This window comes from Pseudomaricurvus hydrocarbonicus, from assembly GCF_011602365.1.
Taxonomy (GTDB): Bacteria; Pseudomonadota; Gammaproteobacteria; order Pseudomonadales; family Cellvibrionaceae; genus Pseudomaricurvus; species Pseudomaricurvus hydrocarbonicus.
The window spans coordinates 460139-512826 of sequence record NZ_JAAONZ010000002.1 but is presented as its reverse complement, the minus strand read 5'-3'; the positions used below and the strand labels follow the sequence as shown (position 1 = coordinate 512826).

The window sequence follows — 52688 nt, the reverse complement described above, 5'->3', positions numbered from 1 at the left end:
GAAAACTGGAAAGACTGTGGTATCATTTTGTTCACGGCTGATTGCTTGCGGATATTGTCTAGACACCAATAACCATAAGGCTTTCAGCCGTTCTTGTTTAGTCCTTTGTGAAATATTCGGGTTAGGACTCGGTATATCCCTTGTGAGACAGCCTTGAGCAAGTGAGCAGTCTTAACAAGGGCAATAGTTTTTTTACGATTCCACCTGGAAGGTGAGGCCGGCGTTGTTCTGCAAGCGCTCGATCAGCAGTGATCCCATTGCAGAAGCCGGTGTCCAGATGCCGCCACTGGCCGCTTCGGGATTTTTCAGCAGGCAGACTGCACTCTCGGCAATCATCTTGCTGGTCGAGCCATAGCCCGGGTCTTTATCGCCTTTGACGCTGGCGCGAATGCTGTCGCCCTGTGCGGTGGTTCCGGCAAACAGTACATCGTAGAAACCGGTTTCACGCTCTTCCTTGGAGGGCCCTTCGCCGGGCTTGAGGTCGTTGTCTGCCATGGAAGTGTCCTTCGCCACGGCGTTGGCAATGGTTTCGCCCTGTTCGCCGGGGCCGGTCAACATCATCTCGTCGTAGACAAATTCATTCCCGTAGTCGTGACCCAGCAAGAAGTTGGAGCGATGGATGTTCTTGGTGTTGATGGTGGCCATCACAAACGGTGCCGACCAGCTGCCCAGGTCTTCATCGTATATTGGCTGCAAACCCGGAGGTTGTTCGGGGCCGGTAAATCCTTCGGTCAGGGCAAAGGGATTCATTAACACCTGTCCCAGTTTTGGGTCTTTGGCTGCTGCGGCTACGGTGGCTTTGAAGCTGGCCAGGGTGCCGCCAGAGAAGGTGCCTTTCATAGCGCGCACGCGACCTTTGACTCTGGAAACGGGTGAGCCGAGCTTTTCTTTGGCGGCCTGCTGCAAAAAGTAGACACCCAAATCAAAAGGCACAGAATCAAACCCGCAGGAAAACACAATGCGTGCTCCACTGGCTTTGGCCGTGGCACCGTGGGCGGTAATCATCTCGTGCATCCAGGCGGGTTCACCGCACAGGTCTACGTAGTCGGTTCCGGCTTCGGCGCAGGCTTTGACCACATCCGAGCCGTACAGTTGATAAGGGCCCACGGTGGTCAGCAACACCTGAGTGCTTTCGACCAATTGCTTGATGGAGTCACTGGAGCCGGAGTCAGCGACAACGAGCGGCACACCGGCGGGAATGCCCATCTCGTCACGCACGGCCTCGAGTTTGTTTTGACTGCGACCCGCCATGGCCCATTTGACATCACCGTTGACGCCGTACTGATTGTTCAGGTATTCGCACACCAGACGACCGGTGTAGCCCGTCGCCCCGTAGACAACAATTCCGTACTCTCTGTTTTTAGACATAATCATATTCTCTTATGAGCGTGCTCTAAGGATGGTTCGATGTAAGGATAGTTCGATGTAAAGTGGCTGAGTGCCTCAACCCTTCATAAAACCGTCGATTTCTTCGTCCAGCAGATGGGAGACCAGTGGGCTGGCAGCGGCACGCTCGAACGCCTGATCAACGGCCTGAAAACGCTTTTGCAACACGGCGCGATAATTGGGGTGAGTAAAAATGTACAGTTCGTTGTCGCGGATCGCTTCTATGACACGCTCACCAACAACTTCCACGGCCAGGCCGCGATCAATCACCTTCTGCATGTGTTCTGCCATGGCTGCGCGACCCGGACTCATCGGCTTGTCGCTGTCTGTGACCGTCTGGTACTCGCTGGGCTTGTTGCGCGAGGCGTGGTTAATGCGTGTTTGAACAAACGCCGGGCACAACACCGATACCTGGATATTGTGGGGCGTCAGTTCGGCGCGCCAGCTCTCGGACATGCCTACCACTGCCACCTTGGAGGCCGTATAGGCCTGCCCCATGGGTACGCCGACCATACCGGCCATGGAGGCAACATTGATCAGCCAGCCACCTTCGCTGTGTTGTTTCATCAGGGGGATCAACGTCTGGGTGCCGTAGATAACCCCCATGAGGTTAACGTCCATCACCCAGTTCCAGTCTTTGATGTTGGTTTGCTCGATGACTCCGGGTGTGCCACTGACACCGGCGTTATTCACCAGCATGTGAATGTTGCCGAAGCGCTCCTGTGCCGCCTTTGCTATCTGCTGCCATTGCTCGGGCTTGGTCACATCCAGTGGCAGCGCCAGCACCTCAATGCCTTCATCGCGAAGCGATTGCTCGGCCAGTTGCAGCTGCGCTACGTCAATATCGCCGAGCACCACCTTCATACCCTGTTTGCCCACCGCGCGCGCAATACTCAGAGCAATACCTTCAGCACCACCGCTGATAACCGCTGTCTTACCCAGAAACTCACTCATATCGTAACCCTTGATCCATGACGATAAACGTTGACGAGCCACTCTAGCGGAAGAGAGAAAGTTTTGACCAGCCTGACCCGGCAGTCGAGAGCGTGCTTGTCACTTTTGAAAGGGCTTTTGGCCGTTATGAAACACGGCCATTCGGATGCTGAATAACCGGCAATAAGCCAGTGGAATGATGCAACGGCTTCTATATAGTTTCAGTCGCCAAAACATGAGGTCGTCGGGCGTTTTTATTTTGATTGTTTGGGGTAAGCGAGTAGAGAGATCGGGGTCAGAGTAAAAATCATGACGATAGGGTAGTTTTTACTCTGACCCCGAATTACTCAAAGAGGGGGTCACTTTCACCAACTTGCCATACTCCCTGGGCGACAATCCCGTCCACTGCCGAAACGCCCGCGTAAACGAGCGGGCTTCGGAAAAACCCAGTACTTCGGCGATGTCATTGACACTGTGTTTCTCTCTTACCAGTTTTTGCAGGGCCAGATCCCGTCGCAGGTTATCCTTGATGCGCTGATAGCTGGTGCCTTCCTGTTTTAAACGGCGGTGCAGCGTTTGCGGGGATAGGTGCAACTGCTTGGCCAGCATTGGCAGTGACGGGAATGTCAGTCGGCCGGAGGTGCTGAGCGATGCGGACAGACTTTGGCTGATGTGGCGCTGCAGGCTGTTGTCGTCCCCGGGGATGGTTAACAGGTCCGCCGGGGCGGCTTTCAAAAACTGAGTCAGTTCTTGCTGGCTGCGCACCAGCGGGCGCTGCAGATAATCGGCATGAAAGCTGAGTGTGTTTTCCTTGCAGCCGAAGTGCAGCGGGCCGGGAAACATAATGTGCAGTTCGCGGGCGTGGCGTGGTGATTGATGAATCAGCCGTGTCTCCTGTAAAGGAATTTTACTGCCGATCAGCCAGCTGGCCAGCCGGTGCCAGATGATGAGCCAGAACTCGAGAAAGAAGTGCTCCGGATCCAGCGCCGGTTGTTGGAAGCGGATGCGGATGTGGGCGCTGTCGTCCTGTTCCTGCAATTCAGTATGAATATCATCGGTCATCAGCTGGTAAAACTGCATCCCCACGTGCAGGGCTTCGCGCAACGTGCCGCAACGCCGTGCAGTCTGGACCATAAAGGCGAAGCTGCCACGCTTGCAGGGGGTGGCCGTAAACCCCATAAATTCATCGTCCAGCACTTCCCAAATGGCCTGTATCAGGGCCGTCATCTGTTGCTCGTCCGTGCGTGTGTGCTCTGTTTGCAGCGTTTTGGCGGGAATGCCGGCGTTGGCGAGCAGTGCAGTGCTGTCATGTCCTTTGCGGGTAGCCCCGTAAAGCGCGGCTTGGGCATGGTGGCTGGCGACTGTGGCCATCTTCTGGCTTCCTGGGAATTGTGAGTTTTTGTGAGCTTTTTGGGGTTGTTGGCCGTTATGATAACGAAGTTTGGCAATTTATGTGAGTTTATTTGAGGGCGACGGTCCTGTCAGGACACCGGTTTAACTTCTATGATGGTGGTTGTCGTGTTGAATGCGCCAGCTGCGGGCGTCAATACCAGTGCTCATGCGCATAAAAAACCGTGATATGAAGCTGGTGCGTCCTAAAAGTCGCGTTTTATTGAGGAAGATCCATGGATTTATCGTTAACCGAAGAGCAAACCCTGATTCAGGATATGGCTCGCAAGTTTGCCAGCACTGAGCTGGCACCTGTGGCGGCTCAGCTGGACAAGACCGGTGATCGTGCCACCTTGTTGAAGAACCTGAAGCAACTGGCGGATCTGGGCTTTATGGGGCTCAACATCTCTTCCGACTACGGCGGCAGTGAAGCCGGTGTGGTGGCGTTCAGTCTCGCCATCACCGAAGTGGCGCGTGGCTGTGCATCGACCGCGGTGACCATGTCGGTGACTAACATGGTGGCCGAGGTGATTCAGACGCTGGCCAACGATGCGCAGAAGCAAAAGTACCTGCCTAAACTGTGTTCGGGTGAGTACGCCGCCGGCAGTTTCTGTCTGTCGGAAGCGGGTGCCGGTTCAGATCCGGCCGGCATGAAAACCCGCGCGGTTAAAGACGGCGATGAGTGGGTGCTCAACGGCACCAAAATGTGGATCTCCAGTGCCGAGTACGCCGGTATTTATGTGGTGTGGGCCGTGACCGATCCGGAGGCAAAAAAAGGCCGTGGCATTTCCTGCTTTTTGGTGGAGGCCAACACGCCGGGTATGACCATTGGTAAAGCCGAAGAGAAAATGGGGCAGCACGCGTCCAGCACCAATTGTGTCATTTTTGAAGACTGCCGCATTCCGGCAGGCGCGTTGATGGGCAAGCTCAACGACGGTTTCCGCATCGCGGTGGCCGAGTTGGCCGGGGGGCGTATCGGCATCGGCTCCCTGGCCCTGGGCGTTGGCTCTGCGGCCATGGATTATGCCCGTCAGTACGCCACCGAGCGGGAACAGTTTGGCGCCAGTATTGCCAGCTTGCAGGGACCACAGTGGATGCTGGCCGATGCCTATACTGAGCTGGAAGCCTCACGCCTTTTGTTGATGAGTGCTGCGGATCAAAAGCAAAAAGGTCTGCCGTTTTCCAAGCAGGCGGCCATGGCCAAGCTGTTTGCCACGGAGTCCGCCAACCGCGCCTGTTATACCGCGCTGCAATTGATGGGCGGGGTGGGTTACACCCAGGAATGCCCGCTGGAGCGTCACACCCGGGATGTACGTGTGACTTCTATTTATGAAGGGACCAGTGAAATCCAGCGGGTGATCATTGCCCGCGAACTGCTCAATGAAGTGTCCGGCTAAAGGCCGGTCAGACTCAACCATTCGAACAACGAAGAGAGAATTATTATGGAATTGAAAGATAAAGTTGCGGTTATCACCGGTGGTGCTTCCGGCCTGGGCGAGGCCACCGTGCGTCGTTACGTCGCTCACGGTGCCAAAGTGGCGATCTTTGATATGAATCAGGAGCGCGGAGACGCCATTGCCAGCGAACTGGGCGATGCGGTGATCTACCAAAATGTGAATGTCACGGATGAAGCTTCCGTGCAAGCGGGTATTGATGCGACCGTGGCGGCGTTTGGCGCGATTCATTTGTGTTCCAACTACGCCGGCGTGGCCGATGCCGCTAAGACCCTGGGTAAGAAAGGCGCTTTTCCGCTGGATATATTCAACAAGGTGATTTCCATTAACCTGGTGGGCACCTTCAACGTATTGCGCCTGGTGGCCGAAGTCATGAGCAAGCAGGATCCGGTCACTGCGGATGGCTGTCGCGGCGTCATCATTAACACCGCGTCGGTGGCGGCCTACGAAGGACAGATGGGGCAGGCGGCCTACAGTGCGTCCAAAGGCGGTATTGTGGGTATGACCTTGCCGATCGCCCGCGATCTGGCGAGCTTTGGTATCCGTGTGAACACCATTGCTCCAGGTTTGATCCACACGCCAATGTGCGATTCACTGCCGGAAGAAACCGTGCAGGCACTGGCGGCCAACGTGCCGTTCCCGACTCGTTTGGGTAACCCGGACGAAGTTGCTCGCCTGGCGCAGAACATTGTGGAAAATGATTACCTGAACGGTGAAGTGATTCGCTGTGACGGTGCGATTCGCATGCAGCCGCGCTAAAGCTGGCAGTCGCCAGTAATGTCTTGATACTCAAAAGGCGTTATTGGTAAGCACAAAAAAACCGGCGTAGTGCCGGTTTTTTTGTGGGTGATCCGGTCAGGTATCAGGCCGGGACCAACTCCTTGGGCGGGATACTTTCGTCAGCCAGGCGCGCGGGTTCGACTGCGGCACCTCCGGCAATCAGGCGCTTGCTGATCATGAATTCCTGCGGGCGATTGACGCAGTCAGCCGAGATCAATTTACCTTCTTTCAGGTAGAAGGCTACAAAACTGCGGGAATTGTCCTTGTCGCCGCGGATGACGACTTGATCATAGCCCTGACTCAAGCCGGCAATCTGCAGTTTCAGATCGAATTGATCGGACCAGAACCAGGGCAATGCCTGATAGGGTTTTTCTTTTCCGCAAATGCTGGCAGCGGCGGCTTTGGCTTGCTCGGTGGCGTTGGGAACCGATTCCAGGCGCATGCGCTCGTTGTACAGCTCGTTGGGGTGGTTGGCGCAGTCGCCAGCGGCCACAATGTCCGGGTCGTTGGTGCGGGCGCATTCGTCGACCACGATGCCGTTCTCGACGGTCAGACCAGCCGCTTCTGCCAGTTCTACGTTGGGGACAATACCCACACCGATCACCACCAGATCTGCATCGAACGCGGTACCGTCGCCGCAGGTGACTTTTTCAACGTGGCCGTTGCTGCCGTCAAAACCAGACACGGCGATGCCGGTTTTAATCACTACGCCTTCGTCAGAGTGAACGCGGGTGTAGAACTCGGACAGTTCCGGAGCGGTCACACGAGCCAGCACGCGCGGAGCCATTTCCAGTACGGTGACGTTCATGCCCATTTTTTTCAGCGAGGCGGCGGTTTCCAGGCCGATGTAACCACCGCCTACAATCACGGCGTTTTTGCCTTCGCCCACGTCTTTCTGAATGTCGTGAACGTCCTTCAGGTCGCGCAGGTAGTGAATGCCTTCCAGTTCAACGCCGGGCAGGGAGACCGTGCGAACGCGGGAGCCGGTACACAGCGCCAGTTTGTCGTAGTTGAGGACTTCGCCGTTGGTCAGCGTCAGTGACTTGTGCGCGCGGTTGATGTTGGCTACGCGGGTGCCCAGTTTGAATTCGATGTCGTTCTTATCGTACAGGGCCTGTGCGCGGATCAACAGATCGTCCGCGTCCTTCTCGCCGGACAGTACTGCTTTGGACAGCGGGGGGCGGTGGTAGGGCATGTAGGGCTCATCGCCGATGACCAGAATTTTTCCGTCCCAGCCTTCTTGTCGCAGGGAAGGAGCCAGTTGGGCCGCCGCGTGGCTGGCGCCAATAATAATGCAGGTTTTAGACATACGGATCACTCATCGTCAAAGGGTGTATCGCTATAGCCAGAGGGCTATAGGGTTTCTCGTTATTCTGTCGACCGATCAGAGGATGCGGTTGTGTGCAGAGTGAGGGCTAGATTACTCTCAGCCTGATGAATTGGGGATAGCATTTTAGGCCATATGACTAGCATTATCGTCCTCGATTGAGTATCATTTTCGTCCATGTGCGGTATGGTTGAGTCGGAGATATGCGTAAACCCCAGCAGCAGGAACAGCAGCAGTTTGTTGATAAGCAGCTGCAGATACTCGATCAGGTGTTGCGAGAGGAGTGTCCCTATGTGGATCGTGAAGCGTTGGGGCACTGGTGCGGTCTGAGTGATCCCTGGTGGCAGCCAGGCCACAGTCTCAGCCTGGAGGATTTCCTACGTCTGCTGAAGCAGTTACACCACAACGAGGTCCCCAATATCGCCGTTCGTTTGGCACAGCGCCGGAGCCTGCAGGATATGGGGGTGTTGGGCTATGCCCTGTTGGCCAGCCCCACCTTGCTGCAGGGCCTGCAATTATCCGCGCACCTGGTCGAGAGCAATTTCCCCGCCCTGAAAGTTAGACTGACCACGGACAGTGACCACGCTTTGGTGTCTTGTGAGGTGCTGGCCGGCGGTTCGGATTATTTCCAGTTGCTGCTGGAAGAGTGGATTTTTTCTCTGTGGGTGTACATTCAGGCGCTGTTGCCGGAAGGGCTGGCGGCCTGTGCCAGTTATGCCACGCTCAACTATCACGCGCCCACCTATCATTGGCAGTACCAGCAGATTCTCGGGTGTCGGGTCGAGTTTGATCGCGCCAAAGCGGTGTTGGCCATCCCCAGGCAATGGTTGTTTATTGCGGTGAAAGGTCGCAGCGGTCAAACACAGCAGTTATACGATACGCAGATCAAGCGCCTGCTAAAAGAGCAGGGACACAGTGGTGATATTGTCAGTCGGGTGAAACGCCTGCTGCTTGAAAAACCGGTGCAGTGTGATTATCGGCTGGAAACGACGGCGCCTTTTATGTCGTTATCGGCGCGAACACTGCGGCGGTATCTGGCCGAAGCCGGCACCAGTTTTCGCGCTGTCAGTCTGCAAGTGCGGATGGAGTTGGCAAAAGATTATTTGCTCAATACGCAGTTAACCGCCCAGGAAATTGCCTACCAGCTGGGGTATGCGCAGCCCAATAATTTCTATCGGGCGTTCAAGAGCTTTTATCGTTTGCCCCCGGAGCAGTATCGGTTGCGACATTCGTAGCGAGGAGGTCGTCCAAATCGTTGAATGACCGCAGCTCGTTTTGTTCAACACCCCTTGGTTCATTGCTGAATTCAGTGCCAATGTGTCTTTATACGCTTCAGCTATAATTACTCTGAATGTGTTCAGCTGCACCTGCAACCACCCAGACTGTCACTGAAGACGTGTCCCAACGCTGTTAATTTGTTTCCAATACTGTCAATGAGATTGATGCCTGTTTTACCAATCAATGGATGGGTATGGCGAATCAGGTCAATGTGAGGCGCTCTGAAAAAGGCGGCTCAATTTGAGGAGGGAATCATGAACGATTTATTTGAAAATCCGATGGGCTTGGACGGTTTTGAATTTGTCGAGTTTGCCGCCCGACAAAAAGGGCTGCTGGAGCCGGTTTTTGAAACTCTGGGGTTCAGTTTGGTGGCCAAGCACCGGTCTAAAGATGCGCTTTTATACCGTCAGGGCGATATTAACTTTGTCATCAATTACGAACCCGGCAGTGAAGCGCAATTCTTTGCTGAGGAACACGGTCCTTCGGCCTGTGGCATGGCCTTTCGGGTAAAAGATTCACTCAAAGCCTATAACCGGGCTCTGGAACTGGGTGCCCAGCCCGTGAATATACCCACCGGTCCGATGGAATTGCGGCTACCGGCCATTAAAGGCATCGGCGGTGCGCCGCTGTATTTAATTGATCGCTATGATGAAAAATTGTCGATTTACGATATCGACTTCGAGTTTATTGAGGGGGTAGACCGCCACCCGCCCGGCTGTGGTTTCAAAGTCATAGATCATTTGACCCATAATGTGTATCGCGGGCGGATGGATTTCTGGGCGAAATTTTATGAGCGAATTTTTAATTTTCGTGAAATCCGTTTTTTTGATATCAAGGGTGAATACACCGGGTTGCTGTCGAAAGCCATGACCGCGCCGGACGGAAAAATCCGTATTCCATTGAATGAAGAGGCGTCCCAGGGCGGACAAATCGAAGAGTTCTTGATGGCCTATAATGGCGAGGGTATCCAGCACATCGCCTTTTCCTGCGACAACCTGTTTGACGCCTGGGACAAGTTAAAGGCCCGCGGGGTCAGGTTCATGACGCCACCTCCGGAGACCTATTACGACATGCTTGAAGAGCGCTTGCCAGGTCACGGTGAGCCCGTGGCCGAGCTGAAAAAACGCGGACTGTTACTGGACGGAAGCACCGAAGGTGGCAAGCCACGTCTGTTACTGCAGATCTTTTCCGACACCCTGGTCGGCCCGATGTTCTTTGAATTTATTCAGCGCAAAGAAGACGAGGGCTTTGGCGAGGGCAACTTTAAAGCGTTGTTTGAGTCCATTGAGCGGGATCAGGTCGAGCGGGGGGTGATTAAGAAATAGTAATTAGTAACTAGTAACTAGTAACTAGTAACGAGTAGCGAGTGGCTAGTGGCTAGGAAAAGATAGGGGCGAGTAGATAGATTGTAGACAGTAGACAGGGAAAGACTAAAAGTGAATAGACTGGCTCAGGGCTGGGGGTATGCTTGACTCGCCACTCGCCACTCGCCACTTCAAACAAGCGTCGCGAAATATTCGGGCACAATCTCACTGGCCGGACCGTAGTGGGCTTCGTCGAAGTGTGAGCCGTTGCTGGAAGGTTCCAGGTTCAGTTCGACGGTGTGGGCACCGGCCCGTTTGGCCATCTGGAAAAATCCGGCGGCGGGGTAGACGTTGCCGGAGGTACCGATGGAGATGAACAGGTCGCACTGTTCCAGGGCCGCGTCAATTTCATCCATGTACAGCGGCATCTCGCCAAACCAGACCACGTGGGGTCGTAGTTGCCCGGGTATTTGGCAGCAGGGGCACGGGCGTTCGACTTCAATGTCTTCCCGGCAGGGAAACAGCTTTTGAGTTGATGCACAGCGGACTTTCAGTAGTTCGCCGTGCATGTGCAGCGGGTTTTTTGAGCCGGCCTGTTCGTGCAAATGATCAATGTTTTGGGTGATCAGGGTGAACGAACCCGGGTGATGGTTTTCAAATTCGGCCAGCGCCCGATGGCCTGCATTGGGCCGAATACCGTTGAGCAGGTGGGCGCGACGTTGGTTGTAAAATCGCTGTACCAACTGCGGATTGCGACTAAAGGCTTCCGGCGTGGCCACGTCTTCGACTCGGTGTTCCTCCCACAGCCCATCGGCCGCCCGAAAGGTACGAATGCCGGACTCTGCTGAGATGCCTGCGCCGGTCAGGACAACAATGTTTGGGTGCTGCATGGTTATATCCGATCAGTGGTGACGAGCGATGGTGGCCGCTTACACATACCGCATCAACATGGCATAACCGCCGTCTTCGGGCAGGGTGATGTTGGCCGGCATTGGGATTTTGACCTGATGGCCGGACCCCGGAGCGACATCAATGGCCTGGCCTTTTTTGTCTTCCAGCGTATCCAGGGTAAAGCGCAGATTGCCTTGTGGTGTGATCAACTCCAGCTGGCTGCCGGTTTCAAAACGGTTTTTTACGTCAATGGAGAGCCAGCCGTTAGCGGCATCGTACGCCGTGGCTTCACCCACAAACTGTTGATTGTTGCTGGGGTTGCCGGTGTCGTAGTTTTGGTACTCGCTGGGCACGTGGCGGCGGTAAAAGCCTTCGGTGTAGCCCCGGTTGGCCAGGTGCTCCAGTTCTTTCATCAGCCCCATGTCGAACGGCTTGTTGGCGACAGCATTGTCGATGGCCTGGCGATACACCTGGGCCGTACGCCCGACGTAGTAATGGGATTTGGTTCGGCCTTCAATTTTCAGCGAGTGAATGCCCATTTTGACGAGACGGTCAACGTGCTGCACGGCACGCAGATCCTTAGAGTTCATGATGTAGGTACCGTGCTCATCCTCGTAGGCGGGCATGTACTCACCCGGACGGCTGCGCTCCTGCAATAACATCGAGATCTCGTCGCGATCGGTGTTCGCGCCGGCGGCTTTAGGGTCAAAGACACTGGCCTTGGGGGCGGATTCCACGGCAATCAGGTTGCCGATTTCATCTTCTTTGGCGGCGTGGGTGTTGTATTCCCAGCGACAGGAGTTGGTGCAGGCACCCTGGTTGGAATCGCGGTGGGTCATATAGCCTGACAGCAGGCAGCGGCCGGAATAGGCGATACACAGCGCGCCATGCACAAAGACTTCCAACTCCATTTCCGGACAGCGCTGACGGATTTCTTCGATCTCATCCAGTGACAGTTCCCGCGACAGGATGACTCTTTCAACGCCCTGGCGGTGCCAAAACTGAACCGTCGCGTAGTTGACGGCGTTGGCCTGTACCGATAGGTGGACCGGCATGTCCGGCCATTTGTCGCGCACCAGCATGATCAGACCGGGGTCGGACATGATCAGGGCGTCGGGCTGCATCTCAATCACGGGCTCCAGATCGCGTAAATAGGTACGGATTTTGTCGTTGTGCGGTGACAGGTTACTGGCCAAATAGAATTTTTTATCCTGGCGGTGGGCTTCCTTGACGGCTTCAGCGAGGTTTTCCAGGCGGTTAAACTCGTTATTTCGAACCCGCAGGCTGTAGCGCGGCTGGCCCGCATAGACGGCATCTGCGCCATAGGCAAAGGCGTAGCGCATGCTTTTCAGGGTGCCGGCCGGGGAAAGTAATTCAGTGTTCATGGTTCAGATCTCATCATGCGGCCATCAGGCCGAGAGGCTTTTGACGTCAAAACCAGGTGCAGCCGGCGTTGTGTCAACCGTTGCAGTTCTAGGCTCGTTAAATAGGGGCGCAATTTTACCGGATGTAGGCCAAGATTGCAGGCTGCAGACCGAACGAACAGTTGTTGTGAATCAAGTGCAGGCAAAAATAAGTTTGCCAGGGTCATATCAGTCCTGGCGACGTAACTTCAGCAGGTAGCGCCTGTTCCAGCGTTTCCCGGTCACCCAAAGCCCTTGTTCCTGGGCATCCCAGGCAATGCCGTTAAGAACATTGTCCCGCCTGTAACTGCGATGTTGTTTGGCCAGTTCCGCCAGCGGGAGCACACCGACAACCCTGCCGCTGTCCGGATCGATGGCGAGGATATCGCTCGAGTACCAGACGTTGGCCCAAATGAGCCCGCCGAATACGGTCAGGTCGTTGAGGTTTGCAACCGCTTTCCCGCCCTGGGTCACGGTGACTGTGCGGGTGGTGTCAAAATTCAGAGGGTTGCGAAACGTGAGCTGGCTGCTGCCATTGCTCATGACCAGTTGATTGCCGTAAGCTGCCAGCCCCCAGCCTTCTCCCTGGTAGGTAAAGGTCTGAAGCCGTTCCAGTGTCTGCGGGTTGAGGGTATAGGCTTGGCCGGATTTCCAGGTCAACGCATAGAGTTTTCCCTGTAGCAACGCGATTCCCTCGGCAAAGAGGTCGTCATCCAGGTGGTGATTGTGAGTGGGTGATGAGCTGGATTTGTGATAGCGGTGGATAAACGATTTACCGTACAAGCCGCTGCTCTCGATGATGTGGTCTTGATCAACCACCAGTCCCTGAGTAAAACTGGTGGTTGAATGGGGTAACGATTTCACAATATTGTAGTCATAGCGGACCACAGTAGGCGTGTTGTTAACGGCATCACCGTGAATGGAAGCTGGCAGAGAAAGGTCGGCAGCAGCGCGGCTCGATAGCAACATCAGGATTAAAAAAACCATGGCCAGATTGGGCCATAGTCTGGAGTAATAAAGCATGCAACGGCTGAAGTCTTTTGTCGCATTGACCCTGTTGGGGGGACTCACTGTCGTTCTTCCTATTGCGATTCTGATGTTGATATTCCAATGGTTGTTCGCGTTGATTACGGATTTTATTCAACCTTTGAGCAATTTGCTAACGGACCGTGCTCAGTTGCGGGGGGTGATGGCGGATGTTCTGGTGTTGCTGATCTTGCTGGCGCTGTGTTTCAGTGTGGGGCTGTTTGTAAAGACCCGTGTCGGCGGCTGGTTACACGGTTGGATGGATAAGGCGTTGTCGCGGTTTGCGCCAGGCTATCAAACCATTCGCGATATCGTCGTGCAGTTTGTGGGTGGCCCGGAAGAAAACTCCTTGTTCAAGGGCCAGGTCGCACTGGTGAAGCTCTATGGGGCTGACAGTGAGTTGCAAGTGACCGGCATTGTGACGGCCAGATTTGAGCAGGGTTACACCGTGTTTGTGCCCACCGCGCCGATGCCCACCTCGGGCATGGTGTACCACGTGCCGGAACACTTTGTCAGTTTGTTGCCGGATGTCACTGTTGAACAGGCCATGCGGACAGTGATTGCCTGCGGGGCGGGGTCACAGGAGTTGCTGGCGTTGCAGCGGGCTGGGCAGGGCGATAACAAGGTGGCCGTGGAGGCCGAAGGGTAAGCCTGGAGCCGCCGGTCAGCCAACCCGTTTTGTGGCTTACAAGGTCTCAGCGCTTTTTACGAATTAAATCCCGGATCCAAAAACGCCCGGGTTGCAACGCGGTTTCCATGTGACTGCCCACCGGGGTGGGTTCACGGTTGATTTTTGCCGCCAATATCTCTGCACAAATCGGGGTATAGGCGAGACCGCGAGACCCGTGACCGACGTTGATGAACAGTCCGGGCCAATAGCGCCCGGGCGTTGGAATATTCGCCCGGGCGTTTTTGCGCAGCAGGCCATAGTCTTCCAGAAAATGTTCGTATTGAGGCACGCCGCCCACCAATGGCAGGTAGTCCGGTGTGGTACAGCGCAGGGCTGCGCGGCCGCCTAAAACCGATGTCGGGGTGAAGGTGTCTGCGAGTCCAGGTGCCTGAGCACGCATGGTGTTCAGGTTGCGCAGGTGGTCTTCATCATTAATCGACAGCTCCAGGCGTTTTGGGTCAAAGGTAGCTCCCAAGCAATGTTGCCGGTTGATGGCGGGGGGTAAATAGCCGTCTCCGCAAAGCACCGTTTTAAGCTGTTGGCTCTGCTGGCTGGCGGCAACATAAGTGACTTGTCCCCGGATGGGTTTCAGCGGCAAGGCCTCGGTTAATGGAAACTGTCGCACCTGGCTGGCCGTTGCCAACACCACTACTGACGATTCCAGGGTGCCCAGTGAGCTTGCAGCTGGCGGCAGAGCCTGTTGTTGGGGTCGGGGTTGAAACGGGCTTGTCTCAAGACGCCATAAGGCGCTGTGTTGCTCGTAATGGAGGCGGTCGACCGAGGTGTTGAGCCGGATCTCGATGTTTGGGTGATCGGTCAGCGTCTGGCATAACGTGCCGGGATTGATCCAGCCTGAATGCGGAAAAAACAGCCCGCCACACGCTGAGTCAATGCCACTCAACCGGCTGGCCTGGTGAGCATCGACCTTTTCAAAGAGGGCTTGTTTGCCATAGCAGCGCTGCAGTTTTTCATGCAGTTGCGCGGTCTTATCACTGCAGGCTAATTGCAGCACGCCGCACTGTTCGCCCAATGTGCCGGTGAAGTTTTCGCTATGGCCCGGGTCTGTGGCGTCGCTGCCAGCTTGCGCCTTGTCGCTTTCGGTTGGGCATGCGGGTTGCCAAAAGGATTGATAGACCCTCTGGGCAAATTGCAGCGCCAGCAGATTAAAGTCGGACAGGGTTTCTTCGCGGTGGGAGAGTTTGGCATAGAGCACGCCCTGAGGATTGCCGGAGCCCTCCTGCGCGAGCTGAGCGTGTCGATCCAGTAGCGTGACCCGCCAGCCCCGGTCCGCCAGCGAGCGGGCGGTATGACAGCCGGCAATGCCGGCGCCGACGATGATGGCGTGTTTTGTCGCTTCGGCGCTGGACTTGTGGGCTTCAATATCCGGACTGCGGGCTTCTATGTTCCAGGGAACCGCGTATTTGGAGTTGAAGCCATTGGTGGGGAAATCCTGCTGAGAGGCCAGTGGGGCAGGTTGAATCAGCTTGGCGTAGACCATTTCTCGCTTGCGGCCAAAGCCGGTGTCTTGTCGCACCGCAAAGCCGTGCTCTCGCAAGCCGCGTTTGACGAGGGTGGCAGCCGCGAAGGTGGCGACAGTGGCTTCAGCGGCACTCAGTTTTTGCACCAGTTCAAACAATTCAGGTCGCCACATGTCCGGGTTTTTCGCGGGTGAAAAACCATCCAGAAACCAGGCATCTATGCCTCGTTGAGGCCTGCAGTGTGCGGGATGGGTGGACTGCAGAAGTTGCTCCAGCCCATCGACAGCCTCGTTCACAATCAAGGTCAATTGAACTCGACCCCGATCAAAGCTGAGGCGGTGAAAACCTTTGTTCACAATGGCGGGATACTGGCTTAGTAAGGCCTGAACCTCATTGTTGAGCTCCGGCCAGAGGGCTAACGCACGGCAAAGGTCCCTTTTTAACAGCGGGAATTTTTCCACCGAAATAAAGTGCAGGCAGGCCGAGGTGGGAGCGGTTTGTCGCCACAACTGCCAGCTGGCGAGAAAGTTCAGTCCGGTTCCGAAGCCCGTTTCAGCCACGACAAACTGGTCGTTGGTGCCCAGTGCTGACCAGCGCTGATGCAGAAAATTATGTTCGAGGTAGACGTAACGGGTTTCCTGCAGACCATCAAGTTTGGAAAAATAGTAATCATTAAATTCACCGGAGAGCGGCAGACCCTCATCGTCCCAGTGTAATTCGGCGTGCTGCGGGATTTGAGAGGGCGGAGCTGGATGGTCTGACATAGGCGGGTTCGAAGGCGGTGAATCAGTGAATCAATTTGAATTCACGCATGATTTGATCGCACCATTTTGCCAGACGCTCGTCGGTTAAGTCGAATTGATTTTCATCGTCTATGGCCAGACCGACAAACTGTGCCTGGTCCTCGGTCAGGGCTTTGGAGCCTTCAAAGTCGTAGCCGTCATTGGGCCAGTACCCCACCATCTGGGCACCGAGCTTCACCAGCTTAAAGTGCAGGTAACCCATGGCATCAAGAAACCACTCCGGGTAGCCCACCTGGTCCCCCAGTCCATAGAGTGCGACCTTGCGGCCGGCAAAGTTGACCTGATCAAGCTCTTCCCAGATTTCTTCCCAGTCCTCTTGCAGCTCTCCATAGTCCCAGGTCGGGATTCCCATAATGAGATAATCGTATTGCTCCGCGATGACCAGAGGGTCGTCAGTGATGTTGTAAACATCGACCACTTCCTCGGAAAGAATTTCGCGGATTTTGTCGGCCACGATTTCGGTATAGCAGGTGGAGCTACCGTAAAAGAGGCCTACAGGGGCTTTGCTCATGATGTTGATCCTAATTCTGAGGGCGCCATTTTAGGGGCAAGCCCCACCAAATGCACGGAATGAGCCCTTGGAATTTGTCTTTTTGTCATGCCGTTCCGACTCTCCAGCAGAAGTGATCAGGGAATGATCAGCGGGGTGGCGGTGAGGTATGTCACAGGCAGCGGACAGCGGAATTTTAAATCGCACCAGCAAACCCCATTTTCCGCCAGGCCTCATAAACAATCACGGAAGCGGCGTTGGACAGATTCATGCTGCGGCTGTTGGGCTGCATGGGAATTCTGAGGATGTTTTCCGGCGCTTGTGCGCCGAGCACATCCGCGGGAAGGCCGCGGGTTTCTGGACCAAACACCACATAGTCACCCGCCTTGAAAGGCACGTCGGTGTAATTGCGTTGCCCCTTGGTGCTGATGGCGTACAGGGTTTGAGGCTGACAACTGTCGAGGAAACTTGCCCAGCTGTCGTGCACCTGCATGTCTTTCCACTCGCCATAATCCAGGCCGGCACGACGCAGGCGCTTGTCATCCAGTTCAAAAGCAATGGGCCTGATGAGGTGCAATTGTGCCCCGGTATTGGCCGCCAGTCGGATGATGTTGCCGGTGTTGGGGGGAATCTCCGGTTGAAACAGCACCAGATTCAACATAGGGCTGGCAGGGGAGCTGATTTCTTGAGGCGCGTTTGTTTCGGATGTGGGGGCAGAGGAGAGTGTAGGTTCTGACATAAGTAGTATTGACGTCGTAAATGTGAATTTCGAAATAAGGACGCCATGACAGCTGGTTATTTCAACTGGCGGTCATTATAAGGCAGTGGCCGAGAGATGGGAGGGGCCTGGTGTGCAAATGCGCTGCTAAAAGCGGATTGCGATGACAAAAGCGTCATGCATTTGTCACTTTTACGTTTTAGTCTGGCTTTCAGAGGATAAACAGACCGCAGGGAGGCGGGCTCTCCACACCTTATCGGGGCGTCAGCCCCTTTGTTCTTTTAGGCGCTTTCTTCTTTCAAGCCTTTGGCGTAAATCTTGGGTTCGGCAGTCACGCGAGGCTATGCCGTCATCGGTGAACCGCGATCCCGTTCGCCCGAGCAAAAGTGGGGGGGGGGTTAATCTGTGACTGAGTCTTCCGCTGCACCCAATTCAATATCGACGCCCAGTTCGTCTGAAATGTCATTCAACTGGTCGGTCAGGCGATCCATGTCCACATTGGCGGGCAAGCTGATCAAACCTTGAGCAGTGAACATCGGGTCACCGGACCAGGGCATACTGGTACATTGCGTTTGAAGATCGTCCAGATTGATTTGGTGGCTGGCAAAGGCCTGAGATAATTCCCGAATGATACCGGGCCGGTCATTGCCCATGAGATTAAAGTGCAAGAGTTGCAGTTTGGTGTCGGATACGCCTTCTGTGGTTTCCGCGGACACCACTTCAATGCCTTTTTGGTCCTGCAGGGCAGCCAAAGACTCTTTAAGGGCAGGCAGTTGATCTTCCGGGACACTGACTTGCAGAATACCTGCGAATTTTCCTGCCAGATGACTGAGGCGGCTCTCCAGCCAGTTACCCTGGTGATTGGCGATGGTTTTAGCCAGGATTTCAACCACACCGGGTTTGTCGTCACTGAGAATACTGAGAACAAGAGATCGGTTCATGATAGTCGCCTTTAGAATCGTTATTGGTTGAAAATGATTGAGTCATGGGTGACATTATCGTGACGCGGTGATAGCTGCCGCTGTGAAGAGTTCAGTGTCAGCGGGTGGCGCGTACGTTGTGTAACCATGTTTTGAGGCCGGGACGAGGCTCCTTGGGGGCTCCATGGGTTGGGGGCTCCACGGGCTTGAACACCACCGGGTCTTGAAGCCGGTCTTTTGCCTAGACCCCAGTATAGTGATTGTTGGGCTATTCTTACAGCCTCAAGCACAATGCAGCTGAATCTTTTCAGTACCGTGTGTATGTGGGGTTTTTGGGTGAGGATCGTTGGCCTGGCTAATGGTTCGCCAGACCGTCAGAATGGGTGGCTGCAATGTCGACAGGTTGCTGTATGGTTAATGGATTGCTCCACGCAAGCCAACAGATGGTTTTGATCGGGGCGGGTTCAAAGAAATAACGGTTAAACATCACTTTTTAAGCGTAATGAGGAGTCAGTATGTTGAGTAAAATAACGTTTTCACCGCACTGGATAAAAGGGGCGTCGGTTGCCGCCGGTTTGGTGCTGTGTGCAATGAGTAGCCTTGGGGTGGCGGAAGGGGGCATCGAGCAAGCCATGCAAAGCCCGCTGCGCAGTGATGCTAATAAAGCGAGAGATGTGTATCGTCATCCCGCACAAACCCTGTCTTTTTTTGAGGTGAGCCCCAGCAGCCAGGTGGTGGAAATATGGCCTGGCAGTGGTTGGTACACTGAGATACTGGCCCCGTTGCTGGCCGACAAGGGAAAACTCTATGCCGCTCATTTCGCCAAGCAGTCGCCGGTCAGTTATTTTCAAAAAAGCCGCACTGCCTTTCTTGCTATGGCCGAGGCGCACCCGGATGTGTATGGCAAGATGGAGATCACCGAATTTCATCCACCCTCCAAGGTGGTTTCCGGTCCGAACGCTCAGGTTGACCATGTGTTAACGTTTCGCAATGTACACAACTGGATGAAAGCGGGATTTGCGGATGAAGCTTTTACCGAGTTCTATCAACTGTTGAAGCCAAATGGAATTTTGGGGGTGGTGGAGCATCGTGCCAAGCCGGGTACGTCGATGCAGGACATGATTGCATCGGGCTATGTAACCGAGGATGAGGTCATCCGGATGGCTGAGAAGGCTGGTTTTGTGTTGGAGGCCCGTTCAGACATCAATGCCAATCCAAAGGATACGTCGGTGCATCCTGCCGGCGTGTGGTCGCTGCCGCCGAGCCTGCGACTGGGGGATGAAAATCGGGCAGAGTACCTGGCCATTGGTGAAAGTGACCGCATGACGTTGAAGTTTCGTAAGCCTTAATTTTTTAAGTCTTTAGGTTTGTTTGAGTTGATAAGGATTCATTTTTGATTATTCCAGTACAACAATTGTCTGCCGATGCAGTGCAGGGGTTGATAGAAGAATTCATCACCCGTGAAGGAACGGATTACGGCGAGATGGAAATCGCCTTGTCGGATAAGGTGGAACAGGTTCGGGCACAATTGGCGAGCGGTGAGGTGGTGATTGTTTTTGATACTACTGCAGAAAGCGTGAGCCTCCAGTCCAGACTTGAGGCGGATCGTAACGAGCGAGAGTTGCAGCAAAGCCTCAACAGTGACTCTGTTGAGGCGTATTTTAACAACCCGAAATCGGATCAATGGGAAGCTGATGGCGGGCAGTGGGAATACAGTGATGGGGACTTTAATGACGTTTGAGTTGTTACACACGGTCCCGGAGGCTCCCGTTGCCCATTTGCTGCTGGCTCATGGGGCAGGTGCGCCCATGGACAGTGAATTTATGGACGTCATGGCGCGGTTGCTGGTGGAGAGAAACATCGGGGTTGTACGGTTTGAATTCCCTTATATGCAGCAGCGCCGTCACGGCGGCAGCAAGCGCCCACCGGATCGCCAGCCGGTCTTGCTGGAGGCCTGGAGGCAGGTTGTTGAACAATGCTCCCACCTCGACAATGTCTTTATAGGGGGCAAGTCCATGGGGGGGCGCATGGCGTCTTTGATTGCCGATGAGATGCCAGTCAAAGGTTGTGTGTGTTTGGGGTATCCCTTTCACCCACCCGCCAAACCTGAAAAAACGCGCACGGAGCACCTGCGCGCGTTGGCTGCACCGACGTTAATTGTGCAGGGGACCCGGGACGCGCTGGGCAAGCGTGAAGAAGTGGAACAATATGACTTGTCGAGGGCTATTGGGTTGTGTTGGCTGGAAGATGGTGATCATGACTTCAAACCCAGGGTTCGCTCCGGGCTGACTCAACAGCAGCACTTGATCAGTGCTGCAGATGCCGTTGCTGATTTTATCTCAGGGCAGCGGTAGAGGTCTTTTAGTTTTCAAGCAGGGTAATTTTTTCCTGGTCATTGAGCAATAAATTGAGCTCATTCATTGTCTCGCGACGGGCATCTGAATGGTACCAGTTATACCAGTCGCGGGCACTGCGCCACTTGGATAGCACAAAGCGACGATGGGAATTGTGAAGGTCCGAAAAAGTTTCACCGTTGATGAACCCTGGAGCTTGATAGGCCAAATGCAAGGTCCGCTTGGCTGCGGCCTCGTATGTAGTTTCCATGTCTTCTGCAATATTTCGTTCAATTAAGACATTGATCATGAAATGTTCCTGCGCTTTGTCTGGTTGATTGACGCAATCTTACTGAATTCATCGGGTTACTGAAAGAACCGCTTTAGCGCCGGGCGCCGGTGGGGCGCTCGACCTGCATAATGATCCAGTCGGCAAGGTCCATCCAATCTTTCATCAGCGTACGAATAATCAGCAGTTTGCCATTGCCCCGGTCCGGTTGTGCCAGCATCTCCTCGCCAAGATGGGTTAACGCCTTGACAACCTGGCCAATGGTTTGCGGTGGCAGGGAGACGTAAAAGTGATCCGCTGTGGATTTCGGGTTGACTCTACTGAGGGGTTTCAGGGTCTGGGCTTCTACTTTGTTGCCTTGCAGTATATTTTGAACATCCATGGCGAGTTGCGGTTTGTGTCTGCGAAGTACCCGAAAAGTTAATTCCAGGGCTCCGCGGCTGAACAGATCGGGTCTTGCCTTGGCGTGGGTGTTGACAGCCATCATTTTGTTGTCCCCTACCAGCATAAATCAAGGGTTCAGACACTGGAAAGTCTGCTTACATGGTTCTTTATAAGTGTAGCAATCAGCCTTTGAACTGCCGGGGGAATTCATAGACAATGACGTCCATGACAAAAGAATTTGATCACATTTTAGACACTCATGGTCTGTTTTGCCCTGAACCGGTGATGATGCTGCACAAGGCCATCAGAGACGCCCGTGCTGGCGATCTGCTCAAAGTGCTGGCCTCAGACCCTTCAACACAACGGGATATACCTAAATTTTGCCAATTCCTGGGTCATGAGCTGGTGGATCAGGGTAAGGACGAAACCGGCTTTTATTACTTTGTTCGAAAGGCGTGAACGGTCGGAGTGGAGCACGGAACCGCAGGCAATGCTGCAGAGGTGCCAGCCCTGAAGCGGGGACGCGCAGTCTGACACCGCGTTCGGATTTTATGCCGGGGTGTGAATAACGCTGGGTTGAGGTTAGAGAGGGCGGTGTACTTTTTTGACCGTGACAAGTCTCTGGCTTGCTGAATTGAAGCCTTAGATGCCTTCGGAAAGGGGAGTGGTATGCTCCCCTTTCCTGGGTGGCGTAAGTGTGACGGCGGTGATGCCGTCGGCCCAAGGTTCTCTTTGGCTGCGTTGCTGCTTGTTCTTACAGCTACTCAACCAGTGTCGAGATGGCCGCGAGGGCTTCCGGGTCTTCCGCTTTCAGTTTGTTGGCGATCTGGTGCTGAAAGAAATAACGAAACTCCTCTCTGCTTTGGGCAGGGTAGAGGCAATCGTCACCGGGAAGAACCGGCGTATTTTCAATTTTTGCAGGATCGGCCAGCATGCCGCAAATGGTACCATCATGATGAAGGCGCCAGCTTACGACCTCAGTTAAGGTGATGCTGTGAAAACCGTTATCCGACAAAACTGCGTGAGTACCAATGGTATCCGGAACCTCTTGCAGCACATCGTTGGGATTTTCGCACTGGAAGTCGTAGTATTCAGCCGCGGTTTCCAGTTCCACCACTTTGTGAATAGGGCTCTCAAAAAAGATCTCATCAATGCCAGGATCGTAGTAGCCTTCCCACTTGCCGTTCAGTGGGTCCTGGATTTCCGTGGCGGCGACGATGTCGTCTAACCAGGGGACAAGACCTACAACTTCACCGTTGGCTCGCAGGGCCCAGCAGAGAATCTTAAGGCTGAATAGTTTGTCGGGGCTTGCTTCGTTGGAGTAAAGCATCTCCAAACCGTCGAGCTCCGGAGAGAGACGAATGATACGAGAGTTAAACAGTTCCGAGTAGGACTGTCCGGTGAAGAAATCGACCACGTTATCCGTGTTGTGGCCAGATACTGAGGTCTTCATAATACCACCTCCATGATAAGCCTCTGGTAAAATTAACTCTTGAGCCTAATGCTGCACAGCCAAAGAGTGGATCGTTGAGGCAGGTGTATTGGCATACACCTTCACTACATAAGGTATATGCAGTTTTTCAAAAGCACAATACTTTGAAGTGAATTTATTTTGTGTTTTTATAATCTTTATCCATAACGGGGGCAATAACTTGTCTGAGTATTACTTTGCCTATGGCTCTAATATGAACGCCGAACGCATGCTGGATCGAGGCCTGCGCTTTCATAGAGCATTGTCCGGTAATTTGCACGGTTTAGGGTTGGCTTTTAATAAGCGGGCCGCAGATGCACCGCACCGGGCTTACGCCAATGTGGTGCATGCGACGGGAAGTCGTGTTGAGGGGGTTTTGTATCAGCTCTGTGATGAGGCGGAAATCGCCAAAATGGACCCTTTTGAGGGGGCGCCTCGCTTGTACAGTCGCGATATCTACGAAGTGGAAACCGCAGAGGGCGTCATCGCTGCCTGGGTGTATATCGCCAACCGGGCCATGATCACGGAAGGCTTGAGGCCGGAGCGTTGGTATCTGGAGCATCTGCTGGCAGCAAAACCATACCTTTCACAAGGGTATTATGAGCGCTTGTTGCTGACACCGTGCCTGGATGACCTGGTCGAGTCTGTCTCCGGCCTTCAGGCCGCCGGTGGCATTGTTGAAGAGAAGGTGGCAGGGGCATGAGTGCTTTCGAAAAAGCACCAGCCCACTGCACCTTACAGCATCTGGATATTGAAGCTGTATTCCATCAGGTGTTTGAAAGCTCGTTCCGAACGCGTTTGGTCGGAGGTGGAGATGAACCCATTTACCGCCCGACAGAAGATCCGCTTGGTTATCACGAGATTGTGTATACCCGCGACTATGCCGCCAGTGCGTTGCATGAAATCGCTCATTGGTGTGTGGCTGGCCCCGAGCGAAGGCAATTGGAGGATTACGGTTACTGGTACGCACCGGATGGTCGCAGCGCCGATCAGCAGGCGTTGTTTGAACGGCTGGAGGTAAAGCCGCAGGCGTTTGAATGGATTTTTTCGATGGCGGCCGGCCGAAAGTTTCGTGTGAGCGCGGATAATTTGGAAGCGGCGTTAGGGGCCAGTGATGGTTTTAAGGATGCTGTTCACCTGCAAGTACTGGATTACTGCCGCCTTGGCCTGCCGCCGCGAGCGGATTTGTTTGCGCAAGCGCTGGCCAACAAAACGGGGTTGTGCAATCCGTTGAACCCGGCCTATTTTTGTCGTGATGCATTGTGACCAGCCCCGATCCTCGAGCTGGGACAGGCTCTGATATTGACGCATCTGCGCCGCCGGTGTGCCTGTTGGACGCCTCGATTTATATCTTCCGTTATTATTTTTCGCTGCCGGATAACTGGTTTTCTGAAGACGATTATCCAACCGCTGCGGTGTATGGCTATACCGCGTTTTTATTGAATTTCTTACGTCAGCAAAGGCCGCAAAAAATGGCGGCCTGCTTTGATGAAAGCCTGGGCAGCTGTTTTCGAAACACACTTTATCCGGATTATAAATGCAGTCGTGCCCTGCCGGATGACGCCCTGGCTTTTCAGCTGCAGGCCTGTCAGGAGATTACCGGGATTCTTGGTATCGCCTGTTTTGCCAGTGAAACTTACGAGGCCGACGATCTGCTCGGAACCCTCATGATGAACCTGCACTCGCAGGGGGAAGAGCAGGGCATTGCTGTGCTCACTCGCGATAAGGATCTGGGCCAGTTATTACTTCGGCCGCAAGACTGCTTATGGGATTACGTCAACGAACATCAGCAAGCGCGATCATTTCGTGACGATATTCACAGGAAGTTCGGGGTCTGGCCGGAGCAGATGGCCGACTACCTCGCGTTGGTAGGCGACAGCTCGGACGACATTCCGGGGGTGCCGGGTATTGGTCAAAAAACTGCCCAGGCCCTGTTGCAGTGGCAGCCTTCCATTGAACGTATTTTTGCGGGCTTGATAGACCTGCCCGGCTTGCCGATTCGCGGTGCCCGATCACTTCCGGATAAGTTGGCATTGCACTCTGAGCAAATGGTGTTGTCTCGCTGTCTGGCCGATATTGTCACGGACATTGATTTGGTCGCAGAAGGTTACGCAGACGTTACACTGGGTTTGGATATAAGTGCAGTGGAGCGGGAGCGCTTTGCTTCCTTTTGCCAGAAAATGGGTTTTGGGCAGGGGTTAATGCAGCGCTTTGATCAAATGCAGTTGGCCTATGGCGCTGACGCAAAACAAGAGCAGGAGTTGGTGTGACGCAATTAACGATTGTGGCAGATGAAAATATTCCCTTTGTGTCCGAGTTTTTTCAGACACTCGGTGAGGTGAAAACCTATCCCGGCAGAACCCTGACGGCGGCGCAGGTGCAGTCGGCCGATGTGTTGCTGGTGCGATCGGTGACGCCAGTCAACGAATCGTTGCTGGCAGGCAGTCGGGTTAAGTTTGTCGGCACCTGCACCATTGGTATTGATCACCTTGATGTGGAGTACCTGTCCCGCTGTGGCATTACTTATCACAGTGCCCCTGGCTGCAATGCCAACTCCGTGGTCGAGTATATATTCAGCGTGCTGGCAACGCTCAAACCCAATTGGCTGCAGGCGTCGTTCGGCATTATTGGGTGTGGCAATGTTGGTGGGCATTTGTACCGTCGGTTATCGGCCTTGGGCCTTGCGGTGGATTGTTATGATCCTTTTTTGTCGGAGGTGGATAATCCGGACTTGTGTGAGCTGGAGAGGGTCCTGCAAGCGGACGTGGTGTGTCTGCACACCCCGTACACCCGCAGTGGTGCTCATCCCACCCACCATCTTCTGGGTGAGGCGCAATTGCAACAGCTCAAGCCCGGTTGTTTGTTGATAAACGCTGGCCGCGGCCCGGCGATTGATAACCAGGCTTTAAAGCGGGTGTTATCGGTGCGTCAGGATGTGACGGTTGCGCTGGACGTGTGGGAGCCGGAGCCAAATCTGGATGTGGGGTTGATGCCGCTGGTGGCGTTGGCCAGCCCTCATATTGCGGGCTACAGCTATGATGGCAAGGTGGAAGGGACCGCGATGATATACCGCGCACTCTGCCGGTATTTAAAGTGTGCGCAGGCAGCTACCACAGAGGCGTTGCTGGCGGGAGATGAAAGCGGTGCTCAGCGTCTGTCATGGGGCAGCAGGGAGCCCGAGGCGGCGGCTAAAGGTGCCGCGACAACAGCGGATGATGGCAGCGTGCAGGATTGGCTGAATCGGGCTATTTTGACCGCTTATGACGTCGGTGCTGATGATGCTCGTATGCGCGCTCAGTTGTTGACAGAGTCCAGCTTGGCCTCTGAGGCCGCTTTTGCCAGGGAGTTCGATGTGTTGCGTAAAAATTACCCCAAGCGCCGCGAGTTTCCCTGTTTTCAGGTGGGGGCTATGCCGGAGGGATTGGCAGAGGATAAAAAAAAGCCGCTCAACAAGCTGTTGGCGACTTTAGGATTTACCCTAGCAATACGAGAGGAGAGTTGAGATTTATCGGTGATCAGATGTCAGAATCTGCAGAATCAACCAATTCGCGCAGCTGCATCAACACATCATCAACCATTGCTGCAGTGATCGGAATTTCGACGCCGTCCTCGTTAACAATTGCTGCACCATGAAAATCAATGTCCCGGGCAGAGCTGTTATGGGAAGTGGCGTTTGAGAGTTGGCCTGCCATTTTGATACCTGTGTCGTCGATGGAAGTACTATAAAGATTTGTCGTGACAGATTTGTGACGCAATCCTGTGCTCAAATCTGCCCGGCTCCATTTCATTATAGACTTCAATTTAGGCCTTAAACTGTGATTTGTATCGGCTTGCTAGAAGGAAATTGAATAAGCATTTCAGTACTATAACGAATGATTTGAGTGGCTCATGGTGGTGCATTGCGGGCTTTGAAGTGGGTCGCAGCCAATGAGTTTGGTTCTCAAGTCGCCATTCAGGCCCGCGAGCGATGTCTTGTTTTAGTGCGTGCCTGGGTAGTGGGGGTGTAAAGTGGCCATCCTGGTGTCAGGCTTCGGCGTAATCCCTGTGTTCAATTTCTCGCCGGTGCTGGCCGTGTCGCCTCAACCTCGAGGCGGCCTGCTTAACCAAGTTTGCGGGCGTAAGTTACCGTGAAATTTTGATAGAATCCCGCCTTTCCCGGATGGGGGTTATCCCGTCAGGGGTAACCGGCCTTCCCCCCTTATCTTCGCCGGACCGGGAGGCAACGTTAAAGATTATCTTATGGTTAGGATTACTTTATGGGCATGAACCGGTTGACGCTGGGCTTAATTGTGAACCCCTGGGCGGGTATCGGTGGCCCGGTCGGCCTGAAAGGCAGCGATGATCGGGAGCTGGTTGCCCAGGCTTTGCAGGAAGGTGCTGAGCGACGGGCAGCGGGGCGGGCGCAGCGCTGTCTGTCCCGACTGCGGGGCAAATTGGCAGAGAGAGCGGCGTCAAACGACTCGCAATTGCTCACGGTAATGACTTGCAGCGGCGGGATGGGGGAGTTGGAGGCTGCCGCGGCGGGGTTTGCCCCGCAGGTGGTGTTTGACGGCCCGGCGGAGGACAGCAGCGCAGAAGATACCTGCCAGGCAGCGCGTAAGTTGCAGCAAGCCGGTGTTGATTTGTTGTTGTTTGTCGGTGGTGATGGCACGGCCCGGGATGTTTGCCGTGCCGTGGGGGAGGAGCTGCCGGTGCTGGGCATTCCCTCCGGGGTCAAAATGCATTCCGGAGTGTTTGCCATTTCGCCCGAAGGCGCTGCGGAAGTGGTGCTGGCGATGATGTCGGGTGAACTGGTGGATCTGCGGTTACAGGAGGTTCGCGATATCGATGAAGCCGCTTTTCGACAGGGGGTGGTAAAAAGCCAGTACTACGGTGAAATGCAGGTGCCTGAGTGTGGTCATTTCATTCAGAGCACCAAACAGGGCGGCCGGGAAGTGGAAGAACTGGTGCTGGATGATATCGCGGCTGATTTAAGAGAGCGGCTGGAAGACGATGTCTATTATCTGATTGGTGCCGGCACCACGCCCAGAGCGCTGATGGACGAATTGGGGCTGCCCAATAGCCTGTTGGGCATCGATGTGGTCTGCAATGAGCAGTTGGTGGCGGCCGATGTGTCTGGTGTGGAGCTGGAAGCGTTGTTGCGTCAGCATCGGGGCCGGGCGGTGATCGTCCTCTCGGTGACCGGTGGTCAGGGCTCCCTGATCGGGCGTGGCAATCAGCAGTTGACACCCTGGGTGTTACATCGCGTTGGCCGGGACAATGTCTGGGTGCTGGCGACCAAGAGTAAAATCAAGGCCCTGCAGGGGCGGCCTTTGTTGATGGACAGTAACGACGTAACCCTGGATGCCGCCTGGCAAGGTTACATTCCGGTGACTACCGGCTATCACGACCAGATTCTCTACCCGTTGGGAGTCGATTTCGAGGCAGACACGGATGCCGCTCACACACCTATTGATATTAATGCGGTTGGGTCTGATACGGCCGGACCTGATGCCCTGGAGCCATAAATCTTGAATTCCTCATTCGCTCACGCCGCCTACGCTACCTTGCCGGCACAACAGGTCGACGCAAAGCTTCGCGGGGTGCGGCCAATCAGTGATTTGTTGCAGGAGGCTTCCCACCAGGCTGTTGATTCACGCCGCCTGTTTCATGGGCGTGGCTGTCTCTATCCCGGTTACGAGCAGGTGACCGTCGATCTGTTTGCCCCGGTGTTGTGGGTGACGTTTTTCAAAGCACCCGAAGACGCTGACTTTGAGGCGCGTGTGATCCGCGAGCTCGCCGAGATTGCGGAAGTGCATGCTTTGGCTGCCCTGTTGGTGCAGCGTCGTTATTTGCCGGACGCGCCGGCGGAATGTGTCTGGGGTGAGTTGCCCAACACTGTGTGGGCTTGCCGGGGCCAGGCAAAATTCACAATTCAGTTGGGCGGCCGGCAAAATACCGGTTTCTTTCTGGATATGGAGCCCGGACGTGGCTGGCTTGAACAGCGCGCTGAAGGCAAGCGGGTATTGAATCTGTTCTCCTACACCTGTGCGTTTTCAGTGGTCGCCCAGATGGCGGGTGCGGTGTCGGTGGTGAATGTGGACATGAGTCGCGGCGCCTTGAACCAGGGGCGTGAAAACCACCGCCTCAATCATTTGCCAACGGACTCGATTCGTTTTTTACAGGAAAATATTCTCAAATCCTGGGGGCGTATTCGTCGCCCCGGTCCCTATGACATCGCCATCATTGATCCGCCCAGTTTCCAGCGCGGCAGTTTTGTGGCGGCGCAGGATTACCGCAAGCTGGTGCGGCGCTTGCCGGAGTTTATGGCGGCGGGCGGCGATGTGCTGCTGTGCCTGAATGCTCCCGAGTTGGGAGAGGACTTTTTGCAGGCGCTGGTCAGCGAAGAGTGTCCGGACTGTTATTTTGTGGAGCGCCTGACGCCCTCACCGGATTTTCCCGACAAAGACCCCAATCAACAACTAAAGCTCATGCACTTTCGTTATCAGCCTTGAGGCATGCTTTTTACTCGCGACTCGCCGTCAGTGATGTTTGGCTTCGAGCATGATGTTGTGCATGACCTGTCGAATCTGGTGTGAAGCACCGGAGCGCAGGGCTTCCCGCAACTGGTGGATGTTGGTCTGTTGATTTTCAAACACCGACAGTGGCAGTTCGGGATTGCCTTCGGAGGCGGATTCGACAAAGCCAGCCCTGGCGGACAGGAGGGTAAAGGCTTTGTGGGTCAGAATCACCTGATCCAGCCCTTCCTGACGGATGGTTGCGTCATAGGTAATATAACCTGAGTCCGACAGCCAGAGGGCGGCGCCGAAGCAGGACTGATGTCTTTGGCTGTGCAGTCCGTATTCGTCCGGGGTGTCCGGGCCGCTGATATCTTCGACTAACAGCAGAAATTTACGCGGAAAAGAGCGGTACAGTTGCACCAGTATTTTGCCGGCATCCTTGTAAAAGTCATCAATATGAATATCGCTCACACTCGGGCTCTTGGGTTATGCAGTGGTTGTTTGCGCTGGAGTTGAGGGCGAGTCTGCGTTCGCCCAATGCCTGCGTTGCCTCTTGGGCCACACTCCACAGAAGTTTGGTCGGTGGGGGTGCGGCCAGCTGCTCGATTGCCTGAGGGTTTATTGAGAGTAGCGCTCAATAAAGGTCGCAAAACGACTGATGGCGGTGTCAATTTCATCGGCACGGGGCAGGAACACGATGCGGAAGTGGTCCGGACGTTTCCAGTTAAAAGCGGTGCCCTCAACCAGCAGAATTTTTTCCTGAATCAAAAAGTCCTGCACCAGCAATTGATCGTTGTGGATGCGATGCACATCAAGGTCGATTTTGGGAAACAGGTACATGGCGCCTTTCGGTTTTACACAGCTGACACCGGGAATGTCGTTGATTTTACTCCAGGCCATTTCCCGCTGTTCGTACAGTCGGCCGCCGGGGCGAATCAATTCGTTAATGCTCTGGTAGCCGCCCAGTGCCGTTTGGATGGCGAACATGGCGGGCACGTTGGCGCACAAGCGCATCGACGACAGCATCTCCAGGCCCTCGATAAACCCCTTGGCCCGATGCTTGGCGCCGCTGATGATCATCCAGCCAGAGCGAAAACCCGCCAGGCGATAGGTCTTGGACAAGCCGTTAAAACTGACGCACAGTACATCCTGAGCCAGCCGACCCATGGGGACAAATTCGGTGTCGTCGTAGAGGATCTTGCTGTAGATCTCATCAGAAAAAATGATCAGGTCATGAACTCGGGCCAGTTCCACGATTTGTTCCAGCAGTTCCTGGCTGTAGACCGCACCGGTGGGGTTGTTGGGGTTGATCACCACAATGCCGCGGGTCTTGTCCGTAATTTTGGATTCGATGTCGTTGATGTCCGGGTACCAGTCGGCAAGCTCATCGCATTCATAGTGTACGGGGGTGCCGCCGGCAAGGTTAACCGCCGCTGTCCACAGGGGGTAGTCCGGAGAGGGAATCAACACCTCGTCGTTGTTGTTCAGCAAGGCCTGCATGGACATGACAATCAGCTCGCTGACGCCGTTGCCCAAAAAGATATCGTTGATTTCAACGTTGGGTACCTGCAGTTGCTGGCACTCTTGCATGATCGCTTTGCGGGCTGAAAACAGGCCGTGGGATTCGCAGTATCCCTGTGCGTTGCGCAAGTTATAGATGACGTCCAGAATGATTTCGTCGGGCGCTTCAAAGCCAAACGGCGCGGGGTTGCCGATGTTCAGCTTTAAGATTTTATGGCCTTCTTCTTCCAGGCGGTGAGCGTGGTCAAGAACCGGTCCACGAATGTCGTAACAAACATCATCCAGTTTGTGGGATTTTTCAATGCTGTGCATTTGCATTACCATCATGTGGTCAACGAAAGTGTACTTAAGACTCAAGTGTGCCTAAGGTAAGCCCTCGGCACGGCCCCTCAGCGTACAGCATCTGAGCTATGGTAAAGACTCCCTGGGCTTTGGTGTACTGCCTGAACTCGTAGGGGCACTACCTGAACGGTGGCTTACGTAAGTGGAGTACTGTTTACCAAAGACGACCCAGGTGCGCAGATTTCAGTCTGTGACTGATGAGTACCGGTGGCGGGCGAAGCACGCAAGATTACTGAGAAAATCGCCTTAAGTCATTAACAATAATGGAAAGAATTATGTCAGATCAGCCTTCAAAAAACGATGACCTCCGTCAAAATGCCATCTGGCGAGAGAAATTAACCCCTGAGCAGTACCACGTCTGCCGCGAGAAGGGTACCGAAAGACCGTTCAGCGGTGAGTACTGGCAAACCACCGCGGAGGGAGAGTACCTGTGTCGCTGCTGTGAAAAGCCTCTGTTTGAATCGGGGACAAAATTTGATGCCGGCTGTGGCTGGCCGAGTTTTTATCAGGCGCAGTCTGAGGAGGCCGTTGCCGAGGTGCGCGACACGTCTCACGGTATGGTTCGCACCGAAGTGGTGTGCAGCAATTGTGGCTGCCACCTCGGCCATGTTTTTCCGGATGGGCCGGCGCCGACGGGTCTGCGTTACTGCATTAATTCCGCATCGGTACTGTTAAGGCCCGAGGTTCAGGCCGAGAGTGATGAAAATGGCGACGATGACGCATGAGGGCGTTCCAATCTTTTTATGAAACCGCAGTGCTGCATAAAGGCAGTGTCGAGGCGGTCGAGTCAAACCTGCCTGAGTTGCGTACCGCGAATGCCCTGCGCAAACTGCCGGATGACCGTTATTTGTCGGAAATCAGCCGGCGCATATTTCGTGCCGGCTTGAAGCACTCTATGGTGGATGCCAAGTGGCCGGCATTTGAAGAGTGCTTTTTTGGCTTTGATCCCTACCGGGTGGCCATGATGTCCGATGAGGAGCTGGAGGCACTGACCCATGAGCCGCGTATCATTCGTCACTTCGGCAAAATCAAAGCCGTTCGGGCCAATGCCACATGGGTGCTGGACGTGGCCAGAGAATATGGCTCGTTTGGCAAGATGATTGCGGACTGGCCGTCGGATCATATTGTCGACCTTTGGGCTTTAATGAAAAAGCAGGGAACCCAGTTGGGAGGCCACTCTGCCGCTCGATTTCTGCGGATGGTGGGCAAAGATGGCTTTCTGTTGACCGATGATGTGGTCAGTGTACTCAAGGCCGAAGGGGTGGTGGATAAAGCGCCGACCAGCAAACGGGATTTGCAGTTGGTCCAGGAGGCCTTCAACACCTGGCAGGCCCAGAGCGGGCGTCCTTTGGCCGAGATCAGTCGTATCCTGTCGTTTACCACCAACAGTCGGTAAAAACATCGCCCAGCCAGTAGGTAAAAAGCATCGTCCAGCAGCTAAATAGCATCGTCGTCACATGCAGTTGGTTTCGTGTCCCGCTCAAACTGTTCGAAGGGGGCAGTCGGTGATGATGAGGGCGGCGTTTTGCTCTTCGGGCCGTAACGTCGGCTTTAATGGCCGCAGACGGCTGTGATCAGGCCACAATGAGCTGTCAAAATGGCCGCGGTTACCTTTTTGGCTTGTCATTGCTGGGCCGGGGGCGGTGTAAGCTAAGTCCTTGTTATGAAAACTGAAAAAAATAACACAAGGATGTTGACAGGTGTGCGCCCTCTACTTAGAATGCGCCCCACTTCTGAAGACGACGCCACATTGGGTTGATGCAAGAAGGTCCAGGGTCCCCATCGTCTAGAGGCCTAGGACACCGCCCTTTCACGGCGGTAACAGGGGTTCGACTCCCCTTGGGGACGCCATTGCGGGAATAGCTCAGTTGGTAGAGCACAACCTTGCCAAGGTTGGGGTCGCGAGTTCGAGTCTCGTTTCCCGCTCCAAATTTGAAGCCGCAGATTTTGTCTGCGGTTTTTCTTTCCTAGGAAAGAAATTATCCGGCTTGCCGGAAAAGTTTCTGTCCCCTTCGTCTAGAGGCCTAGGACACCGCCCTTTCACGGCGGTAACAGGGGTTCGACTCCCCTAGGGGACGCCATCTTCAAGCCGGTCACTGTGTGACCGGTTATATGCGGGAATAGCTCAGTTGGTAGAGCACAACCTTGCCAAGGTTGGGGTCGCGAGTTCGAGTCTCGTTTCCCGCTCCAATTCCAGAAATCTGATGTCAATCAGGCTTCGCGCCCAAAACTGGCTTGTGCTGGTTCGGTGGCGGTCAACGAGACTATGTCTCGTTGCATTCGCGACATCCCTGTCGCTCACCCTTCGGGCAGCCAGGCTGTGTTAATCGGCTTCCTGCCGATCAATCCCGCTCCAATTCCAGAAATCTGATGTCAATCAGGCTTCGCGCCCAAAACTGGCTTGTGCCGGTTCGGTGGTGGTCAACGAGACGATGTCTCGTTGCATTCGCGACATCCCTGTTGCTCACCCTTCGGGCAGCCAGGCTGTGTTAACCGAATTTCTGTCGGTTAATCTCGTTCACACTGTCGGTTAATCCGTTCAAACCCCCAAAATCTGATGCCACTCAGGCTTCGCGCCCAGCGCCGGTTTGACGTCCGGGGTTAAGCCGGTCGTCGTTACTGCTCTCAGGCTCCTGGTTTTGCAGGCAGCCGCCTGATCCTAATGCCGGGGGATTCTTTATCGTCTTGTATCAATGCAAACCTAAAATATGGGCTCTTTGCTTTTCGTAATCGAAATCGGTGTTATCATTCTCCGCTTCAAAACGCATTTCATCCAATCTCTGATATAGCGCGATTTCTTCATCGGGCATGTAGTGCAGACAATCTCCGCCAAACAGCCAGAATAAATCCCGGGGCACTTGAGGGGCCAGAAGCGGATAGGCCGCGACAATGCGGCACAGGGCTTGTTGGCCGGTGTTAATGACGTCTTCATTGAACGAGTGGCAGTTGGCGAGTTGGTTAAGCTGTTGCAGCAGCTGCTGGTCTTCATCGTTGAGATTGTCGGCCGGCAGGGTGTTGGTTGCGGCTTTTTGCAGGCCTTGCAGCAAATTGCGATGAAATTGAGCGTATTGGGTGGTCATGGGATTCCTCATCTTTAATTTTTCCATTTTACCCCAATATGGTGTGGCATTAGTGAATTTCCGGCAGGTATTTATGAGTATTGCATTGTCCATCAAGCAGCTGGTCAAAACATACGACAACGGTTTTCAGGCTCTTAAGGGCGTGGACCTCGATGTTAAAGAAGGCGATTTTTTTGCCTTGCTGGGCCCCAATGGTGCCGGCAAGTCGACCACGATTGGTGTGATCTGTTCGCTGGTGACAAAAAGTGCAGGCAAGGTTTCGGTGTTTGGTTATGACATTGATACCCAGTTTGCCGAAGCGAAAAAGCAAATCGGCATTGTGCCGCAGGAATTTAATTTCTCACAGTTTGAAACAGTGCGAACCATCGTGGTCAATCAAGCGGGCTATTACGGGTTGAAAAAGTCCATTGCCGTGGAGCGCACGGAAAAATACCTCAAGCAGTTAGGGTTGTGGGATAAGCGAGATACCCCGGCGAGGATGCTGTCCGGTGGGATGAAGCGCCGTTTGATGATCGCCCGGGCATTGATCCATGAGCCACGCCTGTTGATTCTCGATGAGCCCACAGCGGGCGTTGATATTGAGTTGCGGCGTTCAATGTGGGACTTCCTGCGAGAGATTAATGCCAAGGGGACTACCATCATCCTGACCACCCACTACCTGGAAGAGGCGGAAAGCCTGTGTCGCAATGTGGCGATTATTGATCGGGGGCAAATCGTGGAGAACACCAGCGTTAAAGCACTGCTGAAAACGTTGAACAAAGAGGTGTTCATTTTCGACACGCGGGAGGCGCTGACGTCGGTGCCGGATGTGCCCGATTACCATTTAATCCTGGCGGAAGAGCACACCCTGGAAGTGGAAGTGGAAAAGGGTCGTTCCTTAAACGAATTGTTTGATGGCCTCAGTCAACAAAACGTTCATGTGGTCAGCATGCGCAATAAAGCCAATCGTTTGGAGGAGTTGTTTGTGTCATTGGTCAAGGGTAGTGCGGATCTGGCTGATGCCCAAGAGCAGGGAGTGGGAGTATGAATCCTCAGGAGCAGTGGATTGCATTGAGTGCCATTATCCGCAAGGAAGTGCACCGTTTTATGCGGATTTGGGTTCAGACCCTGGTGCCGCCAGTGATTACCATGGCGTTGTATTTTGTGATTTTTGGCAGTTTGATCGGTTCCCGCATTGGCGAGATGGGGGGCTTTGATTACATGGCGTTTGTGGTGCCAGGCCTGATCATGATGTCGGTGTTGACCAATTCCTATTCAAACGTTGTGTCTTCGTTTTACAGTGCAAAATTCCAGCGCAATATTGAAGAGCTGTTGGTGTCGCCAACGCCGAATTACATTATTTTGCTGGGCTATGTTCTGGGAGGGGTGTGCCGTGGCCTGGCGGTGGGGTTGATCGTCACGCTGGTGTCTCTCTTTTTCACCGATTTGCACATTTACAGCCTGAGCGTGACCATCGGTATTGTGTTTATGACCTCGGTATTATTCTCATTAATGGGGTTTGTGAATGCGGTTTATGCCAATTCGTTTGATGATATTTCCATCATTCCCACTTTTGTCCTGACGCCATTGACCTATTTGGGCGGGGTTTTCTATTCTATTAGCTTGCTGCCTGAGTTTTGGCAGGGGGTTTCCCAGCTGAACCCGGTGCTGTATATGGTCAACGCATTCCGCTACGGCATTTTGGGTGTTTCAGACATCAACATCACCTTTGCGTTTGCCGGGGTTGGGGTGTTTATTGTGGTGCTGGCGATCTATTGTTTGCACTTGTTGAAAACGGGTAAGCGTTTGCGGGCCTAAGGGATGTTGTTCGAGGTTGTGGCCTGGGTGGGCGGGGTTAAAAACCAGGATTGCACCTTTACAGGGTCTTAAAACCACACATTTTAATATTACAGAGTTGTCGAATTATGGCAGGTTCAGACCATCATCACGGAACCGTTCTGGGTAAAAGCACCGATTATATTTCGGTCTACAGCCCTTCATTGTTGTGCCCGATTCCCCGTCAGCAATCGCGTCGGGAGTTGGGAATTCAGCCGGGATCGTTACCGTTCCGGGGGGTGGACATCTGGACGGCCTACGAGGTCTCCTGGCTGAATAATGACGGCAAGCCTGAGGTGGCGATTGCTGAATTTGAGATCCCGGCGAACAGCCCGGCGATCATTGAGTCGAAATCCTTCAAGTTGTATCTGAACTCCTTCAATCAAACAGCGTTCACCGATGCGTATCATGTGACTCAGACGCTGGAGTCTGACCTGTCTGCGGCGGCTGGTGCGGCGGTTATGGTGCGCCTGCTGTCTTTGCAGCAGTTCGCCAGGCAGGGGGTGGGGCATTTTGCCGGAGAGTGTATCGATCAGGAGCCGGTTAAAATAGATTGCTATTCGCCGAGCCCGGACTTGCTGGGGTTGTCCAACCCCGACAAGATCGTCAGCGAGACGCTATACAGCGACCTGCTCAAGAGTAATTGTCCGGTGACCGGGCAGCCGGACTGGGCCAGTGTGTTTGTACAGTACCGCGGCGCTCAAATTGATCGGGCCGGGTTGTTGAAATACATCATTTCGTTTCGGGAGCATCAGGACTTTCATGAGCACTGTGTTGAGCGCATGTTTCTGGAAATTCAGCAGCGGTGTAATCCCGATGCCCTGACCGTGTATGCCCGTTATACCCGGCGAGGGGGGTTGGATATTAATCCGTATCGAACCAACGGTGCAGAAGTCCCCGCCGATGTGAGATTGGTCAGGCAGTAGTGTTGATCTGGTGGTGGTCTCCGCAAGGCTCCTCATGTAAGGGGCCTTTTTTGTGTGCCGAAGGAGGGGGGCGACCGGGTGAGAATGTCGGCTTGACGCTTACAGGGCTTTTTCTTTGAGGGCTTCGGCGGCTTTTTCGAGCGCCTTAATGGCGCGCTCGCGGTCGTAGTTGCGCACTTTGTCCATGTCCAGATGCATGGAAAAGCCGTCCAGCGTTTGCTCGAAATAGTTCTGGTTTTTGCCGAGGTCTTTGCGCAGCCCGATAACACTGTAAACCTTGATCGGGTGGCTGAAGCCTTTGACGCTGATTTCACCCTTGTCTCTACACATGATGGTGTCGCGGCACAGTGACCAGGTTTCGTGGGTAACAAGAATTTCTTCCGGCGCTGCCGCTGATTCCAGGCGGCTGGCCAGGTTAACGTGAGTGCCCAGAACCGTGTAGTCCAGGTGATGTGAGGTGCCAAAGGTGCCGACCGTGCAGTAACCGGTATTGATGCCCATACGGATTTGCATGGGGCGTTTGATGCCCTGATCCTGCCATTGTTTTTGCAGGGTCTTCATGCGTTTGCGCATGGCCAGAGCCATTGACACACATTGAACGCTGTCGTGCTTGATGCCCTTGCTTTTGTTGTCCCCAAAAATCACCATGATGCCATCGCCCATGAATTTATCGATGGTGCCGCCATAGTGGCTGACGATCAGGGACATTTCTTTCAGGTAGGTGTTGAGGATGTCGGTCAGGGCTTCGGCCTCCATTTCTTCGGAGAGCTGGCTGAAGTCTTTGATGTCTGAGAAAAAGATGGTGAGCCGCTTGCGCTCGGTTTGCAGGGCGCTGTCGCGACCTTCGCTGATGGCGGACCAAACTGGCGGGCTGATGTAGCGCGAAAGCTTGTAGGCGCGCACTTTAAATGTATTCTTTTCTTTGTTTAGCAGGTCAGTTTGTTTGCGCAAGGTGGCTATTTGGCTGTAGGTGTAAAAAGCCGAGGCGCAAAAATACGTCAAAATACCGATCAGGCTGGCCAGACTGATGTTCATCTGGCTGGACAGGATCCATTGGGGCTTGTGAACCAGAAGCCCGACGGCCACTCCGGATGCGAGGGCGAGGTTGTCCAGTGCCCATTTTTTCCCGCCACCGTTGAGCAGGGCGTTAAATTGAATCATGGTGACGAAGAGGATGGACGGCAGCAGACTAAAATTGGACAGCGCCAGAATAAAGCCAATCAACAGGGAATCTGAACAGCCAAGCCACTGGACCAGCTGTGGCAGCCGTTCCGGACCAACTTTTCGGCACGCCTGGTAGGCGAAATAGATATACGCAAGGCTGAAGAGGATAATGCCAGCTCTTAAAACATCCAGGTCGTTGAGGGTGATCTGGGATGCAAGAGTGCCGGACGCCGCAAAGCAAATTAACGCTCTGAAGTAGTATTGGGACTTCACGGAGTCCATTTGTGCGGCCGGATCGTCGGTCATTATGGTCTTTTTGGCCTGCTGGTTGTGTTTCAGGCTGAATCCTTTGATGTCATTAGTACGCGGTAAGGAGCGACAGTTCAGTGACGAGACTCCCAAAAAACGAGTCCTTCAAGATTAAAAAGTTATAATAGAGGATTTCCACTTCGCTCAATGGCGATATTAGGGTTTTTGCGGGGTTTTGTCTAACGCTGTGTTTTACCGGTTACTGGTGAGGCCCTGGGCGTTTCAGCTCAAGGGATTGAGTGAAGCTTGCCATGGGGTTGAAAGAACCTGGTGGCGGGTTGGCAGGCGGGTGGCGGACGAGCGGGCGTGGTGTCGTCAGGGCGGGCAGGCCCGATGGTCATCTGATAGGTTGCTGTGCATGGCACTGGAGCCGGCTTGAATAAGGCTGGGGCCGGCTGTGCCGATACGGTGTGCGCTGTTGCCTCCGTGCCCGTCAGATTTCCCGATTAGGGGGAGCCGGCGGCAAAGGTGTTGCAGTTCACCAGCTCCCCCGACTCAAAGCCCTGACGGAACCAGTGAACCCGTTGCTCGGAGCTGCCATGGGTAAAGCTGTCTGGGACGACATGGCCGGTGGCCTGTCTTTGGAGGCGATCATCCCCGATTGCGGTTGCGGCGGTGAGTGCCTCCTCCAGATCGCCAGGGTCGAGCATTTGACGTTCAGTTTGTGCCACATGCCCCCAAATTCCGGCCAGGCAGTCAGCCTGCAGCTCCTGTCGGACAGACAGGGCGTTGACCTGGCTTTTGCTGCGTCCCTGGCCTAATTGGCGGACCTGATCACTGATGCCCAGCAGGGTTTGCACATGGTGTCCGACTTCGTGGGCAATGACGTAGGCCTGCGCAAAATCCCCGGGGGCGCCGTATTGCTGGCTGAGGTCGCGAAAAAAGGACAGGTCGAGATAGACTTGCCGGTCACCCGGGCAGTAAAAAGGACCCATTGCCGACGAAGCCGCTCCGCAGGCAGAGTTTACGCGGCCGGAAAAAAGTACCATGGAGGGTTCCTGGTATTGCTTTCCCTGGGCTCTGAAAATGGCGTTCCAGGTGTCTTCTGTGTCCGCCAGGACGACGGAGACAAATTCGGTGAGCTCTTTTTCAGCGGCGGTCAGTTCCGGAGGGGGTTGCTGAGTGGTGGTGGTCGCCCCGCCGCCAAAGAGGACGGGTAAGATGTCTATGCCGAGAAAGCGGCTCACCACCACGGTAGCCACCCCTACGATCAAAATGGTCCTGCCGGTTTTGCTGGCCAGCATTCTGGGTAAGAAGCGCAGGAGCATGGCGCCGCCAGCACCTGCAGTGGCGTACCTGGCGCGTTGGCCACGACGGTCTTCCACGTTTGAACTTTGCCTTTTGCCACGCCAGCGCATGCTTTTCCTCTCTATTTTGGTCGATGTGTTCACGATGTCGGAGAGCCTCTTAAGGATAGGCCAAAAGCGGCTTGGTATTGGCGGTTCTGCAATCGATATTGGCTGACCGGGAATTGGCGCCGGGCAGGTGTCGCATCTTGACGCAAGTAATGGTTAAAATGGCGCTCCTTGAGGGGTGTTTGGTCGCTATTTGGTCAGTTTGATATGGCTGTAGGCAAACAACTTCTAAATACAACTTACGTTACAACCGAAAGAGAGTGTTCATGGAAGCCATAGATTTACTGTTAAATCGTGTGTCCTGCGGCAAGTTAACTATCCCCGCGCCCACGGCTGAGCAGCGCGTCTTGATGTACAAAGCCGCGATGCGCGCAGCGGATCATGGCAATTTACAGCCCTGGCGATTTTTGGAAATTGAGGGCGAGGGGCTGAAGGCTTTGGGGGACTTGTATGTTCAGGCTGCACGGGTTGATGATCCTGAGCTCTCAGAGGCACAGGCAGATCGTTTTCGGAAAATGCCTCTGCGGGCTCCGCTGGTGCTGGCGGCTATCGCGAAACATATCGAGCACCCTAAAGTTCCCCCGGTTGAGCAGGTCATTGCAGCGGGTGCCGCCACACAAAACCTGATCAATGCAGCGTTTGCTCTGGGGGTTGGGGCCTACTGGCGCAGCGGGGCAATGGTTGAAAGCCCTGTGGTAAAGGACGGGCTCGGGCTGCAGGGTGGCGAGGTGTTAATTGGCTTTATCTATCTGGGGACTCCTGCCGCGCCATTGAAGGCGGTGCCGTCGCCGGAGGTGGCGGATTTTTTTCTGCCTTGGCCGGCTAAATGACGTTGCCTTTCAGAAATCATTTGTGTAGAGTACCGCCCTCGCTGAATGAGCCGCTTCTTGAGGGTAAATGATGCGGTATTGCGCAGGCGTGCGTGACAGAGTTGTTAAAAATTCTGAGCGAAATACGCAAGAGCTGGAGAGGTGTCCGAGTGGTCGAAGGAGCACGCCTGGAAAGTGTGTAAGTCGCAAGGCTTCGGGGGTTCGAATCCCCCCCTCTCCGCCATTTTATGATCCTAGAGTGTTCTAGGATGTCTCGAAAAGGCCGTAAACCCCCGGGTTTACGGCCTTTTTCGTTCTTATGTCGTCTGATCGTAACTTGCTGAATCCGACCTTTTTAGTAACACTGGAAGTAACATTGAAGACTGTTGCTGAAATGGGTGTTACATCAATGGCTCGAACCGTAAAACCACTATCCAATACTCAAATACATCAAGCCAAGCCTCAGGATAAAGAATATAACTTACCTGACGGGGATGGGCTTGCCCTTAGAATCAAGCCTAGCGGCTCCAAGCTGTGGCTGTTCAATTATCTAAGACCTTACACCAAGCGACGCACGAACATGGGGTTTGGAGCATACCCAGAGGTCTCATTGGCCGATGCCCGGCGTCGACGTGCTGACGCGCGTGTACTGCTTGCCCAAGATATAGACCCTAAAGAGCATCGTGATGCCCAGATCAAACTGCAACTTGAGGCCAATGAGCTGACCTTTGAGCGTGTGATTAATCAGTGGTTTGAAATCAAGAAAGCATCAATCACACCGGGCCATGCTGAGGATGTTATTCGCTCACTAAACAAACATGTGATTCCTCAAATCGGCAAAGTTCCTGTTCACAAAATAACCGCACCTATGGTGATTGAAACTTTAAGGTTGCTGGCCGGTAGTGGCAAATTAGAGGCGGTCAAGCGTGTATGTCAGCGCCTTAATGAAATTATGGTATATGGTGTGAATACAGGGGTGGTGCCGAATAACCCATTGACTGGCATTCGCCATGCTTTCCAATCACCCAAGGCCGTGAATAACCCCACACTTAAGCCCAAGGAGTTACCCCAGCTGCTGAAAACACTTCAGCGGGCGAATATTCGACCTATCACCTGTTACCTCATACAGTGGCAACTCCATACTATGACCCGTCCCGGGGAGGCGTCGGGGGCACGTTGGGACGAGATAGACCAAGAACAGGCGGTGTGGGTGATCCCGGCTGAGCGAATGAAAAAGCGACGTGAACACGCGGTGCCGCTAACACCCCAAGTTAACGAGATCCTGAAAGCGCTGGAGCCTCTTAGTGGTAAAAGCCCGTTTTTATTCCCCAGCGATATAGATCCACGTAAACACGCCAATGCGTCAACCGCTAATGTGGCTTTGAAGCGGATGGGCTTCCATGGGCGACTTACGGCTCACGGGATGCGATCCTTGGCCAGCACGACTTTAAATGAGGAGGGTTTTGATCCAGATGTGATTGAAGCAGCTCTGGCTCATGTAGACAAAAACTCAGTTCGTGCCGCGTATAACCGTACCGACTACCTAAAACGCAGGCGCACGCTGATGGAATGGTGGAGTACGCATATTGACTGTTCCTGGTCAGTAAGGCACCCCACACCATTAACGACTGGATCGCTGGGCGAAAGACGAAATGGTGGTCATGTTTCCCAGCATTTTGGGGGTTAGTCCTTATGTGTCAGCCGGGATTCAATCCATTGAACAACCTTGCTTTCAAGCCAGCCGACAGAACGACTGCCGGTCAGCTGTACCTGGCTGGGGAAATTCCCTTTAGCGATTTCGGCATAGATGGTTGATCGCGACAACCCTGTCATGAGAACTACCTCCTTTAGCCTTAGTATTTTGCAGTCCATAGTATTTTTCCTTGCTCATTGAATGTGGGACCATCCTAAAGCGGCTATTAACCCCACAAAACCGAAAATCCCATCACGCGGTGATGAATAAACCGTGAAGGTGGTTCCAGTGTCGCCAGTCTGGTGACACTGGAACCACTGGCTTTGGGTTACTTCTGACGTCTGAATGCCGTAAGCAACGTGCGAAGCCCTCGTCACTGCCAACACGAAGTGGGGTAGTGACGAGGGCGGGAAGGCCCGTAACCGCGGGGGTTTCCGGTCGAATTTATACATGCTGTATTAATTACGTCTAACTATACTGTCGCCAGTTATCACAAAACGGTTCCATACGCGGCCACAGCGGTAATGTGGATGAGGCGGTCGACCTCGCTATCGTAAATAGCAAAAACGGCATCCGCGTCAACCGAGCTTAACTGACGCACAGCTTCGGCTGCAGCTCATCTTCAATGATTCTTCACTCACAGGGCTTACGTCCTTCCTTCAACCAGGCATTAGCCACTTCAACCCCGGCTCACAAGCAGCCGATCGTCTATTACGCCGTTCACTGAACGGGTTCTTTCAATCTGCGGGCAGATGGTTCCGCCTTACTTAAAAGGAGGTAAAAACTCACCACAAAATGGGCTTTTCAGGCCCATGAGTTAGCGTGGCATTAGCCACTTCAACCCCGGCTCGTCATTAGCCGATCATCCATTCTGCCGTTCAATGAGCGGTTTCTTTCAATCTGCGGACAGATGGTTCCGTCTTACTTAAACGGAGGTGAAAACTCACCATCAAGATGGGCTCGTCGAGCTCAGTGATTGGCCTGGCGTTATCTTCATCAGAAGAGCCGTTGGGTTGCCTGTCATCAGGCATATGATTGTAAACGGGAGTAGTGCCCCGTGACTGTCTGCTGTTGCAGAGCTGGTTAGGCTGAGGCCTGCTGGTTGGTCAAAAACACTTACCTGACTGGAGTCGCACTGTGAAAGACCTGAATTATCAATTGAAACAACTGTGTCAGCGCAATCGTGAAGGGAGCTACAGCACCCAAGCCAATAGGGCGTTTGCTCTCAACCAAATCGCCAATCAACTGCACAGTATGGGTTACCGAGGAATGACGACTCAGTCACTTAAGCCGAAACACGTGGACGCCTTGGTGGCACATTGGGTTGGCGAGCGTATGGCGGCTGGCACAATCAAAAATCGGATGAGTTGCTTGCGATGGTGGGCGGCTAAGGTGAATCGCCAGAATGTGGTGGCAAGATCCAATGCGTTCTACGGGATTCCAGATCGGCAGTTTGTCAGCAACGATTCCAAGGCCGTCTCGGTCAACGAGGAATCGCTGGCAAAAATATCCGACGACAGGATCCGTATGAGCCTTGAGCTGCAACAGGTGTTTGGTTTGCGCAGGGAAGAAGCAATCAAGTTCATCCCGGCATACGCAGACCAGGGAGATCGTGTACGGTTGAAGGCGTCGTGGACCAAAGGCGGTAAAGCCCGCGAGATTCCGGTACTTACGCCAGAGCAGCGGTCGGTGCTCAATCGAGCGCATCGCCTGGCCGGGTCGGGTTCGTTGATCCCGGCACAGAACACGTACATCCAACAGCTTCGACTGTACGAGCGGCACACGGCCTGTGCGGAATTGACCGTCGCCCCCGTTGATCGGTTGCTGCCACAGCTTGAGGAATCGACTGTCCTGCATCAGGCGTTGTCGTCGCACGATTCCGGTTTGCTGTTCAGTGGGGTGTGGACCCCCGATCCCGCGTATTTGAACAGTCTGCTGTGGCAGCAGTTAACGCCGTCGGATTGGCAGCTGTGGTGGCACATGATCGGCGCCTACCGGGCCATCAAGCGCCTGGCCTACGACACCGGGCTCAGCGGGTGGGCCGCGGATGAGTTCAGTTGTGATGTCGTCGAGTAAAGAAGCGGATCTCACCACGGCGGTGCTTATGTACGCCATGCGCTGTCTGGCGGAAGGCGACCAGCAAGCACTGAGGGCGATGAACTTTGGCCCGAAAGAACTCGATGCGTTAACAGAAATGAACCTCGGGGACCTCTACCGCGCGGACGCACTGCGAGTGCACTGTTTGCACATCGGTTTGAACCGCGAGGTCTTCTGGCCGATGCTGGAGCATTTGCGGCATCAGCGGGCATCGGAAGAGCTGCAACGGTCGCTGTTGGTGGCCGACGCGCCGCTGGAAATGATGCAGCAGTTGTTCGGGGTGAGCTCCCGCGAGTACACCCGCTGGCGCCGATTGCTGACCCTGGCCCCGTCCGTAGGGCGGCCGCCTGAATTGAGTGAGGCTGACACTCATGCGCTGTGGTACGCGTGGCAAGCTCAGCTTCAGCAACAGGACGGCGGCAGTTTAACCGCCACTGATTTCCTTTCCCTACACCACGAAACCGGCATTGGCTTGCGCTCTCTGTGGGCACTGGTACAACGCTGGGACAGCTACGGCGTGGGCTCCCCTGGCGAGCAGGCTGCCAGGAATGGCCGATAAGGACACTCGACCGCGGCCGGCAACCCTGGCGCTGGATGCGCTGATCAAAGCCACAATCACCCGTGTCAGCGCCCGGGCGGCGCGTCCGGGCCGGAAGCCCTGTTGTTTGTGGGCAACTGGCATCAGTCCATTCCGACTCTGGTTATCCAGGATCCGGTGCTGGAGCCGGTCGACAAACTGGTGTGGATGGTGATCATGCTCTGCGCCAGCGAGTCCCGGGGACACGCGGCGTTCCCGGATTACGACACCCTGGCCCGCACCTCCAACGTCTCCTCCACGGCCACCATTGCCCGGGCATTGGCGATCCTGCGCCTGACGCGCTGGTTGACCCAGTGCGCCAAGGTGCGTCAGCAGAGCGGCCGTTTCAGCCGCAACCTCTACATCCTTCACGACGAACCCTTACCCTTGGTCGATGCGCTCTATCTGGATGAGACGTACATGGCGTTTGTGGAACAGGCCCAAACCCATCACCACGCGCGTGTGCGGCGGGTTGCCGAGGCAGTGTCCGACAGCCTGAATCTGGACATTCGGGAAGGACGCAGTCTGGGCGGGTTGGAGTCCGCGGTGGAGCGCCGGTTACAGGCGGCGCAGGTTTTGTCGGCGTCAACGGGAAAGCACGACACGGGCGGGCGTTATTTTACGTTTCAGGCGGCCGTCCTGCAGGGTCTGAAACCGTCTGTGGTGTCGGGGGAGGGCGGGAACCGACTTCAAAATTTAAAGGCGGCGGAAACACACTACAACGGTAGTAGTAGTTGTAAAAACCATTATAAAAAAACTACTACTACTACAACTACACAAAATCCGCGCGCGCGAGGGCGTGATTGTCTGGTTCCGCAGCGGCCAGAGAATTCACCCACACCGACACCAACACCGACACCCACAGCCCTGATCTACCCACCGCGTTTGTCGGAGAATCAAAAACACCTGGCCGATCGGTACCTGGCCATGCTCGCACCGGAAGACCGGCAACCGGTACTCGATGAGTTGCAGGGGCGGTTGGAGTCCGAGCACAAGGGCATGAAGCCGGTGTACGACGAGTTGCGATTTTTGCATTCACTGTGCAAGTCGGCCGAGCTGGGTGAATTTGTGCCGAATCTGGGGATCAAGGTGGCTGAAGCTAGACGGGATCGTGTGCGGCACGTGCCGTCGTGCGAAGACGAGCCGCAAACCCTTGAGGATGCGCAGGCACAATCGAGTGCCAAAGCGTTGGGTGAGGAACAGTTGGCCAAATTGCGGGCGTCGCTTGGGATGGATCGCAAGCCCTGAGCGGCGTCAGCTGCCGGTGGCTCCGGCGAACGGTTCCACTGTCACCACTGCGGACCCTGGTTCCACTGCCACCACCGCGTATCCCTGGTTCCACTGTCACCACTGCGTATCCCTGGTTCCACTGTCACCACCGCGTATCTCTGGTTCCACTGTCACCACCGCGTATCCTTGGTTCCGCTGTCACCAATCCCTTCGGATAAGGACACCACACGCCGACGGGATTTTGTGTGGAGCCCGCGCCTTCATCGTGAGTTCATAGGGCGTAGATTTTCCGCTGTGGGCACGAACCATGAGTTCAGACACTGACATCGATTTCGACGCAATCCCACCGAGTGCGCACCTGGCCAGAACGGGTGGCTTGCAGGGTGACGTCTGGCTGACGCTGCAGACCTATCAGGCTCAGGCGTTGATTCGTGGGCGTCGGGCCGAGGAGGGTAAACCCGTCATCGTGGGGTTACTGGGGTTTGCCGAGCGCTTGCGAACCCTGTGGCAGGCCGCCAGGATGGACGACCCCTACGCCGATTGGTGGCTGCTGAAAGTGGAAGAGGGCATTGCCGGCAGTCGAGCCCAGCTGTGTCGATTGCAGCAGTTGCTGGAGGCGTTGATCGCCTCGGCGGAGGGGCTGGAGGTGAGCATTGCCCACTCTGAGCGGCCTCAGCGGGTCTCGCTGCAGTTTGCCAGCCCATACGCCTTTCGGGCCGCGCAGTTGCTGGCGGATTACGACCAAGTGGTGTGTACCGCGATGACTTTGCGGCACGTAGGCATGACGATTCCCGATGCACTCCTGGATCAACTCAAGGGCAGCGGTCGATGGGTGCGCCGCGTGTTGAGCGGGCGCGGATGGGGGAGGTGCCGATTGAGGTCCTGCAGGGTGACCGATTGCCGTCCCTGCGGCCGACGGCATTTCGACGGGACGGGGAGCCGGATCGCGACCCGCTGGTTGATGCATAGGCGCAATGGCCACTGGCCCCCAACAACAGTTCAAGCTTTCCCTGGATACCCGGGTGCCACTGGAGGCGGTGGTGTTGCAGCGCCTCTACCGCTTGCCGAAAGGCCGGCAGACGGAGTGGTTGCGGCAACTGTTGCTGGTGGGGTTTCGGAGCGAGTGTCAGACTGGCAAGCCCCTAGCACCCTAGCAGCTGTTGAAAAAACACAGTCTGCCTGTAAATTCTTAACGGTAAATACACTCCGCCTTGGGGTGAAGATTTCCTTTTCCTGACCGTTTCAAACCATCGGCTGTGTTCAATTTTATATTTTGAACATGTTAGTGGTTTTGTTTGACGAAAATCGAGCCTTTCTGGACCAGATTCAGGCCAATAACCCCTTCAGCCGGGTTACGTTATAAGCCGCTGCCGTAAATCGGAAAATCCAGGCGGTCTTTGCCCGTCCCACATGGCGTAGTTTACGCATCAGACCAAACTCTTTCATCCAACCAAAGCATTCTTCAATGTGTTTTTGTTTGATCTGGCTGATTCGATAGCCCCAGGATTTTGTCGTCCTGCCATCAATCACACTCCCAACTGACTTCTGAGCAACATGCGGGGTAATCGTCAAGCCTCGACAGCCATCGACAAATTCTCCCGTGTCGTAGCCCCTGTCCGCACCGACAGTCATTCCCGGACGCGAACCCTGAGCGGCCAACATGGTCGTACCCGCATCCCATTCCTGACGTGTACCGGCTTCTGTGACTTCCGCCTCAACAATCAGGCCGTTACGATTTTCGGTCAATAAATGTCCCATGTGGCACAGGCGAGATTCTTTGCCTGCGCTCTTTCTATACAGTTTGGCATCGCCATCTGTCGTGGACTTGTGAGTTCTGTTACTGCGCTTTTGGCCGTGGAAGTTCTCTCCATCATCATCGTCTGATCCTTCCTTGGGCTTAAATGACTTCATCGACGCACAGGCCTCCAGCAGGGTTCCGTCTACGGAGAAGTGATCACGGGACATCAGCTTCTTGGCGTACGCCTGCTTTTTAATAGCGTCGAAGAACAGTTCATCAATATTGTCCCGCATCAGACGATCCCGGTTCTTGGAAAATACCGAGTGATTCCAGACGCGATCATCCATACTCAAGCCTACAAACCAGCGGAACATCAAGTCGTAGTCCAGTCTTTCCACCAGCTGTCGCTCTGAGCGAATAGTAAAGAAGATCTGCAACAGCATGGATCGAATCAGTTGTTCAGGCGGAATAGATGGCCTGCCTACCGATGAATACATATCGTTAAAGGCCGGTTCAATCTCTACCAGTGCGGTATCGACGATCTTGCGTACTTTGCGAATGGGGTGATTGTCTGGAATACGGGCTTCCAGACTGACATAGCTGAAAAGTTCACCCTGATTAGTTGAATCGCCGCGCATTGTTCTTCACCTGATATACGATGGCGGTATTGTCTCATTTTTGGGGTTTTTCAACAGCCGGTTAAGCACTCAGTATAAAATTGCATTTATCTGCTCCATGAAATTGAATTTATTTTCAGATGAATCTTTTTTCATCGATGATGCATGGTTTTGAAGAGACATTTATGCTTCTTTAAGGTTGAAATACTGGAGTGATAATCTATTTATATTCAAAAAAACTTTTAATCTCTGATTTTGGTAGGCTCTTCCACAATCTAATAACTACCGCATTACTCGAATAGATTATCCATTGCCAAGCCCACCTGATTACCACACTATGCTCCCCATCGACTTGCGGGAGCAGCTGTGTTATGAAGCCCCAATCCTGGCTGACTACATGTTCGATACTGGATGTATTCATTTTACCAATAAAGTCTACCGATGCGGATGCCGGACGTGAATCTTTGTACAGAATTCTTGATGAGCGGAATGTGCAAACCTTCCCTGATTAGGTAAGCCTCTTGGTTTTATATATTTTATTGATCGCTCAGCTTGAACTACTCCTCCAGAAGTTCAAAATCTTCTTTGCCGACACCGCAGTCAGGGCACATCCAGTCGTCAGGAATGTCTTCAAATTTTGTACCGGGCTCAATTCCGGATTCTGGATCACCTATCGACTCGTCATAGGTCCAGTCACAGATAAAGCAGTGCCATTTGTTCATAAATCACCTTATAGCCTAAGTTTGTTTATTAACGAATCGATCTGAAGGAACTTCTTACTTCAGAGATGAAAATATTGGGTTGCTCAAAAGCCGCAAAATGACCGCCTTTTTCACATTCATTCCAATAGTGTAATTTGGTGTAGACTTTTTCAGCCCAGCGTTCAGAGGTCAGAAATATTTCTTTGGGAAATAAACTAATACCAGTAGGGATGTCAATATTGTCAGTGAAAATAGAGTTAAAGCTTTCCCAGTAAAGGCGGGCAGATGAAGCCCCGGTTGCGTTTAGCCAATAGATCATAATGTTGTCGAGCATTTGATCGTAACTGAGTACGTCTTCTGGTTTGCCGTTATTGTCAGTCCAGGCGAAGTATTTTTCGTATATCCAGGAGGCCAACCCAACCGGTGAATCCACCAGCGAATAACCGACGGTTTGTGGCCTGGTGGACTGCTGTTTGCTGTAACCACTATCCCATCGCTCATAGTGTTCCATTTTCGCCAGCGCGGTTTGCTCAAGTTGGGTCAGGTTTTCTATATCCACTAAGACAGGGTTAATGATCACAAGATTTAAATGAATCCCAAGGCATGAGGGTGGGTTAATTTTTCCGATGGTCGAGGTTACTGCCGAACCCCAATCGCCCCCTTGCGCGACGAACTGGCGGTATTCCAGTCGTTCCATTAGTGTGATCCAGGCGTTAGCAATGCGCTCAAGGTTCCAGCCCGAGTGTACCGGCTTGCCGGAAAATCCAAATCCGGGAAGCGATGGAATCACCAGATGAAAGGCATCACTCGCTTCCCCTCCATGGGCGGTGGGGTTGGTCAGTGGTTCAATTACCTCCAAAAATTCAATGATTGAACCCGGCCAGCCGTGGGTCATGATCATGGGGGTGGCGTCGTCGTGTGGCGATTGGATATGCATAAAGTGAATAGGCAAACCGTCAATCGTGGTGACGAACTGCGGGTACTGATTAAGTCTGCGCTCACAGCGCCGCCAGTCGTAATCATGTTGCCAGTAATCCACTAGATCTTTAACCGCCTTTAAAGGCGCACCTTGACACCAATCAATGACCGTTTCTTGCTCTGGCCATCGGGTGAGTCTCAGTCGTAACGCCAAATCGTCCAGCTGTTGCTGTTCAATGTTAACCGTGAAGGGGGTGATGCTAGTCATAGTTTAGTTCGCTTATCTGGCTCGTAATGTGAGCTTCATTCAATCTGGCACTTAGCGGAATAGGGGATGGCTTTTGATCGGATAACGTGTATGACTTAAGACATCAGAGGGGTAGCCTGTGGCGTTATTCTGGTAGCGGGTAGTACTTTAGACGCGATATAAACGCAGTATATAGAGGCCAGAATGCTGATGATACTGGTTACTTGCACTAGCCAGGGGGTCACAGTGGGCCAGTGAAGGCCAATAATAACCGGAGAGCCTACCCCAAAATTTATCATAAAGAAGGTCGACGGGAACAACACTAATAGCCCCAGAAATTGAAGGTTACTGGTTGCCCGTGTTCGGATTAAGGAAGCAATGACGCTGTAGCAAATTACTTGTGTAGCCTCCAGAACACCGATCACCAGCGGGTAATCAAAAATGCGGAAAGCATGAGGACCCCAATAGGTGTAAGCACCGCAATTAATCCCCGTGATTTCGAAAGCCATAGACATGGACAGTGCTATCAACCACCACTTGAATAACCCAGTTCTATCAAGGCCATTGCGTATGGCCTCCACAATAAGCATCGCAGTGCCGGAATAGAGAACAACATAACCGCTATGGGTCCAGTTCGGTTGGGGTATCGCGAACGCGGTAAAGTGGGACCAAATGCCTGGAGTGTAAAACCACAGCATGAAGCCAACATCGTAGAGTGGTTCAGCGTAGGCACCGCAAAGTCCTGCCAGTACCAATAATGTGTAAAACGGACAGCCATCACGTTTGTCTTTTATAACCGCCATGATCAGAAACACCAGAGTTAAGCTCCAGCTGCCGACCGTTAATATTGTTTGCATGGTGAGGTTTAGAGGGTGGTCAATGGGTTGCACGGGCATTGTGATTACTCCTGCTGAGATGTTTAGGTGCCAAAAGAGTGGTGCAGCTTGGGTGAGCTGGTCCCGGATTTTGGCTCTATTAGGGTTATTATCTAGTCACATAATGCTATTGATATTCGAGTTAATACTATCCTTACTTGTATTGATATATTTGTCAATATAGATTTGGCGTCTGATCTAATATTTCTTTGTAAAAAGTTATTGATAATTGTATCAATAGCAAATATATTTATTGATATCTTGGTCAATAGGGCGTTTTTAGGGCTTCGATAAATGCGAGGTAGCTGTTAAAGGTGCCCTAATTTTTTAAAGTTATATGGAGGTTGATACCTTGAGAACTTCTGACAGTGAATTAGTGGTAAGAAAAATTGAGGCAGACTTTTCTGAAGCAAGAATTGATTGGCTGCCATCGGATCCTGAGTTAGCTCAATTCTGGAATGCCGTCAGTATTGGCTTGCCGATGCTGGAAGGCCACCTGATACGTGCTTTAGCACAAGCTAAAAAGCATTTACCAGAAGGTCGAGATGATTTGTTCCGGGATTGTGAGCTGTTTTGTCAACAGGAAGCCAACCACACTAAAGCGCATTTAAAGTTTAATGAAAAAGTCGTGGAGTCAGGTCTATATCCGGAAATTACCCAGCATCTTGACCGATTAAAATCGGATTACATACGTTTTGATAAAGAAATGGATTTGGACTTCTGTATGCATTACGCAGAAGGGTTCGAAACGGTCGGTCCAATATTGGCAGAATATTTCCTGGTACAGGCCAATAAACGTTTGACGGAGCAGGGTGTGGATTTGATGACGTTGTCTTTATGGCGCTGGCATCTGGCGGAAGAATACGAGCACCGTTGTTGTGCGTTTAATGTGGTGGAAGCACTTTATGGCAGTTATTGGCGTCGTATTCGAGGCATCATTTTTGCTACCAGTCACTTGTTGGGTTTCGTTGTGCCGCTTAGTGAATATATGTTGAAACAGGATGTTGAAGCTGGTCGAGTGGACGGTGGATTCAAAGGGTTTTGGCGAAAGTTTCGTTCATACACTGGTATGGCGACGTTTATGCTTCCAAGAGTTCTGAAAGCATTTATGCCATGGTACAACCCCAAGCACTTAAAACCGCCTAAGGGCTGTGATGCTGTGTTGAACATTGCATCCGAGACGCTGTCGTTAAATGAAATGGCTGCCAGGGCTTACGAAACAATTTAAACCACGTTTGTTTGATCTGATCCTGTAATGATTAAAGATTTGCTGAATTTGATTGAATAAAAATGGCATATAAATTTACTCTATATAATTAAATTTATAAGAATAATGTTAATAATATAAGGAGAGTTTTATGAAAAAAAATAAACAATTCATGCATACAGTTGCAGCTATGTCAGGTGGATTATTAGCTTTAAGTGCTCAAGCGAATTTCGAATTGGA

52 protein-coding genes, 5 tRNA genes and 1 pseudogene (1 of these 58 cut by a window edge) are annotated in these 52688 nt (G+C 53.6%); 33 read left to right on the top strand and 25 right to left on the bottom strand.

Annotated features, from left to right (window positions below; translation table 11 throughout):
• Positions 1-192 precede the first annotated feature (192 nt).
• From G8770_RS04600 to G8770_RS04590, 3 genes are all read right to left on the bottom strand, one after another.
• The gene (locus G8770_RS04600; RefSeq protein WP_167182257.1) at positions 193-1368 is read right to left on the bottom strand and encodes a saccharopine dehydrogenase family protein; all 1176 of its coding nucleotides are present in this window, start codon (positions 1366-1368) and stop codon (positions 193-195) included.
• A 75-nt stretch (positions 1369-1443) separates the two neighbouring features.
• Positions 1444-2340, bottom strand: coding sequence for an SDR family NAD(P)-dependent oxidoreductase (locus G8770_RS04595; protein ID WP_167182255.1), 897 nt, complete (start codon positions 2338-2340; stop codon positions 1444-1446).
• Positions 2341-2646: 306 nt separating this feature from the next.
• Positions 2647-3690 carry an AraC family transcriptional regulator gene (locus G8770_RS04590; RefSeq protein WP_167182254.1) on the bottom strand — a complete coding sequence of 348 codons (1044 nt, stop codon included), beginning with the start codon at positions 3688-3690 and terminating at the stop codon, positions 2647-2649.
• A 254-nt stretch (positions 3691-3944) separates the two neighbouring features.
• Between G8770_RS04590 and G8770_RS04585 the strand changes: the two genes are divergently transcribed.
• Both G8770_RS04585 and G8770_RS04580 read left to right on the top strand, forming a co-directional pair.
• Complete coding sequence (locus G8770_RS04585) at positions 3945-5105, top strand: acyl-CoA dehydrogenase family protein (RefSeq protein ID WP_167182253.1); 1161 nt, start codon at positions 3945-3947, stop codon at positions 5103-5105.
• Between the two features lie 45 nt (positions 5106-5150).
• Positions 5151-5921 (top strand): 3-hydroxyacyl-CoA dehydrogenase, encoded by a 771-nt coding sequence (locus G8770_RS04580; RefSeq protein WP_167182252.1) that lies wholly within the window; start codon positions 5151-5153, stop codon positions 5919-5921.
• A gap of 103 nt (positions 5922-6024) precedes the next feature.
• Here the strand turns inward: G8770_RS04580 and G8770_RS04575 are convergent, their stop codons facing one another.
• Positions 6025-7251: an NAD(P)/FAD-dependent oxidoreductase gene (locus G8770_RS04575; RefSeq protein ID WP_167182251.1), complete on the bottom strand. Its 1227-nt coding sequence runs from the start codon at positions 7249-7251 to the stop codon at positions 6025-6027.
• Positions 7252-7472: 221 nt separating this feature from the next.
• Here G8770_RS04575 and G8770_RS04570 point away from each other — a divergent pair, with 221 nt between their 5' ends.
• Positions 7473-8504, top strand: coding sequence for a helix-turn-helix transcriptional regulator (locus G8770_RS04570; RefSeq protein WP_167182249.1), 1032 nt, complete (start codon positions 7473-7475; stop codon positions 8502-8504).
• 297 nt (positions 8505-8801) lie between these two features.
• On the top strand, positions 8802-9872 hold the full coding sequence (gene hppD, locus G8770_RS04565; RefSeq protein ID WP_167182247.1) for a 4-hydroxyphenylpyruvate dioxygenase: 1071 nt from the start codon (positions 8802-8804) through the stop codon (positions 9870-9872).
• Positions 9873-10042: 170 nt separating this feature from the next.
• Here the strand turns inward: hppD and cobB are convergent, their stop codons facing one another.
• The 3 genes from cobB to G8770_RS04550 form a co-directional block, all read right to left on the bottom strand.
• Entirely contained in the window at positions 10043-10741 is a 699-nt protein-coding gene (cobB, locus tag G8770_RS04560) for a Sir2 family NAD+-dependent deacetylase (protein WP_167182245.1), read from the bottom strand.
• 39 nt (positions 10742-10780) lie between these two features.
• Positions 10781-12127: a prephenate-dependent tRNA uridine(34) hydroxylase TrhP gene (trhP, locus tag G8770_RS04555; RefSeq protein WP_167182241.1), complete on the bottom strand. Its 1347-nt coding sequence runs from the start codon at positions 12125-12127 to the stop codon at positions 10781-10783.
• 207 nt (positions 12128-12334) lie between these two features.
• Positions 12335-13132, bottom strand: a complete 798-nt coding sequence (locus G8770_RS04550; RefSeq protein WP_167182238.1) for a glutaminyl-peptide cyclotransferase — start codon at positions 13130-13132, stop codon at positions 12335-12337.
• Between the two features lie 34 nt (positions 13133-13166).
• Between G8770_RS04550 and G8770_RS04545 the strand changes: the two genes are divergently transcribed.
• On the top strand, positions 13167-13820 hold the full coding sequence (locus tag G8770_RS04545; protein WP_167182235.1) for a DUF502 domain-containing protein: 654 nt from the start codon (positions 13167-13169) through the stop codon (positions 13818-13820).
• A 46-nt stretch (positions 13821-13866) separates the two neighbouring features.
• Here G8770_RS04545 and mnmC read toward each other — a convergent pair whose 3' ends face one another.
• From mnmC to G8770_RS04525, 4 genes are all read right to left on the bottom strand, one after another.
• Positions 13867-16083 (bottom strand): bifunctional tRNA (5-methylaminomethyl-2-thiouridine)(34)-methyltransferase MnmC2/FAD-dependent 5-carboxymethylaminomethyl-2-thiouridine(34) oxidoreductase MnmC1, encoded by a 2217-nt coding sequence (mnmC, locus tag G8770_RS04540; protein ID WP_167182232.1) that lies wholly within the window; start codon positions 16081-16083, stop codon positions 13867-13869.
• Between the two features lie 22 nt (positions 16084-16105).
• Positions 16106-16633, bottom strand: a complete 528-nt coding sequence (gene fldB / locus G8770_RS04535; RefSeq protein ID WP_167182229.1) for a flavodoxin FldB — start codon at positions 16631-16633, stop codon at positions 16106-16108.
• Between the two features lie 175 nt (positions 16634-16808).
• The gene (trmL, locus tag G8770_RS04530) at positions 16809-17273 is read right to left on the bottom strand and encodes a tRNA (uridine(34)/cytosine(34)/5-carboxymethylaminomethyluridine(34)-2'-O)-methyltransferase TrmL (protein ID WP_167182401.1); all 465 of its coding nucleotides are present in this window, start codon (positions 17271-17273) and stop codon (positions 16809-16811) included.
• Positions 17274-17728: 455 nt separating this feature from the next.
• Complete coding sequence (locus tag G8770_RS04525; RefSeq protein WP_167182226.1) at positions 17729-18271, bottom strand: glycine cleavage system transcriptional repressor; 543 nt, start codon at positions 18269-18271, stop codon at positions 17729-17731.
• Between the two features lie 494 nt (positions 18272-18765).
• On the opposite strand from G8770_RS04525, the gene G8770_RS04520 reads away from it, so the two are divergent.
• Genes G8770_RS04520 through G8770_RS04510 form a run of 3 tightly spaced genes read left to right on the top strand, consistent with a single transcriptional unit; the run spans position 18766 to position 20604 of the window.
• Complete coding sequence (locus tag G8770_RS04520; RefSeq protein ID WP_208022045.1) at positions 18766-19599, top strand: class I SAM-dependent methyltransferase; 834 nt, start codon at positions 18766-18768, stop codon at positions 19597-19599.
• Positions 19600-19643: 44 nt separating this feature from the next.
• Positions 19644-19991, top strand: a complete 348-nt coding sequence (locus G8770_RS24505; protein WP_167182223.1) for a YheU family protein — start codon at positions 19644-19646, stop codon at positions 19989-19991.
• A complete protein-coding gene (locus G8770_RS04510; RefSeq protein ID WP_208022044.1) occupies positions 19981-20604 on the top strand; it encodes an alpha/beta family hydrolase in 624 nt (207 codons plus the stop codon). Before G8770_RS24505 ends, G8770_RS04510 begins: the two co-directional genes overlap by 11 nt.
• A 7-nt stretch (positions 20605-20611) precedes the next feature.
• Here G8770_RS04510 and G8770_RS04505 read toward each other — a convergent pair whose 3' ends face one another.
• Together G8770_RS04505 and G8770_RS04500 are read right to left on the bottom strand one after the other, a co-directional pair.
• Positions 20612-20893, bottom strand: coding sequence for an antibiotic biosynthesis monooxygenase family protein (locus G8770_RS04505; protein ID WP_167182217.1), 282 nt, complete (start codon positions 20891-20893; stop codon positions 20612-20614).
• Between the two features lie 73 nt (positions 20894-20966).
• Positions 20967-21359, bottom strand: coding sequence for a hypothetical protein (locus G8770_RS04500; protein WP_167182214.1), 393 nt, complete (start codon positions 21357-21359; stop codon positions 20967-20969).
• Between the two features lie 113 nt (positions 21360-21472).
• Between G8770_RS04500 and tusA the strand changes: the two genes are divergently transcribed.
• Positions 21473-21715 carry a sulfurtransferase TusA gene (gene tusA, locus G8770_RS04495; protein ID WP_208022043.1) on the top strand — a complete coding sequence of 81 codons (243 nt, stop codon included), beginning with the start codon at positions 21473-21475 and terminating at the stop codon, positions 21713-21715.
• A gap of 301 nt (positions 21716-22016) precedes the next feature.
• Here tusA and G8770_RS04490 read toward each other — a convergent pair whose 3' ends face one another.
• Positions 22017-22709, bottom strand: a complete 693-nt coding sequence (locus G8770_RS04490) for a hypothetical protein (RefSeq protein ID WP_167182211.1) — start codon at positions 22707-22709, stop codon at positions 22017-22019.
• 199 nt (positions 22710-22908) lie between these two features.
• On the opposite strand from G8770_RS04490, the gene G8770_RS04485 reads away from it, so the two are divergent.
• The 4 genes from G8770_RS04485 to G8770_RS24500 are packed head-to-tail and all read left to right on the top strand — an operon-like array spanning position 22909 to position 26229.
• Positions 22909-23430 (top strand): gamma-glutamylcyclotransferase family protein, encoded by a 522-nt coding sequence (locus G8770_RS04485; protein ID WP_208022042.1) that lies wholly within the window; start codon positions 22909-22911, stop codon positions 23428-23430.
• Entirely contained in the window at positions 23427-23993 is a 567-nt protein-coding gene (locus G8770_RS04480; protein ID WP_167182208.1) for an elongation factor P hydroxylase, read from the top strand. The genes G8770_RS04485 and G8770_RS04480 overlap by 4 nt, the downstream gene beginning before the upstream one ends.
• Entirely contained in the window at positions 23990-24997 is a 1008-nt protein-coding gene (locus G8770_RS04475; protein ID WP_208022041.1) for a 5'-3' exonuclease H3TH domain-containing protein, read from the top strand. The genes G8770_RS04480 and G8770_RS04475 overlap by 4 nt, the downstream gene beginning before the upstream one ends.
• A complete protein-coding gene (locus tag G8770_RS24500) occupies positions 24994-26229 on the top strand; it encodes a DUF3410 domain-containing protein (protein ID WP_167182205.1) in 1236 nt (411 codons plus the stop codon). Before G8770_RS04475 ends, G8770_RS24500 begins: the two co-directional genes overlap by 4 nt.
• 13 nt (positions 26230-26242) lie before the next feature.
• Here the strand turns inward: G8770_RS24500 and G8770_RS04465 are convergent, their stop codons facing one another.
• Positions 26243-26494, bottom strand: coding sequence for a PA1571 family protein (locus G8770_RS04465; RefSeq protein ID WP_167182202.1), 252 nt, complete (start codon positions 26492-26494; stop codon positions 26243-26245).
• A gap of 489 nt (positions 26495-26983) precedes the next feature.
• Here G8770_RS04465 and G8770_RS04460 point away from each other — a divergent pair, with 489 nt between their 5' ends.
• The gene (locus G8770_RS04460) at positions 26984-28234 is read left to right on the top strand and encodes an ATP-NAD kinase family protein (RefSeq protein WP_167182199.1); all 1251 of its coding nucleotides are present in this window, start codon (positions 26984-26986) and stop codon (positions 28232-28234) included.
• 3 nt (positions 28235-28237) lie between these two features.
• Entirely contained in the window at positions 28238-29221 is a 984-nt protein-coding gene (locus G8770_RS04455) for a class I SAM-dependent methyltransferase (RefSeq protein WP_208022040.1), read from the top strand.
• Between the two features lie 27 nt (positions 29222-29248).
• Here the strand turns inward: G8770_RS04455 and G8770_RS04450 are convergent, their stop codons facing one another.
• Both G8770_RS04450 and G8770_RS04445 read right to left on the bottom strand, forming a co-directional pair.
• A complete protein-coding gene (locus G8770_RS04450; RefSeq protein WP_167182196.1) occupies positions 29249-29698 on the bottom strand; it encodes a hypothetical protein in 450 nt (149 codons plus the stop codon).
• Between the two features lie 147 nt (positions 29699-29845).
• A complete protein-coding gene (locus G8770_RS04445) occupies positions 29846-31060 on the bottom strand; it encodes a pyridoxal phosphate-dependent aminotransferase (protein ID WP_167182193.1) in 1215 nt (404 codons plus the stop codon).
• A 305-nt stretch (positions 31061-31365) separates the two neighbouring features.
• Between G8770_RS04445 and msrB the strand changes: the two genes are divergently transcribed.
• The 6 genes from msrB to G8770_RS04415 all read left to right on the top strand — a co-directional run bounded on the left by msrB (position 31366) and on the right by G8770_RS04415 (position 33280).
• On the top strand, positions 31366-31815 hold the full coding sequence (gene msrB / locus G8770_RS04440; RefSeq protein ID WP_167182190.1) for a peptide-methionine (R)-S-oxide reductase MsrB: 450 nt from the start codon (positions 31366-31368) through the stop codon (positions 31813-31815).
• A complete protein-coding gene (locus G8770_RS04435) occupies positions 31812-32486 on the top strand; it encodes a DNA-3-methyladenine glycosylase I (RefSeq protein WP_167182187.1) in 675 nt (224 codons plus the stop codon). The genes msrB and G8770_RS04435 overlap by 4 nt, the downstream gene beginning before the upstream one ends.
• Before the next feature lie 379 nt (positions 32487-32865).
• Positions 32866-32941 (top strand) — tRNA-Glu (locus tag G8770_RS04430).
• Positions 32942-32943: 2 nt separating this feature from the next.
• Positions 32944-33019, top strand: a tRNA-Gly gene (locus G8770_RS04425).
• A gap of 76 nt (positions 33020-33095) precedes the next feature.
• A tRNA-Glu gene (locus G8770_RS04420) sits at positions 33096-33171 on the top strand.
• Between the two features lie 33 nt (positions 33172-33204).
• A tRNA-Gly gene (locus G8770_RS04415) sits at positions 33205-33280 on the top strand.
• Between the two features lie 500 nt (positions 33281-33780).
• Here G8770_RS04415 and G8770_RS23840 read toward each other — a convergent pair.
• Entirely contained in the window at positions 33781-34170 is a 390-nt protein-coding gene (locus G8770_RS23840) for a PA2817 family protein (RefSeq protein WP_208022039.1), read from the bottom strand.
• A gap of 73 nt (positions 34171-34243) precedes the next feature.
• Between G8770_RS23840 and G8770_RS04405 the strand changes: the two genes are divergently transcribed.
• From G8770_RS04405 to queF, 3 genes are all read left to right on the top strand, one after another.
• Positions 34244-35197, top strand: a complete 954-nt coding sequence (locus G8770_RS04405) for an ABC transporter ATP-binding protein (protein ID WP_167182184.1) — start codon at positions 34244-34246, stop codon at positions 35195-35197.
• Positions 35194-35967 (top strand): ABC transporter permease, encoded by a 774-nt coding sequence (locus G8770_RS04400; RefSeq protein WP_167182181.1) that lies wholly within the window; start codon positions 35194-35196, stop codon positions 35965-35967. The genes G8770_RS04405 and G8770_RS04400 overlap by 4 nt, the downstream gene beginning before the upstream one ends.
• A gap of 107 nt (positions 35968-36074) precedes the next feature.
• A complete protein-coding gene (gene queF, locus G8770_RS04395; protein ID WP_167182178.1) occupies positions 36075-36911 on the top strand; it encodes an NADPH-dependent 7-cyano-7-deazaguanine reductase QueF in 837 nt (278 codons plus the stop codon).
• A gap of 99 nt (positions 36912-37010) precedes the next feature.
• Here the strand turns inward: queF and G8770_RS04390 are convergent, their stop codons facing one another.
• Both G8770_RS04390 and ypfJ read right to left on the bottom strand, forming a co-directional pair.
• The gene (locus G8770_RS04390) at positions 37011-38381 is read right to left on the bottom strand and encodes an adenylate/guanylate cyclase domain-containing protein (protein ID WP_208022038.1); all 1371 of its coding nucleotides are present in this window, start codon (positions 38379-38381) and stop codon (positions 37011-37013) included.
• Positions 38382-38830: 449 nt separating this feature from the next.
• Positions 38831-39742, bottom strand: coding sequence for a KPN_02809 family neutral zinc metallopeptidase (gene ypfJ, locus G8770_RS04385; protein ID WP_167182175.1), 912 nt, complete (start codon positions 39740-39742; stop codon positions 38831-38833).
• Between the two features lie 263 nt (positions 39743-40005).
• Between ypfJ and G8770_RS04380 the strand changes: the two genes are divergently transcribed.
• From G8770_RS04380 to G8770_RS04370, 3 genes are all read left to right on the top strand, one after another.
• Positions 40006-40569: a nitroreductase family protein gene (locus G8770_RS04380; RefSeq protein WP_167182172.1), complete on the top strand. Its 564-nt coding sequence runs from the start codon at positions 40006-40008 to the stop codon at positions 40567-40569.
• 135 nt (positions 40570-40704) lie between these two features.
• A tRNA-Ser gene (locus G8770_RS04375) sits at positions 40705-40792 on the top strand.
• Between the two features lie 75 nt (positions 40793-40867).
• A complete protein-coding gene (locus G8770_RS04370) occupies positions 40868-42235 on the top strand; it encodes an integrase domain-containing protein (RefSeq protein ID WP_279537088.1) in 1368 nt (455 codons plus the stop codon).
• On the opposite strand, the gene G8770_RS04365 is transcribed toward G8770_RS04370, so the two are convergent.
• Positions 42232-42420: a helix-turn-helix transcriptional regulator gene (locus G8770_RS04365; RefSeq protein ID WP_167182169.1), complete on the bottom strand. Its 189-nt coding sequence runs from the start codon at positions 42418-42420 to the stop codon at positions 42232-42234. The genes G8770_RS04370 and G8770_RS04365 overlap by 4 nt on opposite strands.
• A 958-nt stretch (positions 42421-43378) precedes the next feature.
• Between G8770_RS04365 and G8770_RS04360 the strand changes: the two genes are divergently transcribed.
• The 4 genes from G8770_RS04360 (at position 43379) to G8770_RS04345 (ending at position 47382) form a co-directional block, all read left to right on the top strand.
• Complete coding sequence (locus tag G8770_RS04360) at positions 43379-44317, top strand: phage integrase N-terminal domain-containing protein (protein WP_167182166.1); 939 nt, start codon at positions 43379-43381, stop codon at positions 44315-44317.
• Positions 44289-44897 (top strand): DUF2857 domain-containing protein, encoded by a 609-nt coding sequence (locus G8770_RS04355; protein WP_208022037.1) that lies wholly within the window; start codon positions 44289-44291, stop codon positions 44895-44897. The genes G8770_RS04360 and G8770_RS04355 overlap by 29 nt, the downstream gene beginning before the upstream one ends.
• A 108-nt stretch (positions 44898-45005) precedes the next feature.
• Positions 45006-46163 carry an STY4528 family pathogenicity island replication protein gene (locus G8770_RS04350; RefSeq protein WP_208022036.1) on the top strand — a complete coding sequence of 386 codons (1158 nt, stop codon included), beginning with the start codon at positions 45006-45008 and terminating at the stop codon, positions 46161-46163.
• Between the two features lie 289 nt (positions 46164-46452).
• Positions 46453-47382, top strand: coding sequence for a PFL_4669 family integrating conjugative element protein (locus G8770_RS04345; RefSeq protein ID WP_208022035.1), 930 nt, complete (start codon positions 46453-46455; stop codon positions 47380-47382).
• Between the two features lie 89 nt (positions 47383-47471).
• Here G8770_RS04345 and G8770_RS04335 read toward each other — a convergent pair whose 3' ends face one another.
• The 4 genes and pseudogenes from G8770_RS04335 to G8770_RS04320 form a co-directional block, all read right to left on the bottom strand.
• Entirely contained in the window at positions 47472-48521 is a 1050-nt protein-coding gene (locus tag G8770_RS04335) for an IS5 family transposase (RefSeq protein WP_167182160.1), read from the bottom strand.
• 542 nt (positions 48522-49063) lie between these two features.
• Positions 49064-49222: pseudogene (gene rd, locus G8770_RS04330) on the bottom strand (rubredoxin); the annotation flags it as partial.
• A 28-nt stretch (positions 49223-49250) separates the two neighbouring features.
• Positions 49251-50387: an epoxide hydrolase family protein gene (locus G8770_RS04325; protein WP_167182154.1), complete on the bottom strand. Its 1137-nt coding sequence runs from the start codon at positions 50385-50387 to the stop codon at positions 49251-49253.
• A 95-nt stretch (positions 50388-50482) separates the two neighbouring features.
• Positions 50483-51262, bottom strand: coding sequence for a hypothetical protein (locus G8770_RS04320; RefSeq protein ID WP_167182151.1), 780 nt, complete (start codon positions 51260-51262; stop codon positions 50483-50485).
• Positions 51263-51593: 331 nt separating this feature from the next.
• Between G8770_RS04320 and G8770_RS04315 the strand changes: the two genes are divergently transcribed.
• Together G8770_RS04315 and G8770_RS04310 are read left to right on the top strand one after the other, a co-directional pair.
• The gene (locus G8770_RS04315) at positions 51594-52469 is read left to right on the top strand and encodes a metal-dependent hydrolase (RefSeq protein ID WP_167182148.1); all 876 of its coding nucleotides are present in this window, start codon (positions 51594-51596) and stop codon (positions 52467-52469) included.
• 130 nt (positions 52470-52599) lie between these two features.
• Positions 52600-52688: the start of a TonB-dependent receptor gene (locus G8770_RS04310; protein WP_167182145.1), read on the top strand. The gene runs 2407 nt beyond the window's last position; the window shows 89 of its 2496 coding nt (coding positions 1-89); its start codon is at positions 52600-52602; the stop codon falls past the right edge of the window.

Coding starts and splice junctions, on each gene's coding strand:
- G8770_RS04600 (WP_167182257.1), bottom strand. CDS start 1,368: ATGTCTAAAAACAGAGAGTACGGAATTGTTGTCTACGGGGCGACGGGC.
- G8770_RS04595 (WP_167182255.1), bottom strand. CDS start 2,340: ATGAGTGAGTTTCTGGGTAAGACAGCGGTTATCAGCGGTGGTGCTGAA.
- G8770_RS04590 (WP_167182254.1), bottom strand. CDS start 3,690: ATGGCCACAGTCGCCAGCCACCATGCCCAAGCCGCGCTTTACGGGGCT.
- G8770_RS04585 (WP_167182253.1), top strand. CDS start 3,945: ATGGATTTATCGTTAACCGAAGAGCAAACCCTGATTCAGGATATGGCT.
- G8770_RS04580 (WP_167182252.1), top strand. CDS start 5,151: ATGGAATTGAAAGATAAAGTTGCGGTTATCACCGGTGGTGCTTCCGGC.
- G8770_RS04575 (WP_167182251.1), bottom strand. CDS start 7,251: ATGTCTAAAACCTGCATTATTATTGGCGCCAGCCACGCGGCGGCCCAA.
- G8770_RS04570 (WP_167182249.1), top strand. CDS start 7,473: ATGCGTAAACCCCAGCAGCAGGAACAGCAGCAGTTTGTTGATAAGCAG.
- hppD (WP_167182247.1), top strand. CDS start 8,802: ATGAACGATTTATTTGAAAATCCGATGGGCTTGGACGGTTTTGAATTT.
- cobB (WP_167182245.1), bottom strand. CDS start 10,741: ATGCAGCACCCAAACATTGTTGTCCTGACCGGCGCAGGCATCTCAGCA.
- trhP (WP_167182241.1), bottom strand. CDS start 12,127: ATGAACACTGAATTACTTTCCCCGGCCGGCACCCTGAAAAGCATGCGC.
- G8770_RS04550 (WP_167182238.1), bottom strand. CDS start 13,132: ATGGTTTTTTTAATCCTGATGTTGCTATCGAGCCGCGCTGCTGCCGAC.
- G8770_RS04545 (WP_167182235.1), top strand. CDS start 13,167: ATGCAACGGCTGAAGTCTTTTGTCGCATTGACCCTGTTGGGGGGACTC.
- mnmC (WP_167182232.1), bottom strand. CDS start 16,083: ATGTCAGACCATCCAGCTCCGCCCTCTCAAATCCCGCAGCACGCCGAA.
- fldB (WP_167182229.1), bottom strand. CDS start 16,633: ATGAGCAAAGCCCCTGTAGGCCTCTTTTACGGTAGCTCCACCTGCTAT.
- trmL (WP_167182401.1), bottom strand. CDS start 17,273: ATGTTGAATCTGGTGCTGTTTCAACCGGAGATTCCCCCCAACACCGGC.
- G8770_RS04525 (WP_167182226.1), bottom strand. CDS start 18,271: ATGAACCGATCTCTTGTTCTCAGTATTCTCAGTGACGACAAACCCGGT.
- G8770_RS04520 (WP_208022045.1), top strand. CDS start 18,766: ATGTTGAGTAAAATAACGTTTTCACCGCACTGGATAAAAGGGGCGTCG.
- G8770_RS04510 (WP_208022044.1), top strand. CDS start 19,981: ATGACGTTTGAGTTGTTACACACGGTCCCGGAGGCTCCCGTTGCCCAT.
- G8770_RS04505 (WP_167182217.1), bottom strand. CDS start 20,893: ATGATCAATGTCTTAATTGAACGAAATATTGCAGAAGACATGGAAACT.
- G8770_RS04500 (WP_167182214.1), bottom strand. CDS start 21,359: ATGATGGCTGTCAACACCCACGCCAAGGCAAGACCCGATCTGTTCAGC.
- tusA (WP_208022043.1), top strand. CDS start 21,473: ATGACGTCCATGACAAAAGAATTTGATCACATTTTAGACACTCATGGT.
- G8770_RS04490 (WP_167182211.1), bottom strand. CDS start 22,709: ATGAAGACCTCAGTATCTGGCCACAACACGGATAACGTGGTCGATTTC.
- G8770_RS04480 (WP_167182208.1), top strand. CDS start 23,427: ATGAGTGCTTTCGAAAAAGCACCAGCCCACTGCACCTTACAGCATCTG.
- G8770_RS04460 (WP_167182199.1), top strand. CDS start 26,984: ATGGGCATGAACCGGTTGACGCTGGGCTTAATTGTGAACCCCTGGGCG.
- G8770_RS04445 (WP_167182193.1), bottom strand. CDS start 31,060: ATGCACAGCATTGAAAAATCCCACAAACTGGATGATGTTTGTTACGAC.
- msrB (WP_167182190.1), top strand. CDS start 31,366: ATGTCAGATCAGCCTTCAAAAAACGATGACCTCCGTCAAAATGCCATC.
- G8770_RS04435 (WP_167182187.1), top strand. CDS start 31,812: ATGAGGGCGTTCCAATCTTTTTATGAAACCGCAGTGCTGCATAAAGGC.
- G8770_RS23840 (WP_208022039.1), bottom strand. CDS start 34,170: ATGACCACCCAATACGCTCAATTTCATCGCAATTTGCTGCAAGGCCTG.
- G8770_RS04405 (WP_167182184.1), top strand. CDS start 34,244: ATGAGTATTGCATTGTCCATCAAGCAGCTGGTCAAAACATACGACAAC.
- G8770_RS04400 (WP_167182181.1), top strand. CDS start 35,194: ATGAATCCTCAGGAGCAGTGGATTGCATTGAGTGCCATTATCCGCAAG.
- queF (WP_167182178.1), top strand. CDS start 36,075: ATGGCAGGTTCAGACCATCATCACGGAACCGTTCTGGGTAAAAGCACC.
- G8770_RS04390 (WP_208022038.1), bottom strand. CDS start 38,381: ATGACCGACGATCCGGCCGCACAAATGGACTCCGTGAAGTCCCAATAC.
- ypfJ (WP_167182175.1), bottom strand. CDS start 39,742: ATGCGCTGGCGTGGCAAAAGGCAAAGTTCAAACGTGGAAGACCGTCGT.
- G8770_RS04380 (WP_167182172.1), top strand. CDS start 40,006: ATGGAAGCCATAGATTTACTGTTAAATCGTGTGTCCTGCGGCAAGTTA.
- G8770_RS04370 (WP_279537088.1), top strand. CDS start 40,868: ATGTCGTCTGATCGTAACTTGCTGAATCCGACCTTTTTAGTAACACTG.
- G8770_RS04365 (WP_167182169.1), bottom strand. CDS start 42,420: ATGGACTGCAAAATACTAAGGCTAAAGGAGGTAGTTCTCATGACAGGG.
- G8770_RS04355 (WP_208022037.1), top strand. CDS start 44,289: ATGAGTTCAGTTGTGATGTCGTCGAGTAAAGAAGCGGATCTCACCACG.
- G8770_RS04345 (WP_208022035.1), top strand. CDS start 46,453: ATGAGTTCAGACACTGACATCGATTTCGACGCAATCCCACCGAGTGCG.
- G8770_RS04335 (WP_167182160.1), bottom strand. CDS start 48,521: ATGCGCGGCGATTCAACTAATCAGGGTGAACTTTTCAGCTATGTCAGT.
- G8770_RS04325 (WP_167182154.1), bottom strand. CDS start 50,387: ATGACTAGCATCACCCCCTTCACGGTTAACATTGAACAGCAACAGCTG.
- G8770_RS04320 (WP_167182151.1), bottom strand. CDS start 51,262: ATGCCCGTGCAACCCATTGACCACCCTCTAAACCTCACCATGCAAACA.